Here is a 57,671-nt window from a genome sequence, read left to right on the forward strand (position 1 = left end):
AACACCGCCACCCTCGTAATCATACACATCTTGTGCAATCCCGTTGAAACAACGTGACACCAAAACTACTGGAATACCTTGATCCAATAATTTTTGAACCGCTGGTAAAGTAGCCGGCGGTAAATTGCCGGCACCCAGTGCTTCGATGACCACACCGTTAGTCGTTGGTTGTGCGATTGCTTCGAATAACTCTGGTCCCATTCCCGCGTAAGCCTTGATTAAGAAAACATTATCGACAACCGTTCGAATCGGACAAACAGTTGACCGTAATAGCGATTCAAAGAAGACAATGCCATGTTTCGCTACTAACCCAATAGGGCCAAAGGTTGGTGTTCGGAATGTCGCAACGTTGGTCGTGTGCGTCTTAGTCACATAACGTGCCGAATGAATTTCATCATTCATGACAACCAATACGCCTTTATCAGCTGCATCCGGCGTGCTAGCCGTTTGGATCGCCGTTTCCAAATTATGCAGCCCATCCGAGCCAATTTCATTGGCTGACCGCATCGCGCCGGTCACTACGACGGGCAAATCGTTTGGTAACGTCAAATCCAAAAAGTACGCTGTTTCTTCTAATGTATCGGTCCCATGGGTGACTACCACGCCATCGACCCCTTCACTCGCAGCTTTAGCAATCCGTTGCTTTAATTGCAACATCCGTGCGGGCGTAATATGCGGCGAAGGCAAATTAAAGACATCTTCTGTTTCTAATTGAACTTCCCCACTAAATGGATTTTCATAACTGTCCAAGGGATTTTGCGCGCCGGGCGCCATATTACCAGCTGCATCCGCTGACATGGCAATCGTGCCACCCGTATGCAAGACTAAAATCTTTTTCAATGCCGTTTCCTCCTATATTGACCTGCCTAAACTCAGTAAATGTAATTTTAGGCTAGCTGACGGTTGATTGCAATCAAAATTATCACGTCTTAGTGACCCACCTAACGAACCACCCATTAACCAAGATCCAATCATTATTAAAATTATTTCCGTTTATAAGCCTTGCTGCAGCAGCGTTTATCATAAAATTAATTATTGCACGGTTGACAGAAATGCTAGTTACCTTTATAGTTAGTTACATAAGCAACTAACTAAATAACAAACTAAGTTAATTAAAAGGAGTTACACATTATGCCAACTACACCAATTATGACGGTGACCGATTTACACAAAACTTACGGTAAGGCCGGAACAAAACAATATGAAGCGTTAAAGGGAATCAACTTCGACGTTAACGCGGGCGAATTTGTCGGCATCATGGGCGCTTCAGGTTCTGGGAAGACCACGTTACTCAATATGCTTGCTACCTTGGATCAACCCACTAGTGGTGAAGTCACCATTAATCAACAACCGATTACCCACTTAAAGGGCAATCAACTTGCTGATTTTCGGGCGAAAGAAATTGGCTTTATTTTTCAAGACTTTAACTTGCTTGAAACGATGACTGCTTATGAAAACATCGCGTTGCCCTTAACTTTACAAAATACTAGCCTGAAAAAAATCAAGCCAGCGGTAGAAGCCGTCGCGACTCATTTAGGGATTGCGGAATTCTTGAACAACTATCCAAACGAACTTTCCGGTGGTCAAAAACAACGGGTCGCTGCCGCCCGGGCCTTGATCAACGAACCCGCCATGTTATTCGGGGATGAACCAACTGGTGCTTTGGACTCAAAGTCAGCACGTGAATTGTTAGATTTATTCACTACGATTAATCATGAACAAGCCGTTTCCATCTTACTCGTCACCCATGATCCGTTTTCAGCTAGTTATTGCCAACGTATCCTATTCATCAAAGACGGTAAGATCGGTCAAGAATTACAGCGAGCTAACTTAACACGGCAAGACTTCTATCAACAAATTCTCGACACCCTTGGCACATTCGAACAATAGAAAGGAGCCCCTCACAAAATGTTAACTAAACTTGCTATGACCGGCTTCCAAAAACGCTGGCGTGATTACTTAGTCTTGTTTTCTGGCTTAATCATGTCCAGTGCCATCTTCTACATGTTCGAAGCCTTAGCCACAAACAAAACGTTCTTAAAACAAAATACCGGCATCAGTATGATCGGCATGATTTTCCAATTTGGTTCCGTTTTATTGACCATTATTACCTTGGTCTACATCGGTTACGCCAACTCATTCTTACTCAGTATGCGCAAACGTGACTATGGTTTATTCATGTTAGTCGGCGCACGTAAAGGTAAAATTGGCCAACTGATTTGGTTAGAAACCCTCTTAGTCGGCATCACAGCCACCATTGTCGGTATTCTCTTCGGCACACTACTGACGCTTGGTCTGAGTCAATTACTCATTAGTAGCCTCGGCTTAACCCTGCATCACTTAGCCGCTTGGTACTTGCCAGCAGCGTTAACGACGCTGTTACTCTATGTTGGCCTCTTCTTACTAGCCGGTTTCTTCAACTTAATTGCCTTAACGAAGACTCCTGCCCTGAAATTGTTACACAGTAATGATCAGCCCAACCGGCCCCAACTCAAGCCCGTCCGACAAGCCGTTGAAGTCGTTATTGGCCTCATCGCCATTGCCATCGGCTACTGGTCGATGGCCAACTTGGATAAGTTACAGATGGCCGGCATCGGCTTAGCCTTAGTCACGATCGTGTTAGGAACGTACCTTTTATTTAATGCCATCTTTGTTTGGTTGGTCATCTTGCTCAAACGATTACCATTTGCTAATCGGGGTTTAAATGGCTTCACATTATCACAATTAGGTTTCCGAATTCGAAATTATACGAAGATCTTATCCATCGTGGCCATGCTTTTCGCCTTAGCACTCGGTGCCATCACGGTCGGCATGGGTTTCCATCGCCAAGTGCCACTGATGGTCAAAGGTAGTAACGCCTACGACATGGGCTTAGTCAATACAACTAATGCTCAAAAAGCTCAACTTAAAGCTTTAAAGCCTACCACTGAAAGCATGTATCGTTTCAAGGTTGGCAAAAAAGCCGTTTACTATCGGGCTAGTGACTTCAATCAGCACCCATTTATCACGATGACTCAATCTGGCCGTAACCAACTTAAATTTACGGTTAAGCACAACAATGCCCAACAATTGCTAAAATCAACCGCCAGTTACCAACTTGGTTCATTACAAGGGAGTGCTCAACAACGTTTGAGTACCCAGATGTTAAGTGACGCGCAATACGCCAAATTAGGCCAGCCAGAACAACGTTTGACCGTCTTCGCCACCAAAGATGTGACTGCACACACCGCGGCCTTGAAAAAGCTCGCAACTAGTCAACGTCAACGCGATACCGGCTTGCAAGGCGAAATGTTAGGCGGCCGTTACACCGGTTACCAAGTAATCAATAGTATGTATTCCGGCTTAGAATTCATGGGCTTCTTCTTAGGGGTTGCCTTTTTAGCCATGTTAGCGAGCTGCTTAATGTTCAAAATCTTGTCCGGCGCCGCAGCGGACCAACACCGTTACGTCATGCTCAATAAGATTGGAACACGCAAAACCCAACTGAACAGTGCCTTACGCAAAGAAATTGCCGTCTTATTCATCCTGCCCGGCATTGTTGGCGTCGTCCACGTCCTCTTTGGACTCAAAATGTTCAGCTTCATTATGGTCGGTTCACCTTATGTTGGTATTTGGTTACCATTCTTAATTTTTGCGGGGCTCTATTTAATCTACTATCTCATCACGGTCCAAATTTATCGGCGGATCGTCTTACAATAACCTTTTGGAGGAGGAATGAATCATGGTATACTTTGGATTAGTCGCTTTATTAATCGTTATTACGCCAATTCACCGTTATGGCTTAGCTAATCGCCACCAATTCTGGCTTGGCAGTTTAATGCCTAGTCTCTGGCTTGCCGCCAACGTGATCACCGCAACCCTATTTGGCTTTGAACATCAGGACACGCTACTAGCGGTGCTCGGGGCACTGTTACTACTCTCCTGCTGGATTGCCGCGCGGATTGATCGGACTGAACATCAACTAACCTTGACTCGTCACCATAAGATTGCAACCAAATAACGATTAACCCACTGCAATGAGGTGAAAAATATGCAGTTCAACTTCAATAGTACTGAACCAATCTATTTACAAGTTGCTGAACAGATCGAAGAAGCAATCTTTGCTCGGACCTTTGTGGAGGGTGAACAAATTCCCTCAACAACTGAAATTTCCAAAGAATTCCATATTAATCCAGCCACCGTGCTCAAAGGGATGAACATCTTAGTAGATGCCAATCTCATTGAAAAACGTCGTGGCGTTGGGATGTTCGTCATTGCCGGTGCGCAAGGCCGGATTGTCGAAAAACGGCGAAATCAATTTTACGATGATTACGTCAAAAATCTTGTGAGTGAAGCCCGGAAACTGCACATTACTAAACAAGAACTTGCACAATTAATCGAACGGGGGTTTTCAACAAAATGAGCATTCAAATTCACGCCGTCAGTCAAAACTATCACGGCAAAAAAGTTCTTGATGACATCAACTTAACGATCGAACCGAACAAGATCTATGGTTTATTGGGTCGTAACGGTGCTGGTAAAAGTACTTTGCTGAACATTATCAGTAATCGTATCTTTGCCAGTCAAGGCATCGTTACTTTAGACGAGGAATCACTGAACGACAACGATCGTACCCTCGGTCGGATCTATTTAATGAGTGAAGTTAACTTATATTCTGAACGGTCTAAATTAACCAAGCTATTTGATACGACAGAACTGTTATATGGCAGTTTTGATCGGCAATACGCCAAGGCTCTGGCCGACAAATTCGACTTGGATTTAACCTCACGTTTTGGCAAACTCTCAACCGGTTATCGTTCAATCTTCAAATTAATTGTGGCCTTGTGTGTGCCAGCTGACTACATTTTCCTTGATGAACCCGTATTAGGCTTGGATGCCAATCACCGTGAATTGTTCTATCAAGAATTGATTGAGACCTATTCAGAAAAACCACGGACTTTCGTGATTTCAACTCACTTGATTGAAGAAATTGCTAACTTGATTGAGCATGTCTTTGTGCTAAATGACCACAGAATCGTGGTCAATGGCAGTGTGCCTGATATTTTAGAAAAAGCCTACACGGTTTCTGGTCCAGACACCGATGTCAGCCAATATACAGCCGGTTTAAACGTCATCGGTGACGATCATCTGGGCGGAATCACCGCTCACTATGTTTATGGGGCTTTGGCGGATGATCGCCCGATTCCAGATACTGTTAAAGTTGAACATTTAGACTTGCAGAAACTCTTTATCAATTTAACCAACGAAAAGAAGGTTGCTACTCATGTCAGCTAAATTGAAAGTCGCGACGCGCTATTTATTTCGTGAACAACTGAAATACTTAGGTCTCGTTTATTTCTATGTAATTGCAAGTTTAGCGGTCATCCCGTTCCTTTTTGCGCTATTCACTGGCACCTTAAATCACCTTTCATTTGGCCATCTATTTGTCTTTAATTTTAGTTTTATCTTTGGCTTATTCGCCTTCATCTGGATGACATTCAGCTACGATAACTTCAAACTGTTCATTCAAAATGGTATCTCTCGTAAAACTTTCTGGTTAGCACGCCTACTTAGCTTGCTTATGGTTAGTTTAATTGGCGAACTGTTGGCGACAATTTATTACTTCGCCGTTAGTAACCCGATTCAACACTGGCATTTCGCACAAGGCTTTAACCATCAATTTTACGCTCAGTTATATGGGACGCATTTTGGTTCTGGTACCATGCCAAACTTAATTGCTGGCTTTATTCTCACCTGGCTACTCTTTGTTGCGCTAGGCCTCAGCGGGATGGCACTTGGAAGCATCTTCAGCCTGTTAACGAAAACGGTGCGACGAGTTGTTCTGATTGCTATTCCAATTTTGGGCGGCTTTTTCTTAGTCTTTCTCATGAATGTTTCCAGCCCTGGATCGGCGACGGATGCTCATACTAAAGCCATTTTTGAATTTCTTTATTGGCTCATGGGTGGCTCTAACCATGATTCCGCTGGTAGTTTAAACCCCATCATGCCAGCGTTAACGCTTATCGTTATTGGGATACTGATGGCAGCTATTGCTTACTACTTCAACCGGAAATTAAAGCTCAAAAATGCTTAAGTTTAAGGAGGCAGACACTGATATGCCAAAGAAACATTGGCGTTTGACACGCTACTTGTTCAAAGAACAATTGCCATACCTCGGTTGGGCGATCTTAATTGTCATCGCGGCCGAAACGCTATTACCATTGCTACTCGCATTACTCACTGGTCGTCTGAGCACCTTTAGCTGGCGTTCCCATTTAAGTGGTTTAGGCATTGGTTTTATTGTCGGACTCTTTATTTTTATCATCCATTTGCAAACATATGACAATTTCAAATTAGTGATTCAAAATGGGATCTCCCGGCGGACCTACTGGCTAGCACGCTTTTACAACTTGTTAGTGATGAGTTTCATCGGCACGATTTTCACTTTGATCAATGATTTCGCCATTGCGGCTCCCGCGATGCGCATCGACGTTTTTGCTCAATTAGCGCGCGGTCCCTATGAAATGTATACCAAGTTCTTTGGCGACAATGTTTTCATGACCGTGACGATCTACCTGCTATTTTTGTGGCTTTTCTTCATCACAGTTGGAGCTTTCGCGATGGTCCTCAGTAATATCATGAATTTATTCACCAAAACCGTCCAACGAGTTATCGCCATCGTCGTCCCAATTCTCGCCGTTTTCGCGCTCGGATTCGTCGGTTCTATCGCAGTTGGTCGCCAAACTAGCGCGGCCGTGATTGCTTTTACTAACTTTCTCAAGCTTCTCTTAGGCTATCACCAAACACTGGGCCTGTTCAATCCGTACATGCCAATGCTGACGATGATGGTTAGCAGTAGCCTCTTCCTTGCGATAGCCTACTACTTCAATCGCAAATTACAGCTCAGAAATTAGCCAAATAAAAACGACTGTCCAACCGGGCGGCCGTTTTTATTTGGCTAATTATTTAGTCACTTGCGTATTATTCAAATCTGTTTTTACCACAATAACATCTGTTAAGGCATTCCGTTGAACGAAAGTCGTGACAGAGCCTTCAAGGACACGTTCCATGGCATTCAAGCCAGTAGCACCCATCATAATTAAGTCGTTGTGATGATCTTCAATGAAGTCTTGAGAGATGATTGGCTTCGGGCTGCCCATTCGGATATGGAATTCAATATCCTCAAAGCCGTTTTTCTTAATGGTTGCCACAACACCCTTCAAATAGGCTTCCGAGTCTTGAACCAATTGGTACGTAATGTCGCCATCCGCCAAACCGGCTAAGTTATAGCCGAATTGTCCAGGATCGATGACGGACAAAACATCCACGTGAGCTTGGTTACGTTTCGCGACGGCTACCGCTTTGTTTAAAGCTGCTTCCGCCTGTTTCGAACCGTCTAAGGGAACTAAAATATTCGTATATTCTTGTAACATCTGCGCCACACCCTTTCCATCTACTAAGTATATTTTAACATTTATCGCTCATGAATGCGTTCTCAATTAATTACCTTGCAAAAAGTGTCCTTGATTAGGGCTAAGGAAATCGTAGCTATCACATCGTATCTGCTTAACTTACCGCTCCAGTTGGTCTGGACTGATGCTGGAACGTGGTGGCCACGTTTGTGAGCCAAAGGTCGGTCTCACAAGCCGGGCTTTCTCTAAGCTGGAAAACCACCAGCAGCCGAAACGTGTTCGGTCCAACTGCTCCTGAGCATTGCCCGTTGACCCTCACACTCTTGAGAAATTTCACCACTGAGCATCATCCAGCCTGCCTTGCGCTAATTAGTGATCCTTAATATCAATTGACCTTTCGTTGATACGGGGCTAATTGATGTTCACTTGTTAAATCGCTATCTAACGTGGAGTGGACCAGTTCGTTTACCGTGTCGAGACACTTAGCTGGGCGAGCTGTCCCAGGTGCAAGTGTTAGTGTCTGGCCGACTTTTAAGACGTGGTTTTCGGCTTGAAAGCGCCCTGCAGGTCTGCCTCACAGTAAACGAATTAGTCCACGGAGACGGAGGACATTTAGAGATGAACTCGTTGGCTGTATAATAGAGACAAATTGAGACTTTGTGGTACCTTCATGCTAGCGTACTTAAAACCTGACGTAAGACTTTTACACAAAATTTACACAAACAGAATCATCCGTTTACACCCAGCCACTACAATGGAGTTATTCCACTGGGGAGGCGGTTTACATGTTAGCACTGACAAAAGGACGTCATGGCGTTTTGATCACTCAAACAGTCGTAATCAGTGACGAAGTCGACTACCAGATTGATTTGCTCACTAGTCGTTGGTCCAAGCACCCCTACACCGTTAAAATTACCGCATTAACTTTAACTGGGCATACAGTCATCACCGTCGCGCGTTTTGATCATTTAGCAACTGCCCAAACTGCATACGACGCTTATTTCACTGATTTAGCCCAAAAATAATCGTTAACCGCCGCACAATTAGTTTTTTTATGCTACGATAATAGCACTTAATTTAACTATTTGGAGCGCGAAATATTGAAAACAATTATGCAACTATGGCATCGCTATCAGAGTGTTTTGTCTTATTTAATTTTTGGTGGTTTAACCACCGTCGTCAATTTTGTCGTCTTTTGGCTATTTAACGATTTAATTGGTTGGCCAGTTTGGCTCAGCAACGCCATTGCTTGGTTCTTATCAGTCTTATTTGCCTATGTCACGAATAAGTTATGGGTTTTCGACTCTAAAACGCCGACGGTCAAAGCTGTCGTCGCAGAAGCCTCCTCTTTCTTTGGCTTTCGACTACTCAGCTTTTTCGTAGACGAAGCAATTATGGTGATTGGTGTTACTGTCTTACACGGGAATAACTTACTCGTCAAGTTCTTGGATCAAGTCATCATCGTTGTCATGAACTGGTTCTTCAGTAAACTATTCATTTTCAAAGACCGCGCTCATAAAAACTAATCAAGTGACCGAGTTCAGTGCTCGGTCGCTTTTTCTTTTGGCCTAGTAATTTTCATCCAACTCACCAAACGTGCTAAACTAAGGAACATATAGTGAGTTATGGAGGTGGTTACAATGGCATTCAGTTCAACTGAAACCGATTATTTAACCGATATTTTGACAACGCAGCTTTTCACCCTCTTGTCACGTGTCACACGCTGGCAAACACACAGTCTATCGCAGAAACAGTACGATCAACAAGTCGTCGAAACGCTGACGCCTAACGTTGAACAGTTACAAGCCATTGCGGCCAAGTTAGCGCCAACTGTCGGCAATCAAGATCAATTTAAGGCCTTGCAGATTGGGATTGATAAACTGGTCCAAGCTCAGCATTATCAACTGACTGAGGAACAATTGAGTCAGGCCAACGAACGACGATTAAGTCGTCATCGTTTCCGTTAAAACTGACTTTTATCATGCATTTCAACACTATCAGGACGATCAAAACAAGTCTGGGGCGTCCCTAGGCTTATTTTTTTGTCTCCAGTCATTCTTACCGCTGCCCAAAAACTGAAATTCATTGATTCACCTGACGAGTGGCAATTTGTCCACCACTATTTCGCAAAAAATGACACTCTTAACAAAAAATTCAAATTTCGATCACGAGATAGCTATTTTTAGTCGTTACAATGAAGCTATTAACTTAAAGATCTCGATGTGAAAGAAGGAGGGTCCCATGTTTTTACTTATTTACTGTACGCTCGCCATTGCCGTTTTTCTCTGGATGTTTAGTTTTAAAACTGCAGCTGCTGTCACGGTTATCCTGGCGCTAGCCTTAATGGCTTACTCCTTCATCCGTCGACAAATCGAACGTAAACGAGGTTTAAAAAGCCACGCGGCGACCAACAAAAGCCGTGGCTGAACCACCTAAAAAAGCTCAAAAAAATAGACGTTCTTAAATCTTAACGGATTTAAAGGCGTCTATTTTAGGCTACTTAACGTGTAGTGCTAGTTTTGTAACCTTTGTCAGATGATCAGTGGGAACGTATTGACCCGTTATTTCCACCATACCGAACTGGACGTCCATCCAAAATTGATGACTGAACTGCATTTAATGCCATCCTCTGGGTTATGCGTAGTGGTGCCGGCTTGGCGTGATTTCCAGAACGGTACGGCGCCTGACAGACGGTATATAGTCGTTTCCGCCTTTGGGTTGAATCTGGGCTCTTCGAACGTATCTTTGAAGCACTCATCGATGATCCAGATATGGAAAATCTTAGTTTAGAGTCAACGATTGTCCGATTTCATCAAAAAACAACTGGTGCAAAAAAACGTCAAATGTTTGGTCGAGAATCAAGCCATTGGACTAAGTCGTGGTGGCCGTACGACGAAGATCCATGCGGTCGTAGATGGTCTAGGCAATCCAGTTTGCTTTTTACTAACAGGCGGTCAAGTCCATGATAGTCGTGTAGCTCAAACTTTACTGGCATCATTGGACATATCTGAATCAAACGTCATTGGGGACAAAGCATATGGAACCGCCGAGTTACGGCAATATATCACGGCAGAATCAGGGACTTACACGATTCCGCCAAAAGAGACTGCCAAAAATAAATGGGCCTGTGATTATTACGTTTATTGTGAGCGCCATTTGATTGAAAATTTCTTTAACCTATTAAAGAACTATCGACGAATAGCAACTCGTTATGATAAATTAGCGCATGTCTTTTTATCAGCGGTGTATGTTGCCTCGATTTGTATTTTACTCAAGTAGTTTTCAAACAGACCCTAATGAAAAATTAAAAAGTCAAAAAACCATTATGCGAAAGCATTTTATTAATGATTTTTAGTCTTTATTATTTTCCATTAGCTGCTTATTAGTGCATGACCCACGCTGTGATTCAATAATTCCAATATCAGAATTGTCATTTTATTACTACTCTTAAACAGGTAAAAACTTGTCAAAGAAACGTATCCAGCTAATGCGGTGACAGAAAATTGCTTCTATATTTCCAAGTTCATAATCATCCCTACGAGACATATGGTGACTCAAAAATCGGACTACCAAACTATATGAATTGCTACGATCATCGCCGCATAGAAACAAAATTCGCCGGTCTAAAAGTTCACTTCACATTGATCATTAGATTGGACTTTTTTGTAATAAAAAAGTGGCATCCTCATTTTTTAAAGACGCCACTTTGATTTGAAATGATTAGTGATTACATATGTGCCACTTGTGCCATGCTTCGCTTACAATTCTATGGAATGTCATCAAAGTTTATATAATCTAATCCAAGGAAAAAGTGCCTTCAGAATAGATTAGCGAACTACCTGACTAGATATATTACGAAACTAGCACGACACGCTACTTAGTTAATTGTGCTAAGCAACTAATAATATTTTGAACGGCTTGATGCACATATTTAGGATCGGTAGCTAGATTCAAACGGACAAACCCCTTGTCATTTGAACTAAACCACTCACCAAAGTCTACAGCTAAACCACACTTATCTTGAATAAATTCACGCGTATATTCTGGCTTGACGTATGGCCGAATATCCAACCAAGTCAAATAAGTGCCTTGGAGATCTGCGACCACAATCTTGGGCGCATGGGCCGCTAATTCAGTCTTCAAATAGTGGTAATTGCCACGAATAATCTCAAGAATCTGGTCGAGCCACTCAGTACCATGCCGATAAGCCGCTTCGCCGGCGGTTTGCCCCAGCACGTTGGTTTCAGTTTGATTAATCGTCTTGATAAAATCATCGTATTGTTGCCGTAACTGGTCATTCGGAATAATGACATGCGAGTTTAACAGACAAGCCACATTGAATGTTTTTGAAGGTGAATTCACTACGATCACGTTATCTGCAAAACGCTCATTAGCGACCGTTAAAGCAGAAATAAATGGATGATTTTCTGGGTCAATCTCTAGGTCCTGATGGATTTCATCAGAAATGACTAAAACGTGATATTGTTCACACAACGCTAAAATTTTTGTTTCTTCTGCTTCAGTCCAGACATGTCCCACTGGATTATGTGGTGAACATTGAATGAATAGTCGAACTTCATTGGCTTTAATTTTAGCCTCCACGTCGTCAAAATCAATTGAATAATGGCCATGATCGTTAATTAACTCTGAGGTGACTAATTGACGATGATTATCTTGGACCGCGTTAAAGAATGGATAGTAAACCGGAGTCAAAATTAGTACACCATCACCTGGTCGCGTGTAAGTATTGACTAGAGCGTACAGTGAGTTAACCACGCCGGTGCCAAAACGAATCCAATCTTTTTTTAACGTCAGACCGTGTCGCTGCTCTTCCCAATTAATAAACGCTTCATAATAACTATCAGGCGTATAAGAATACCCATAAATCCCGTGCGCCACTCGGTTTGTCAGTGCCGTGGTTACCGCTTCGGGCACTTTAAATTCCATGTCCGCAACCCACATTGCAATTAAATCCTTGTTACCATACCGCTGATCCAAAGCATCCCACTTTAGCGAATTCGTATTTAATCGGTTAGTCGCATACTTTTCAATAAATGCTGCTTGATCCATTTTAAAAACTCCCTTTCACGCGCCCGTTGACCACAAAAAAACTCCGTCCTCATTACGAAGGACGAAGTTTTCACTCCGAGGTGCCACCTATCTTCACAGCTATTGCTGCCTCATTTTCACGTGAAATCCACGCTTAATCAAGATATCGGTGATCAATCCGAACCAGCCGCGTCAACAACTGACCCACTCCGAGTTCATCTTCACTAACCACATCCATCAATTTCCACCAAACATTGACTCGCTGTCGGAATAAAGTTAGCTACTCTTCTCATCAACGTGTAATCTTTTAAATTATTTCTAACTTACAACGTCCACTCATGATTGTCAAGCCAGCTAATTTAGCAAAAACTGTGGCGTTTCTGGAATTGGGTAGCTCGCGATCACTTGATCAGCAATTGGAAATGTTCCGGTGGCTAGATAACGTTTTGCTTGTAAAACTAATGGTGAACTATTGGCCCAATTCAGCTGAACCAATGGCACCCGCTCCGCACCAGCAGATAACGCCGCCGTATATGCGGGTCTTTTCGTGACCAGCCGACCGCCAACTGGTTCTAGCAAGTAAAATATACTAACTAACATCCGTGCCGATTCGGGAAATAACCATTGCACAGTTCCTAATTGGCTTTCAACAGCAGTCGTTAGGCCAGTTTCGTTGGCTGCAATTTCGGTCACACTGTCGCTTAAAGTTTGCCGCAACGTCACGGGCGCCGTGGGTAAATCGTAACGATTCTTAAAGGGACCCGTTAAGCATTTATTCACAACTAAAGTGGTTTCATCACCAATGATGCCACAAACGACTAACGGGGTATTTTGTTCGACTATCATCGGTTCCGCTTCTTTCATCTGACATCACATTTTTTAAAATTTTGATCTAGGCTTAAAGGTTCACCACCAAAATTTTGTCATGGGTTAAGTTTACCGCTTTATCCGACTGATATAAACAAAAAACTATTCTAAATATAAATGTTTAACAACTTTTAGTAATTTATAAATTTTGGGGTCAAAAAAAGCTGAGGTTTCCCTCAGCAGTGTTACCTTAATTATTGTTCTGAAATATCGGTCGTATTAATAAATGATTGTGCTGGCACTCGAATCAACCAACGTGTCATGGCTTGATGACCAACCCGCACCCCTAAACCATTCATAAAGGATGGCTGATACGTCGCCGTCATTTTAACCACGTACGCATTTTCGTGCTGATTATCTTGCTTTTGTAACATTTTTTGTGACCACGGAATCCCCGTATCCATAATTTTCGCCTGTTTTAAGCTACTAACGACTGTGGCCTTATTGCTGGAGACCGTATACTTAGCACCCTTAACCCAGTAATTATAGACATGCACAGGTTTATTGCTGGTACTGCGGTCAACTGCAACATAGTATGAGCCTTCAGTTCCAACGCGTAAAACTAATGGTTCATATTGATAAGTCACTTTAACGGCTTTCGAATCTGATAAATTAATTTGCCGATTGAAGGTCACGTAACCCATGCCGATGACTAAGCAGAACGCGACAACTAACTCAACGCCGCTAATGATCAAATTACTCCATTCAAACGTATGCTTGCGTTCCACGATCATTTTGATTCGACGGACACGAATATGATGAAATACCCACACGAATACCGCCAAAACAATAATCCAAGCAATGATCCCAATCCAGTTCCATGCAGAAGTCATTGATAGGCCAACCCTTTCCCTGTTTCATTGTTGTTATGTTCTAATTGTAAATAAACCACGTCTAAATAACAAGTAATGCCACCAAACTTATTAATTGAACTGATTGTGAAAATTATCACTGAGCTCTCCCAATGTAATCGAATTCATGGTAAAATAAAGTTATTAACTTGTAGAAAGAAGGAGTACCAATGATCGCAGCAATTATTTATTGGGTCGTTGTCGTAGGCTTAATCGTCTGGGGCGCTTGGATGGCCATTCTATCAGCATACTGGGCTAGCCACAAACAAAACGGCAATATTTTCTTTATCGCAATTATGAATACTTTAGGAGCCTTAGCGGGTCTACTTGTTTGGTGGGTTTTCAACAACCAACACTGGCAGTATTACTGGTTATCCAGTAACGTCAACACGACTAACTTATTGGGCATTGTCCTAATCTGCTACGTTGTCTTGATCGTTATTGAATTCTTCCAAGGCCGCAGCATCAAACCAGCCGCAACCAAATAATTTCGTTAAGTCGCTAGAAATCTAATCAGATTTCGGCGACTTTTCTATTGAGAACGGTGTATCACAGCGTTCATAGTCATGAGTATCTGTTTAACTTGCCGCTCCGGTTGGTCTGGACTGATGCTGGAACGTGGTGGCCACGTTTGTGAGCCAAAGGGCGGTCTCACAAGCCGGGCTTTTCCTAAGCTGGAAAACCACCAGCAAAGGAAAATTTCACCACTGAGCATCATCCAGCCCGCCCTGTGCTAAATCAGAAAATCTAATATTAATCGACTTTCGTTAACTTCTTATTTATCAGTGATTTTTGACAGCAGGTTTGTCTCACAGCGAACGTGCTCGTCCACGGAAACAGACAATTAACAGTTTATTTTAAACATGGCCGCAACCAAGGCACGGTAGTTCAAATCAGTACCACAACGACTGAAAGGTGGGCTTAACTTGAAAATTTATTTAATTCGGCACGGTGAACCTGACTATACCGATGTCACTGCCAACCATTATGTGGGATATGGTCGTGATTTAGGCGGTCTCACGCCTGCTGGCATCAAAATGGCGCAACGTTGCGCACAACAACCTGAATTACAACAAGTCCAACTAATTTTGACTTCGCCATTCACCCGTACCATGGCAACAACCCTTGAAATCGCCCGTCAAGTTGACGTGCCTGTCAAAGTTGAATTAGGGTTACATGAATGGCAACCGGATCGCACTGGAACGCTCATCGAAAATAAGGCGCAAGTTTTAGAATCCTACACGCAGTATCAGCGAACCCCACATCAACGGCCCGCAAACTTCCCCTACCCTTACGAAACGTCAGATGAGGTCCGAGCACGGGTCACAGCAGTCTTTGATAAATATGCTAAACAATACGATTGCATCGCTTGTGTGACTCATGGCGAGGTCATGCACCAATTAACTGGTCAGGCCAAATTCGATTACTGTGAAATCTGGCCCATGACTTATCCTACAACCTAACGCTGACTTTTTACCCACAAAACGAGACAATATTAGTGATATATTTTATCTGATAATGTAAGCGTTTTATAGTCGACGGGTTCGTGCCACTTTGCATGCGGCCTATCCAGACGCTGAATGGTCCGAACGTGGTGTTCAGGATATGGTCACTACGGATCAAGGCTTTGACCTCATTTGGCTATCACGCAATGCCGCGACTGCCAATACTAAAATCCAGGCAGCCAACCCCAAAACCAAAGTACAGCGCGTCGATCCATGGCTAAACGCAAATGATATTAAAGTTTAAGTGAGAATCTACAATACTGGCGTATTTAAAAATGAGTCTGGAAAAAAATCCAGACTCATTTTATTTCTCCTGAGCGTTATTTCACACTAACCACAAACCCATTTAACGTTAAATCATTTTCAGCGGTCAAACCGGTCGCTAACACAATTTTATTTGTGGTCACCGCGGTGGCTTGCCGTCCTAAATTAAATGTCGCTGTAACCGTTTGTTGAGCACTCTGCCGCGTCAAGCGCAGCACGTCGCCATCAATTTGCCAACTCAGTTGACTTTCTGCTAAAAAGTCCGCCTGACTTTGGCGCCAAGTCACTAACTTTTTCACAAAGTCACGCATGGTTAAATCTTGATTCTCAGGTTGCCAAGGCATGCAACGCCGATTGTCGGGATCTGGGCCACCAGCTAAGCCGACTTCCGTGCCATAGTACAAACATGGCGTTCCTGGCAACAGCATCAAAAGTGTCAAGGCCGCTTTGGCTTGTGCCACATTACCATTCAAGACCGTCAACAGCCGAGCGGTATCATGGGTGTCCAAAGCATTGAACATCACTTGCTGGTTCGGTTGGCGATATTGCATTAACTGTAAATTCGTTTTACCGACATAATCAGCCAATGACAACCCATGATTGAATAACGCTAAGATAGGCTGCGTCAATGGGTAATTCATGACCGCGTCAAATTGACCGTTAGCCACTAACGCCTGACTACTATGCCAAGCCTCGCCCAATAAATAGACGTCTGGTTTAACTTGCCGCAATGCGCCACAAAGTTTACGCCAGAAACCATGGTCAACTTCATCCGCCACGTCAAAACGCCAAGCATCAATATTATACTGTTCAATCCAATACTTCGTCACATCAATCAAATATTGCTGTACCGCGGGATTTTGTGTGTTCACTTTAGGCATGGCCGCTCCAGTGGCAAACGTTTCATAATTAAGCGCGCCAGTTTGTGGATCACGCCCCACTGGCCAGCCATGAATATGGAACCAGTCTGCAAATCGTGACTGTTGCCCATTTTTAACAACATCTTGCCATTGCGGTGACTGGTCGCCAAAATGATTAAAGACCGCGTCCAGCATGACTTTCATCCCACGCGCATGCGCTTGATCAACCAATTCCTGAAAATCCTGCTTCGTACCAAAATGCGGATCAATCTCGAAATGGTCGATCGTGTCATATTTGTGGTTGGATGGCGACGTGAAAATTGGACAGAGATACAGCCCGTTCACGCCCAAATCAGCGATATCATCTAAATGGTCAATGATGCCACGTAAATCCCCACCATAAAAGGAATCCCGTTTGACCGGTAGTTGACCCCAGGCTGCGCATTTTTTAGGATCATTCGTCGGATCGCCGTTGGCAAAGCGTTCTGGAAAAATTTGATACCAAACGGTGTGTTTGACCCAGGTCGGTGGTAGCTCCGCATCACTCACGTGTAAATAAGGCAGATGGAAGTAGCGGCCTGCAACGGTCCAATTGGCCGCGGTATCTGTAAAGAACCCCTCATCCCCATAACCGATCGTCTGACCATCACGATCCGTCAGTTTAAACGCATAGATCGCCCGATTGGTGGGTAAGTTGATCGGTATCGTCCAATATTGATTAGCTTGCGTGGCTAAGCCTTTTTGCATCGCTACGTGCTGCATCGGTGCACCTTCCTGCCATAAATACATATCTGCGTAGGCCAATTCGACTTGTACTATATCCGTTAGCGCCGTTCGAATGCGCATCAAGACTTGATGATCCGCTAAAATCGCTGTATCTTCACTTTCGGGTCGGTGTAAAATTCCTGCTAGTTGCATCCTGATTTTCCTCTTTTCTCGTAACCGGTTACATTCATTTGAACAATCAACGTTCAATTCATGAAATATCCACGTAATTTTCTAGTAAACGTCCCCGTTCCCGTCTAATTTAGTGTATCATTTAGACAAATTCAATTGAAAGGACGTTCATCCATGGAAACACTTTATCGCAGTACCCGTGAAACTGCAAGTCGCACCATGACCAGTTCACAGGCGGTCTTACAAGGCTTAACTCCTGACGGCGGCCTATTTGTCCCCGTTAAGTTACCGACCGCACAGTTTGACTTCGACCAACTCGCAACCATGTCCTATCAAGAAGTTGCTTACGAGGTGCTCAAGCTATTTTTCACTGACTATACCGAAGCCGAGTTAAAAGCTTGTATCCACGCGGCTTATGGGGACCAATTCGATGATCCGGCTATCGCACCAGTGACGAAACATGGTAAGCAATACTATTTGGAACTATTTCACGGCCCCACGATTGCCTTTAAAGACTTGGCGTTACAGATTTTACCACACCTCATGACCACTGCTGCTAAAAAGAACCAGCTCAGCAGTGACATCGTCATCTTGACGGCCACTTCCGGGGATACCGGTAAAGCAGCCATGGCGGGCTTCGCTGACGTCCCACAGACACGTATCATCGTCTTTTATCCCAAAGATGGCGTCAGCGCCATTCAAAAACAACAGATGATCACGCAAGTCGGCGACAATACTAATGTCATCGCAATTAATGGTAACTTTGATGAAGCCCAAACGAAGGTCAAAGAATTATTGACTGATCCAGCTCTTCATCAAAAGTTAGCCACCAAGCAACTTAAATTTTCGAGTGCCAACTCAATTAATATTGGCCGCCTCTTTCCACAAGTTGCCTACTACGTGTATGCCTACGCACAATTGATCAAGCAAGGCCAAATTAAGAACGGCGACGAAGTGAACTTCAGCGTGCCAACTGGGAATTTCGGTGATATTTTAGCTGGCTACTACGCCAAACAGTTAGGCACCCCGATTCACAAATTGATTTGTGCCTCTAATCGGAATAATGTCTTGACAGACTTCTTTAATACCGGCGTTTATAACAAGAACCGCAACTTTTTCTTAACGAGTTCACCGTCAATGGATATTCTCGTTTCAAGTAATCTCGAACGGCTGATCTTTTATTTGACGGGCGAAGATCCAGTACAAACGGCCGGACTGATGCATGATTTGAAGACCACCGGCAAGTATTCGCTCACTCCCGCGATGCGTCACGCCATCAAGGACTTCTGGGCGGGCTTCGTTACCGAGGGACAGGATCAACATGAGATTCACCATTTGTACACACGCCATCACTACACGCTCGATCCGCATACGGCGGTCGCTTCCGCAGTTGCCAAGCAATATCAAGCTGCCACCAAAGACCAGCGACCAATGGTGGTCGTTTCGACGGCCAGTCCCTACAAGTTTCCACAAGCCGTGCTATCGGCGATTACTGGCGAACCCGTGACCATAGATGGCCTAGCAGCCGTGGATCAATTACACACGTTGATCAAAACACCGATTCCCGCCACGGTCGACCAATTACGACAAGCACCCGTCCGTCATCATCAGGTCACTGAAACGGCTCAGATGGGGGCAACGATTGAACAAATTTTGAACTTAAATTAACGTTAGAAAGGGATCACTGTCATGATTACGACGATTGCGCTGGATTTAGATAATACCTTACTCACTTCCGAAAAGACGATTTCACCCCGAAACGAAGCCGTTTTAAAGCAGCTTCATACCGCTGGGATTCGTGTCGTGCTCTGTACCGGTCGGCCTATTAAAGCCATTCAACCGTTGCTTAAACAATTGGGTTTAACGACGCCAACAGATTATTCAATCACTTTTAATGGTGGCTTGGTTCAACAAAATGCGACTAGCGAAGTTCTCGCACGAACAAGTATAAGCAAAGCGGACATCGCCCCACTTTACGCTTATGCCAAAACACTGCGAATTCCACTGGACGTGATTGACTTAACCCAAGTCTTTTCGCTCGTTGATCTCGGAAAATCAACTTATGAAACTTTTCTTAACGGGTTGATGCCATTTCATGACGTCACTTTCGACGAGTTGCCAGCTGACGATCAGTTTGGCAAAGTTGTCAGTTCAACCACAAAAGCAGTGAACAATCGCGCTAACCTGCCAGAGTCTGTCAAAGCAAAGTTTCATGCAGTGCCCTCACGTCGGAATTTGTTAGAATTTTTACCCCAGCATACCGATAAGGCCAGTGGCTTAAAACAACTCTTAGCCCACTTCGGGGAAGATTATTCTAACTTGATGGCCTTCGGTGACGAAGAAAATGACCTCGGCATGCTTGAAGCCGCGGAAGTTGGCGTCGCAATGGACAATGCCATTCCTGCAGTCAAAGCCGTCGCCACAGATCATACTTTAAATAATGATGCGGATGGCGTCGCGGTCTTTTTGGAACAATACTTTAGCTTAGCTTAAATCCGCTGTTCCAACAGTCATGCTCACAACAAAAAAAGAGTGGGACAAAAGGCGGTTTGCTACCGAGCATAGCCTAGAAAGTCGAATGATTGGCATTTTCAATCGTTCGACTTTCGTAGCTAAGCGGAGGTCGCAGCCTTTTATTCCACGTTTCGGCTATAAATATTAGGAATACAAAAAAGAGTCTGGGGTTTCCCAGACTCTTTTTTGTATTGTGAGCATAGCCATGACTTTACAGTTTAAAGGTAGTGCCATCGAAACCAGTTTTGTCGGCGGGGGTAATAGCTCGCAACACTTGACAAGGATTACCGGCAGCAATCACCTCGGCTGGAATGTCATGTGTTACCACACTTCCGGCACCAATAATCGTTCCCGCACCAATCGTGACGCCAGGTAAGACCGTCACATTTGCGGCCAACCAACAACGATCCCCAATGGTAATCGGCTTAGCAATGCAACCCCCGACTTCACGTTCGTGAGTATCAAAAAGGTGATTACTCGTATACAACCCTACTTTGGGGCCAAATAACACGCGATTCCCAATCGTAATGGGTGCGCCATCAAGCATCACACAATCGTAATTGGCATAAAAATAGTCACCAACGTGAATATTACGACCAAATTCAACTCGGAAGTTCGGTTGAACAACCGGCGCTACCCCAGCACTGCCAACGAGTTGTCGAAATAGCGACGCTTGTTGTGCTTCGGTTGCCGTGTTCAATGCCGTTGTCTGAATCGTTGATTGGCGCCGTGTAGCTACCAATTCTGAATCGAGATCATTGTAGGGTTGTCCAGTTGCCATGTACGCAAACTTCTCACTTAAATTCATTTCGTTAGTCCTTCCGAATAAAATTCAAATACCACGTCACCGCGCAAATTCCTTGGGCCGAACGAATCTTACCGGCTTTTAACAAGGCGACCACCTTGGTTAGCGGCACTAATTGCGTATTCACATACTCATCATGATCAAAATGACGTTCACCACGCTCGCTTGGATCAATGTGCGTCAAAATCAAACTCACTGCTTCATTGGTGAATCCTTCTGAAGAACTAATCGTGGTCATAATTTGGCTATCATGCGCCAGATAGCCGGTCTCTTCTTGTAACTCCCGTTTAGCCGCTGTCAATGGATCTTCACCAGCATTGAGCAGTCCAGCTGGCAGACCAATCGTCTCCGAATTGCGGCCGACCCGATATTCCGAACCCAAGACGACTTGATCATCCGCGGTGATCGCCAAAATCGTCACGGCATTCCCGTGATCAATCAAATCACGTTCGACCTCCAAGCCATCAGGGGTTTTAATCGTTTCTTTGAGCAAATTAAAAATCGGCCCGCTGTAAAGGTGTTGCTTGCTAAGCACAACGCCTTTACGCCCAGCCTTATCTAACGCCTCTGTCATATTTGGTTCCTTCTCTCTCAAATCCTATTTTTCACCAGGTAAAAGCTTACGAATGCCACCTTCTGGGTGTAGAATATCCCCACGGTAACGCGGAATCAAATGAATATGACAATGCATAATCGTCTGACCAGCCGCCGGACCAACGTTAATACCAATATTATAACCATCTGGTTGATATTGCCCGTCTAAATAGACCTTGGCCTCATCAAGCAGCGTTGCCATGGCGGCACGATCCGCTGCGGGAACCTCAAAGTAAGTGGCATAATGTTGCTTCGGAATAATCAGTAAATGCCCCAGACTCACTGGATGATTATCAAAAAAAGCCGCGGCGCGTGCATTCTCTAAAACATACGGCCGTGGCTGACAAAAGATACAATCAGACACCGCTATCACCTACTTTTCTAACCAACCGCCATCAATTGGCGTGACCGTTCCATGAATATAGTCCGCATGTCGACTCGCTAAAAATAAGGTCAGATCAGCCACTTCACTCGCCTGAGCCCAACGTTTTGCGGGTGTCTCACTGGCCACCCAAGTTGCCATCTTGGCATCACCTTCAAAATCGGCGGCATTCATCGGCGTTTCAATCGCCCCCGGCGCAATACAGTTGGCCCGAATGCCTTGACCGGCATAATCTAGATCCAATTGCTTCGTATAGCCGATAATGGCGTGTTTCGCGGCCGTATAAGCCGCCCCACCGCCACCAGCAACTAAACCCGCAATGGAGGCCATGTTTACGAAGACACCATGCTGTTCCTGTAACATTCCTGGTAACACGGTATTCGTCACAATAAATTGGCTCGTCAAATCGGTCGCTAAAATCAGTTGCCATTGGGCCAACGACGTCTCTAAAGTTGGCCGATACGCATCCAATTGACCCGCCGTATTACAAACGATCGTGGGTCGACCAAGATCAGCAATCCCCGCTTTAATCGCAACCGTAAGTGCAGCTTCGTCACTCACATCCGCCACTTGGTAGTTTAACGCGGTGGTTGTAACTAAATTATCAGGCTGTGGTTGTTGATCAATCGCGATCACGCGGGCACCTTGTCCTAGGAACGCTTGGGTCTGGGCAAAGCCGATACCAGACGCGGCTCCGGTAATTAGCACCGTTTGACCCTTAAACTCACTAAATTGCATTAGTCTACAAGCTGCCAATCTTCAGCCAAAATATCGCAGTCGGTTGGTGACCACAGGCTAAACGCTTCATCTGCGGTCTTGATCAAGAAGTATGGATTCAAGACGTCCCCTTGATAAGTCGTCGTTGGTTGCAAAACCACGTACAATTCGGTTCCTTCCCAACCGGTTCGTACTGCCTTTTGGCCCTTCTTCAATGCGGGTAAAACTGCTTCAAATGTCATGTTGTTGCCTCCATTATAGATAGTTAATACCCAAATCGTAGCATAATCTCGCGGATAAAAACAGCAGTCAAATTTGTACCAACAAATTCACCAAATTGCTGGTATGGACCAATTAATCATGCTACAATGAAAGCGAATACAATTACGAACAACTGGAGGAATTATTTTATGAGTAAACTTGGCGTATCCGTTTATCCCGAACGGTCAACCTTTGAAAAGGATGCTGCTTATTTAGATTTAGCAGCGAAATACGGTTATCAACGGGTGTTCACTTCTTTACTAGAAATTAAAGGCAACAAAGATGAAGTGGTCGCCAACTTCAAAAAAGTGATCAGTTATGCAAACAAATTAGGCTTGCAAGTGATGGTCGACGTCAACCCGGACCTCTTCAAACAATTAGGGGTTTCTTACGATGACTTATCATTCTTCCACAACTTGGGTGCTTGGGGAGTACGGCTCGACCTCGGCTTTACTGGGCAAGAAGAAGCTCGTATGACTCATAACGAGTATGGCATCAAGATCGAAGTCAACATGTCTAAAGGGACGCATTACGTTGACACCATCATGGATTACTATCCTGAAAAAGATAACTTATTGGGTTCACACAACTTTTACCCACAACAATATACCGGCTTAGGTTACAACTATTTTGTGGAAACTTCTAAGCAATATCGTCAATATGGCATCAACACGGCTGCCTTCGTTTCCTCAAACGATGCGACTTATGGGCCATGGCCAATGCAAGATGGGCTCTGTACATTGGAAGATCATCGTGGTTTGCCAATTGCGACCCAAGTTCAACATTTGAAATTAACTGGGTTAATCGACGATGTCTTAATTGGAAACGCTTATGCCAGTGAAGCTGAACTAAAAGCCGCCAGTGACGTCTTCTTCAGTCCACTACCATTGTTACACGTTGAAACCCCTGCGGACTTATCCGACGCTGAAAAAGCGGCACTCTTCAACCAATCACAAACTTATCGTGGCGACTGTTCCGACTATGTCATCCGTTCTTCACAGACACGGGTCATTTACAAAGATGAAGACTTCCCAGCCAAACACACTGATGATGTGCAAGTTGGTGACGTCTTAATTGATAACGACAAGTATGGTCAATACAAAGGCGAAACGCAAATTGCCTTACGCAATTTCAAGAATACGGGTCGCATCAATGTGGTTGGCCATATTCCCGCTGAAGAAATACCAATTATGGGTTTATTAGTACCTTGGATGGATTTCAAATTTTTACCTGCTAACTAAGGAGGCTTAACTGATGACAGAAAATTTACGGTTAACGACTGATGAGGACCGCGAAGCCTTTTATCAGTTATATCAATACGCCTTTAATCGACAAGATACCCCACAACGACGCACCTTTTTCATGGACCGTTATCAACACGGTTGGATTTATGGCCTACATGACCATGATAAGCTCGTTAGCGGCTTGTACAGCTTGCCACTACAAGTAAACTTTCATGGCATCAAATACGCCATGAATGGTATTGGCGACGTCATGAGTGCGCCCGAATATTCGGGTCGCGGTGGTGCGGGTAAATTACTAACCACCGCCCTCAATGAAATGGCCGCTAATCACATTGAACTCTCGTATTTGGCGCCATTTTCCTATGGCTATTATCGTAAATTCGGTTATGAACAAGTTTTTAACCATACCCGACAAACTATTGCCGCTAAAGACTTGCCGCGTATTCAACTAACTGATTTCAGTGGTACGATGACTCGTTATGACAACGAAGGTCTGAAACTAGTAAATGACTTCTATGCCGCCCAACCAATCAATCAGCGTGGTGGCGTCATTCGTCCTGACTGGTGGCTACACTACCTCAGCCTGAAACATAGCTGGTCAATCGCCATTTATCGAAATGCCGCTGGGAAAATTGAAGGTTATCTCATTTATGAGCGCCAAGCGACAACTTTTGCCATTCAAGAGTGGGCAACGAGTACGCCAGTGGCCTTTGAACGGCTCGCTAACTTTGTTACTAAGCACGGCACCACGTTTGAAACTTTTAGTTATGAAGGTCCCAGCGATGAACATGGGTTAGATTTATTAGCTGACCCCTATCCGCTAAACGTGCAAACGGTCCCTTATATGATGGCACGGATTGTTTTATTACACGACTTCATCAAAAAATATCCGTTCACCGGAACTGACTTAGCACCAGTTCGATTGGCGATTACTGATGAAACCTTGGCACAAAATCAGGGCATTTGGGAATTACAACTGGTTGCCGGTAAAGTCACTTTAAACCGAGTCAGCACTGATTTAACCAAGCGTTCAGATCTCCAACTTTCTATTCAGCAACTCACCAAGGCGTTGTTTGGTACTCGTTCACTCGCAAGTGAACATCAACACGGTCAAATTATGGGTGAGTTAGCCGCTGCACAACGTTTAGATGCAGTCTTAGCCCATGAAAAGCCAGCATTGATCGATTACTTCTAAATATTTTAAGGGTTCCACACAAAGTCATCCGACTTTGTGTGGAACCCCTTTTAGATTACCCTTATGTAGAACCGGAACTTTTTATTTAGTTAATCAGCCAAATCCCTAAAAAATCATTATCAGATCAAACGGCAAGAACAGAAAATCATGGTCAGCAGACTAAACCAGTAATTAATTCCCGGATTTAATCAAAAACTAAAGGTTGAAAGTTAAAAATTGCCGGTCTGCACCACTACGTCAACAATCCGGTAATGAAAACTAGTCGACTACTGCCGCTTCCGGTTGTTGCCGATAACATGCGGACGAGGGACCGGTTCAAGCCATAGAAACGTCTTGAACCTCGCCCGGAAACTTTGCCAAAGCCGCAAATCTCCCGGACCGTCCGTGGTGTAAGGCCGGCAAAAGAACGCCGGTCAAACGCTACCTGCACGTCCGATGCTATCAGCAACAACCTCCAGCTAAGTCAGTAGTTATTTACGCTTAGCGGAGTCTACTTTAGGCTTATGGGTTACCGGTACTACAACATTTGTGATGCTTTTGAGTCTTTCAACCTTTAGTTAAAAATAAAATGTTGTAGTTTAGGAAAATCCGTCAAATAATCATATAAGAGTAAAAAAATAGGAATCTTAGTAAGATTTCTGTTCAAGACTGTTACAGCCTTTATATGAGTATACCTTTTAAGAATATTTTCCTGATCATTTGACAGTGTTTTTAAGCACAACTCATTTTTGGCATTTAGCCAATCGGAAAATTCTAAGTAGCTGAGCACCAAAGCCAGTACCGCAAATAGACTAAAAATAAAATGCCATCTAAAAATTGAAATTGGTAATGTAAAAACTTGAGCAAGAATTAACAGAATGTCAAATGATCCAAGAACCGCTAAGCAATAAAGTTTCACAATACAAGCTCGACTCGACTTTGGCGTCATAATCGGCTCAATTCCCTTTTTCTGGTACGCTTCTATTTTTAATGCCATGAACCCTTCTGGAATTACCGCAGCAACAAACATGAGTATCTCAACAACAATTAGCGTTATTAACCTGTCAACCATCAAATAATCAGAAACGTGTAGCACAAAATAATCAGGGTATAAATACATAGTAAGCAGTAACCTCCCAAATTTCTCTGATATGGTCGAAAAAGCCTTAGAATATAATTCAAATTCCCTACTACACTACGGAGCGAGCGGCAGACATTAATTTGATTAAGCAGAAAATGTTGTGGTACATGAAAATCAGTTAAATAACAGACAATCAGAAAACTGAAAGTGACATTGTTAAAATTCTGGCTGATAAAGAATTGACCGACTACCAATATTTAGATGCCAAAGTATGTCAGGCACAATTATATTATTAAGATGGCTACTTTCTAGTTTTCTCAAAAGAAGTTTCTATTGCTGACAGTTTACCACAGTATCCATTGTACACCCATCGAAACAGTTGGTACAGACTTCTGACACCCTTTTTGCTTGCGGTAATCTCACCGTACTTTTACGTTCCAATTTATTATGGGCTAAACACCATCTTATTTGCGGCTTACTTTCCTATTATTCAAGACAATCAGGTATTTATTCCAAACGGTACTGAATTCTATTTCATCGCATATTAAAAAACTCCGCCCTAAGTAAATAAGCCTTAATGATCTGCTTATCTGCCCAAGTAGGAGTTTAACTTACATCTATGAATTTTTTCGTCTCATAATTTCAAATCAATTACTTAATATCAGCGCCATTCGTCCGAATAACTTTCTGATACCAATAGAACGAGTCTTTCTTCGAGCGAGCCAATGTCCCATTCCCGTCATCATCTTTATCCACGTAGATAAAACCATAACGTTTGGACATCTGACCAGTCCCAGCAGAAACTAAATCAATACAACCCCAAGGCGTATAACCAATCAAGTCCACGCCGTCTTCATTGACTGCTTTGATCATTTGATCAATGTGGGCCCGCAAATAATCAATCCGATAGGGATCATGAATCGACCCATCAGCTTCAACTTTGTCGCGTGCACCTAACCCATTTTCGACGATCATCATCGGCTTGTTATAACGGTCTTGCAACCAGTTCAAGGAGTAACGTAAGCCTTCGGGATCAATTGGCCAATCCCATTCGCTCGTCTTTAAATAAGGGTTCTCAACGGCTTCTGTGCCGACAAAGTGATAGCTTGGATTATCTTTTTGCGCTTCGACCGTATTAGAATTGTAGTAACTAAATCCAATATAATCAACGGTGCCTTCCGACAAGACTTCTCGGTCTTCAGCCGTAATATCTGGTCGAAAACCAGTTTGCTTGAAATAAGCTTCCATATTACGTGGGTAATACCCCCATGATTGGACATCCGCAAACCAATAACGCCGTTGCATGGCCTTTTCAGCCTGCATAATATCCGCTGGTTTAGCAGTCAATGGATAAATTGGCGTCATATTGATCATATTCCCAATCTTAAAATCAGGATTGATCTTGTGACCAATTTTCACAGCCAAGGCACTGGCAACCATTTCATAATGTGCGGCTTGATACATTAAGGCCTCGGCATCGGGGTCGTCTGGTTTCAAAACTAACCCTGAGTCGGTCGCCATTAAGAACTGGTTCGTGTAAGTCGTTTGGTTATTGATTTCGTTAAAAGTCATCCAATACTTAACCTTGTTGCGGTAACGCTTAAACACGGTTTCGGCATAATGAACAAAGTAATCAATGACTTTCCGATTCCGCCAGCCACCGTATTTTTCAACTAAATGGTATGGCATTTCAAAGTGTGCCAAGGTGATCACTGGTTCAATCCCGTACTTCAGGCAAGTATCAAACATGTCATCATAGAATTTCAAACCAGCTTCATTGGGTTCAGCTTCATCACCATTAGGAAAGATCCGCGTCCAAGCAATTGACGTCCGGAAACACTTGAAACCCATTTCCGCAAATAATTTAATGTCTTCTTTGTAATGGCCGTAAAAATCGATCCCGGCATGGTTCGGATAATTCTTACCCGCAATCACGCCATCGGTAATCTCACGTGGCACACCATTAGCACCGGCCGTCATGACATCCGCCATGCTGACCCCTTTGCCACCGGCTTGCCAACCGCCTTCTAGTTGATGGGCGGCAACCGCGCCACCCCATAGAAAGTCTGAACGTAGCCCACTTTTAGTCGTTGTCATCAAATATCGTCCTTTCTATAACTTTTCGCCGTCACTCGCAATAACATCCTTGTACCAGTTGAAGGAATCCTTCTTCGACCGATCAAAGCTGCCTTCACCGTTGTCATTCGCATCCACGTAGATAAAACCATAGCGTTTGGCCATTTCACCAGTGCTGGCTGAGACCAAGTCAATGCAGCCCCATGGGGTATAACCGATCAAGTTAACGCCATCTAACGCCACGGCCTCTTCCATCGCCTTAATATGATCACGGAAGTAGCTGATTCGGTAGTCATCATGAACACTCCCGTCAGCTTGCTTCTTATCATAGGCGCCGAAACCATTTTCCACGATGAATTGTGGTAAGTGCCAACGATCTTCCATCCAGTTCATGGCATAACGCAACCCAGTTGGGTCAATTTGCCAGCCCCAGTCGGATTTTTCAACGTAAGGATTCTCAACAAAATCATCGGGTTCCTTGAAATCATATTCGGGATCATCGCCTTGGTCTTTAGTGACAAAGGACATATAGTAACTAAAACCGACGTAATCAACGGTACCGGCTTTCAAAGTTGCCAAATCAGCAGCCGTGATGTCCATATCGAAACCTTTACGTTCAAAATACTTCGGTAACCAAGCTGGATATTCGCCGCGGCAATGCACATCACCGAACCAATAGCGTTTCTGCATTGCTCGTTCAGCCATCATAATATCTTGTGGTTTCGCAGTTAATGGATAGATTGGACACATCGCAATCATGCAACCAATTTGAAAATCAGGATTGATTTCATGACCGGCTTTGACAGCCAAAGCACTCGCAACTAATTCATAATGCGCGGCTTGATACATCGCTTGTTCCCAGTTATCATCCTTGCCAAGTTCCAAGCCAGAGTTTTGCAACAAAGGATGTGGATCTGACCAAGCTGTCTGGTTATTGATTTCGTTAAAGGTCATCCAGTACTTAACTTTATTCTTGTAACGTTTGAATACCGTGGTAGCAAACCGTAAGAAGAAATCAATCATCTTTCGATTAGAGAACCCACCATAGGCTTTGACCAAATGATAAGGAATTTCAAAATGAGACAATGTGATAACTGGTTGGATGCCATGCGCTAATAAATCGTCAAACATGTCATCATAGAACTTCAACCCAGATTCATTGGGTTCAGCTTCATCACCATTTGGGAAGATCCGTGTCCAAGCAATGGATGTCCGAAAACACTTGAAACCCATTTCTTCAAATAATTTGATATCTTCTGGATAACGATGATAGAAATCGTTGCCCCAATGATTTGGATAAGTTTCACCATCTTTAACGCCATCCGTAACCTTCCGCGGTACACCGTTGCGGCCAGCGGTCATCACATCCGCGATGCTGACCCCTTTACCACCGGCTTCCCAGCCGCCTTCTAATTGATGTGCTGCGACTGCGCCGCCCCAAAGAAAATCTTTGGGCATCTTGTATCCTGTTGCCATGTTATATCCTCCTCGTAAATTTCACTCATTATGTTTGAACAATTTACTTATTAAGTTGTGTTTTCTTTGCCGCCTTGTCGCTGTAAATAACTTATTACCTTCACCAAGTAACTAAAGTGCCGTCTGCAAAGTATTTCAACTGCCTAGTATGGTGTCCGCCTAACTTGCCGTTTCGGTTGGTCTGGATTGATGCTGGAACGTGGTGGCCACGTTTGTGAGCCAAAGGTCGGTCTCACAAGCCGGGCTTTTCCTAAGCTGGAAGTCCACCAGCAAAGGAAAATTTCACCACTGAGCATCATCCAGCCCGCCCTGCACTAATCAGTAATCTCAATTTCAATTGAAGTTTGAAGAGATATTAAGATTACCAATACTTTGATCACAAGCACTATTTAACGTCGGAGTGGACCATCTCGACACGACTTTTAAGACGTGAGCTACGACTTGAAAGTACCTGCAGACCGGTCTTTGGCTGCAAGTCTGCCTCACAGCAAACGTGCCGGTCCACGGAAACGGGCAATTAATAAATTATTTTAATGAATATGATAGCTACAAAGCACCAGTCCTAATGAAATTACATTGTAACTGCTAATAAAAATGGTCGCTCAGTAGACTTATGACTCATCGCCACAGATTGATTTTTTCGACCATTTCAATACTGTCTAGCCGATAGGTTGCACTCATTTAGGGCTCAGTGGTGAAATTTCACTTAGCTGACGGTGTAGTTTCCGGCAGGTTAGTGAAAGGTCGGCTTGTGAGACCGTACTTTGGCTCACAAACGCGCCACCACGTTCCAGCCCTAAATGAGTGCAACCGGTAGGCGACAAGCAACGCACAACTAGCCTAATACGAAAGAAGGACCCAACCAACACCATCAAGGTATTCGTCTGGGTCCCCCAAAGACTTGACTATTTATCTTCAGCAGCTAAACGACGATATAAATCGACAATTTCACCAGCTAAATCCCGGAAAGTAATGGCATTCATCATATGATCTTGTGAATGAACCAATAGTAAGGAAACGTGGGTATGGTTACCGTTGGCTTCATCCGTCAACATTGCGGTTTGGGAATTATGTGCTTCAGTTAAGAAGTTGTCGGCTTCTTTTAACTTGGCATCGGCGGTTTCAAAGTCGTTTTCTTTTGCAGCTTTGATGGCTTCAAAAGCCGAGCTCTTAGCGTTCCCACCATTAACAATTAATCCCATGATTGTTTCTAAGCTTGCATCTTTTTCAGTCGTTGCTTGTTTTTCTTCTGCCATTATTTTACTCATCCTTTTAGTTAGCTTATTTCGTGTGCCCACACAATTTAAAATGCTGCCGACCGTTATAAAATTCATCGCTGTCAGGCAGCACCTGGTTATTCTGTTATTTAATTATTTCTTGGCCATTGATGATTCAGCTTCTCTAAGAACCTTTTCGCCGTTCATCATGCCGTAATCTTGCATGTTGATAACTTCAACTGGAATATCAACCCGCTTTTGGAAATCGCTTAACATGTAGCGAACTTGTGGTCCAAGCATTAAAATGTCAGGATTCTTTTCAGCCAATTTAGCATCAGCATCACTGGCAGCGGTTGCAAAAATTTCTGCATCAATGCCATCGGCTTCGGCAGCCTTTTGCATCTTAGATACTAAAAGTGAAGTTGACATACCAGCAGCACATACCAACATAATTGTTTTTTCAGCCATAATAAACACGCTCCTAAATAGTTTTTAAATTTATTGTGATTCTGCGGTTGCTTTACTAAACCGCTTTCATTACAATTAGAATTATAAGTCATGGGTACAAATTTAACAAGTCCTAATGTTTAAATAAACTGAATTTATTAAATTTGTACCCATAAATTTTGGTATTAAATTAATTCTTGAAAGAAGTGATTTCTATGTACCGTGATATTGCGACTAAACTTGTCAATGCCATCCAAGATGGTGAATTTGAAGTTAAGTTGCCCACTGAAGCGCAGTTAATGGAACGCTATCATGTTAGCCGTAACACGATTCGCAAAGCCATTGATCTCGTTTACCAACAAGGGCTCCTACGCCGCGTTCAAGGTAGCGGCTATTTTATTGCCAGTATCCAACTTCGGCATAAAACTGTCGTTAATTTATCCGCTCGTACCATGCCTAGCAGCGCCTTGCATCCCCGCAATTTGGTCTCAAAAGTAGTAACCTTTGACACGATCCATAGTGATGCCGCCTTAGCTAAACAAATGCAAATCGAACCAGATACTGAACTCTATCGGGTCATCCGTCTACGTTACTGGCATAATAAACTTTATTGTTTGGAAAAGGCCTACTATCTTCGGTCAGTGGTTCCCTACCTCTCGCCAGAAGCCGTGAATAACTCAATCTGGGACTTTTTAAATGAAGCATACGGGATTGGTATCGCAAATAGCGATGATTATCTTTCGTTGACTAACCTAACTGAAGAAGAAGCGATTTTACTCCAGCTCGATCATGGTGACACCTACATGGCACTGGATTCCTGCAACTATTATAAAAACAATAGTTTACTCGATTTTTCTCATACAGTCTTCGTTTATCCGGAATTGGCGCTCTATTTTCACACCACTAATCTAGCAAATAATTAAATTATCCTCAAAATAAGGCAATTCGCTATAATTTCGTCACACTTTACGGCTATAATGGTAAAGTATATCAAATTACGATGGAGGAATTAGCGTGTCTGCACCCCTATTTTCAGTGGTTGTACCGGCGTACAATCAACACAAATTTATTAATCCTTGCTTGACTAGTCTGCAACGCCAAACGATGAGCGACTTTGAAGTTATCGTTGTTAATGACTGCTCAACTGATGACACCGGCGATCAAATTGCGGCGTTAATCAAGGGTGACGATCGTTTCAAGGTCATCACTCACGCCCAAAATCGTGGCGTTTCAGCAGCCCGTAACTCCGGCATGGCAGTAGCCAAGGGTAAGTATCTCTGCTTCGTCGATGGGGACGATTGGGTTGAACCAAACTTTTTAGCGGCCTTTTTAACCGCCTATCAAGCGACGCCCAAAACACAACTGGTCATCTGTAACCATTTTGGTTACTTAGCTGTGCCCAGCCCCGCGAAAACTTATGATCAGAAAGACTTAGTTGCCAATATTAATTTTGGTACGGTCGGTGGTTTCTCTTGGAATAAATGCTTTATTCGAGCAATTATTGCCAACCACCATTTAACTTTCAATGAGGATATCAACTTTCTTGAAGACCAACTATTTGCTTTTCGGTACGCCAATTACGTCCACTCAGCTGAATTGTTGACTGAGAAGACTTATCATTATCGTTGGCGTTTCCGCAGTAATTTATCCCATGTTGGGATTCCATTTTTTGCGGCTCGCCGCAAGATGATGAAGATCTTGAAACAAGAAAGCAAACGGACTTTGAGTGAAGATCTCAATAACCAATAAAAAATCGCAACCCTAATTCGTTTGGGCGTTGCGATTTTTTGTTGCCAAGACATGATTTTCTCATACATCATGGCGCTCATATTTAAATAATCGATTACTGGTCCACTTCGACGTTAAATAGCGATTGTAATTTAGGCAATAGTAAAGTCAGAACCTGACAAAAAGCCAATTAATATTAGGCTCACCATTTAACGCAGGGCGGGCTGGGTGATGCTCAGTGGTGAAATTTTCAAGAGTGTGAGCGCAACGGGTTGCTCCTGAGCATTGCCTAGCCATCACAATTACTCGGCGGTCTTCCGAGTGGTTGCGATGGCGTCCCAAGCGGAGGGCGCAGTTGGTCTGAACACGTTTCGACAAATTAAAGCTTAGAGAAAGCCCGGCTTGTGAGACCGCTCTTTGGCTCACAAACATGGCCACCACGTTCCAGCATCAGTCCAGACCAACCGGAGCGGCAATTTTAACAGCTATTACGAAAAGACTGGCACGCATCGCGTCACCAGTCTTTTCGTTTAAACCCATTTAGAACTCAATATGATTGTCAGCCCTAGATTGCACTAATCTTACGGTTATTGACTGCTAGGCACATCTTCAAGCCGCCAAGTAATGGTGCCGTGATAATCGCCTGGCACAGCATCCGCTCGCGTTTGTAGCAAGATGCCACTCGCCGCCGTCCAACCAGCAGTCACATTGTGAATGGGCTGATTGCTCTGAGCCTGACCTTCAGCAATTGTTGTCCCAGTTGCAGTCAACGGTATTGCTTGCCCGTTATTGTTCTGATAAACTAATTCGCCTGCTAAAGGACGCTGTTGCTCATCAACTAAGGGAGTCACCTCAGCCGTAACCCGCCATGGACTACTGTCCGCCCGCGTATCCGCAACTTGCAATTGCCAATCGTCTTGACGGCCAGTCACTTGGCTGGCACCATTCAGGGTCACTTCGCTGAATTGAGCTTTCGGACTAACTTTCTGGAAAGCTAAGCCCCCCTGAACCTGAACAGCCAATTTTACGGGCTCAATTTGTAGAGAATAATCATCAACCGCGTGAAACTCCAGTTCATGGGACCCAATGCCCAGTTTGTTCGCCGGAATCGTTAGCTCAAAACCGTCTTCAGCTTGGGTTCTACTCAACACCTGTTTCACAAGTTCACGACCCGCACTTTTAATAATCACCGTCACTTTGTCACTATTTAACCCGCCTTCACGTCGAAACTTACCTTTGACAACAACGTTCTCATCTTTTTGAAGCTGGTAGTTTTGTTGCTCCAAATCAACTTGTAGCGGTTGTACAGCAAGAATCTTATATTGGGGTAAATCTAGCGAACGTTTAACCCCTCCAAAATTAAACCAGGTCTGCCCACCACTCACAGTGCTCGTGGTGTTTACTTCATCAACAACCACAGTAACCGTGATTCGAACCCATGAATTGGTTTCATTTAATTCCGCGGGCAAAACAAAATTATAATGGTTACCATACAATTTCAAATCCGTTTCATAGCCATTTGCTAGTTGAATTTTTGCGGATTGTAAGCGGGTAAACATTGACGGTGAAAAATAAAATCTCCCCTTTGGGAGTGACGTGTCGCCGGCCAAATAGTGTCCATCAAACTCATAAGTCACTGTCGCACCACTCGGAACAGCCCGACCATGGCCTAATTGGTTACCATGCCGGTCTCTAGCCGTCACTGACGCACTGAAATTTAAATTACGCACTGTGACCGCCGATTGTTCAGCATCCGTCGCTGTTTTTGCAGTTGATGCAGACGTCTCCGCTACAGTCGTTGGCTCAGTTACTGGTTCATTAGTCGTCGAACTTGCTGAAGCGCTCAATTGACTTGTTGCCGTCATATTGTCCGCTGCCTGACTCACAACACCATTAAAACTATGACTGACTAACACTCCCACCAATAATCCAATCGCCCACACCCGTAACATGTTTCTAGCTCCCATCTAAATCAACCAGTCGCTAATTAGGCTGGCACGTTTCTTAACGTCCAAGTAATCGTGGCTTTATAAGACCCAACTTTGTTCCCACCAGGAATCCCCAACTTAACAGCTGATTTGTCATGAGTTAGTGAGTAGCGACCAAGACCGTTCCCAGCAGTGGCATTCATGATTATTGTATCTGTATTATTCAAATGAATATCATTGAAAGTTTCTGGTTTACCAGAAAGATTACCAGCTTCAACGGCAGCAATTGTCCCAGTTGTGATCGAGAAGTCGGCCCCATTTAGCTTGCTAGCCGCTGGGTCACCTTTCCGAGTACCGGCTTTCTGGATAAAATCTGTGATTCGTGCCGCAACGTTATAACCACTTTCAAAACCAGGATTACTGATAGTTAAATTTTTTTCAACGCTTGTTGCAGTGTAATCCTTAGAAAAGGCCGAAATTTCTAAGTTATCAAAATGATAAACTGGTGTCTGTTCAATCTTAATGGCACCTTCTTTTTCTGATTGTTTTAACGTGACGGTTGCCTCGGTTGTATCGGTGCTAGTTTGAACTTCAGGCTTTGAAGGAGCGGGTGCCGCGTTTGCCTGGGTTGTACTTAATACTAAACCTAAGCTTAAAATGGCACCTACTGCTAATAAATGCTTGCTTGCTTTTTTCATGATTTAAAACCCCTGTTTTTTTGATATTTTTTAGATTCGCGCAAATCCGCAAAAAACATCGTATCAAATTGAATCGCACAAGTCAAATCTTTTTCTTATAATTTTTATTCGCTTTTGGTTATAATTATTTCATTATTTTAATTATTTATATTGAATCGTGGGTTAAGTCTAAGTAATTGGCCGAAACTGCACTTGTTCAGGCAATCATGCCGTTAAAAAATATGAGCTATGGCTGATTAAAAGCTTGTCGGAAACGCTTAACCGCCGTACAATTGAGCTATGACAAATTATCTGAAGGGGGCCTTCTAATGGCAACGATTCATCTCTATCTTGTCCGCCACGGTCAAACGGAACTTAACGCCGCAAACCGGCTGCAGGGCATTTATGATTCTAAATTGACCACTAAGGGGGTCCGCTCAGCGCAACGACTCGCTCGGATGTTAGCCGACGTACATTTCGATGCCGCTTATATTAGTGATCTCGGTCGTGCCCAACAAACTGCCCGGATCATCACCGCGATGCATCCCGAACTAAAAAAGCCGACGATTGACGTCGGCTTACGCGAATTTAATTTTGGTGGTCTAGAAGGCACTAAAAACACTTGGATCGTTAACCAGGTTCGTAAACAACTAGGCCCCGGAACTTTTGCCAAACTTATTTTAAGCAAAGAACGCTTCGCGACTCTACTCTGGGTCTTTAACTCATTAGATCAAACGCGTGCCGCGGAAACGTTAGTCGGAGTGACCGACCGTATTAATCGAACCCTCCGACGAATCAGCTTATTTGAATCACAAAAATCAACAGAAGATCGTAATGTTTTAATTGTGTCACATGGCTTAGTGCTCAGCGCCTTTCTCTATCAGTTGAGCCCCCATGATTTGCCGGCCCGACTGCTCAAGAATACTAGTGTGACACAGGTCGACTATACCGATCGCCAATTCAAACTAATCAACATCAACGTGACGCCTAAGAAACGATCTTAGTCGTATTTAACGGCTGTAACTCTGATGAGCTCGTCCGAAATTGTAACCGTGCTTGTAATCCAAAGAACGCTTTAACCTTCCGCTGTAATTCCTGCCCGGTCGCATGGACGGTCGCATCATCGGCAACCGCGTCACCAATGACCACTAAAACGCGACTACTTTTGGCATCTAAATTAGCTGGTAAAAGTTGCTGGTCTTGATCTAATAAGGTCACTGGTTGATCTGGTAACACTTGAATTTGAACCGGTTCAGCCGGGATGACCGCCATATCCCAAGCTTGTAATTGGACATGATGTCGATCCCCAATTAAGACTAACAGATCCGCCAAAGCATTTTGCGGTTGTGCCGGTGTCAATTGTCTTAAAGTTAATTGTTTTTCAATGGCTGGATTCAATTCTCGATTATCAATTCCCGTTAAAGATAAAACGGCTAACGGGGTAGCCAGCTCACTTGGTAAAATTTCGATTTTCAAAAAAGTCACTTCCTATAAAACTCTTTCCTCTCTAAGTGTGCCAAATCTGACGGAAAAGTCAATTAACCAAGTCGCGCTAACCACAAATTTTTAATAATCAAAACGGGCCACTAAGGCTCAACGAGATTGTTACTATAATTAACAAAAAAGCTTCACCATTGCGTGAAGTTTTTTTATTTGCAGCTATAGCGGATGTTTTTCAAAATACTGATCTAAAAATTTGGCTAAGCCATCATTATAATTCGTATCCGTCACATAATTTGCAATTGATTTAACTTGTGGTAACGCATTACCCATTGCAACGGAATATTTTGCCTCGGCCATCATGCCAACATCATTCAACCCGTCACCAAACACAAAAGTATGCGTGGCATCGACATTTTGCTCGTGTTGAATTTGTTTGACCGCCGTGCCCTTATCCGTATTTAAAGGAATCATTTCAATATTGTTCGGATTAGACGAAGATAAGCGTAGTAATTTACTATTTGTTAACTTTTCACGTGCAGAATCTAACCGTGACATATCTTCACGGCTCAAAATGACTCCGTTCGTGATCTGATCTTCGATTTCAGCTAATTGCGTGAAACTTTTGACTTCTGCATAGCCAATCGATGTTTCATCCACATCAAAATTAGCCGCATTACGAGCGACAAACCGTGGAATTTGCTCAGTATAGTACGCCATTTCTGGTGTAAATAACATCATTGGTAAGTTGTCGCGGCGCGCAATCAAGTAGGCTAACTCAACAGCAGCGCCACCTAACTTGGTAATTTCACGACCCTGGGCCCCATCAAAGACGGCCCCGTTCGAAGTGACTAGATGCACTTCTGGATTGATCTTATTACGCACGATCTTTGCGAGCTCATACATCCGCCCCGTCGCGATGTAGAACATAACATCTTGTTTTTGCAACCGTTCAATGGTGGCCTTCGTGTGATCCGTCACATATTGATGGTCCGTTAATAAGGTTCCATCAATGTCCATAAAGACTAGATATTTTGGCATGCGTTACCCCTCCTACATTTTTACAACTATAATTGTACGCTATTCGAGGCAATAATGGAAATCGCTTTCAAAAATGCGGCTTACAAGTCATAATTAGCTTGTATGGGTGTTGTTTGGCTTAATTTTTCACTCTGGTTGGCCACGTTTGGTCCTCATCGTCTTATGGCACTTCACAAGTAAGTCGTACCTTGTCGAGAGTATAAATGACCAACTAACTACTCGATAGACTGTTCCTATTGATAAGATTTATTTTTCACTCAATCCCCAAACATTCTTTTAAGCTCCGATGCTTTAAAGTCACCCCAATCGTCAATTTTCTTCTATAATTATCACATTAAAGGAACAATTCATCTGCAGGTTGCGACTATTTTTGACTCTGCTGTGCCAAAGAGCCATGGTTGCATCCTGATTATATCGACGATTCAACTGAACCCATCACGACGCTTTTAATCGTCATAATCAGTTATCGAAACTCGCCCGCTATCAACCGGAACGATAATTTTAACGAACTTTTCTGCTAACCAACTAAAATGTCGTAGCTGCATCCAAAAAATGGAGGAACTTTCAGTGGAAAATCATGAAATCGATCACTTATTAACTCAAATTCAACAAATTGTTGTAGGAAAACCCGAAATCATTAAATTAACGGTGACCGCACTCTTAGCTGGCGGCCATGTCCTGTTTGAAGATGTCCCGGGAGTCGGAAAAACAACCCTCGCACGTGCTTTAGCTCGTAGCGTGGCCGGCGACTTTAAACGAGTCCAATTTACGCCAGATTTATTACCAAATGATATTCTGGGCGTTTCAATTTTAAATCAACAAACGTCGCAATTTGATTTTCATCCTGGACCAATCTTCACCACCATGCTTCTGGCAGATGAAATCAATCGAGCCACGCCGCGAACGCAGTCGGCGTTATTGCAAGCCATGGCCGAACGCCAAGTAACGCTTGATGGTCACACCTATGATTTGCCAGCCAACTTTTTTGTCCTCGCCACTGAAAATCCGAGTGAATACGCTGGAACCTATCCATTGCCTGAAGCACAATTGGATCGCTTTTTATTCAGCTTACAAGTAGGCTATCCAGCAACCAACGATGAACTGGCGCTCTATTCTGGCACTGACCGGCAAACGCAGCTCCATCAATTGCAGGCAGTTTTGTCTGAGGCTGAGCTAACTGAATTAAAACAGGCGGTCACTCAGGTTACTGTCAATCCGGCCATCACGCAGTATGCCTTGGCACTCGTTCAAGCGACCCGACAGCAGGCAGCCATCCGTTTAGGCATCAGTCCTCGTGGTGGCTTAGCTTTATTACAAGCCAGTCGTGCTTATGCTTTTTTGAATCGACGCCAATACGTCTTGCCTGAAGACATCCAAGCTATTCTTGTCCCAACTTTTAGTCATCGGTTAGTCCTTGCCAACGGGGCCCAATCGCTCACTGCTAAACAACAGGTGGTCAAAGACTTATTGCAGACTATTCCGGTGCCGACTGCGGGGTCGGCTAAATGATGTGGCTAAAGTCCAGCGGTCACAATATCGCAACCCTACTAGTAGCCGGATTGCTAGTGGGTTACGCCCTTAGCTTTAATAATGCGACTGGCTGGGCGCTGGCTACGATTACACTGGGATTAGTCCTATTGAGTCTATTGAGCTTATTGCCGCGGCTGTCGCGAATACCAGTGCAAGTTCAATTAAGTCCGACACCCCAGGGTGATTTGTTAACTTTCCAGCTTGCAAAAAACTGGCGCACCGAAAATGTCACACTGCAACGACAACAGCCCAACGGTCAGTTACATTTCAATCCTGACCGCCAGCGTTTTGAGACCCCCATCGGCCTACCACGTGGTATCTATACAACCGTTGACGTGATTTTAACCAAAACTGATCCGCTGCACTTGTTCATTAAACGACGTCGACGAACCTTACCGACCTTATTAATCGTGCCGCCACAGCCCAACGATCCACTGGCACAAGCCCTATTTCTCCAGTTGCGGCCTTGGTTAAAACCAGATCAAGCTATGTCATCAACCAGTCCCGGCATGGTCACGCGTGATTTTCGGCCTTATCAACCTGGCGATCCTAGTAATCAAATTGATTGGAAACTTTCAGCGAAGCAGCAACAACCCATGTTACGAGTCTTGGATTCAGATGACCCTTCAGCTTGGTGTTGGCTCTTTTTCACGACAACGACGTCCCAGTTGGAAAATCATTTGGCGGCCTTTTATAGTTTCTGTCAACTCACCAGCGACCTACCAGCCCAAGTCTATTTGATTGGCACAACTCAACAATTAGTAACTGGTCAAGCCTCAGATGCCTTTGCCAGCTACCAACCATATGCCGGCCAAACGGTCCCAATCACGATGATTCAACGGCAACAGGTCATTTTATTTGGCGATGATGGTCCATTATCACAAGCGTTATTGGCTGAACTTCGTCAGCACAATTCATTTGTTAAGGCCATCCAGTGGCCCAAGGGAGGTGCCAATCATGCCAACACGCTTTGAATCGCTACTCACAGCGTTGTTGCATACTGGCTTATTGACCATCCCATTATTGACTTATACGACTGTCAATGATTTTCAACAGCCGTGGCTTATACTGGTATTTTTAGCCACAATCAACACGTTAATCCTGCTGGGAACTTGGTGGCCACGCTTGGATCTCATTTGGATCAGCCTCATCCTAGTCAGCTTTATTGGTAGTTGTTATGTCAGTACGCCATTAAATCAGACCTTGTCTCTAACCTGGGCCAATCGTTTTATTGCCAAATTAAGCCAACAAACGAGTGCCTTTCAGGCGTCCCGGAGTACCCAAATGATGCCAGTCTTACTGAGCATGGTCCTCATCATGGCGCTCGTCATTGCGCTCACCCTTTTAACGGTGCGCTGGCAACAGCCTTTTCTGAGCATACTAATTAGTGTGGGCTATTTGTTGGCGGTTGCAATCTTCGCCACTCGCAATGAAGTCCTCCCGTTGACTGGAGTCAGCGCACTGACGGGATTGCTGCTCGTCGTCCACTATCAATCACGTTGGACTTGGACAAACCTGATTTACGTCAGCCTGTTACTCGTCATTGTCGGCGCCGGTGCCACCGTCAACACCTGGGGCCAGCAGCCACTTAAACGCCTGGCACAGCAAACCTTGACTTGGCGGAACACCCTTAGCAGCCGGGGTTTTTATAACTTTCTTGAAAAATCAGCCGCAGCAAAAAAGACCGGTTTCTCAGAAGATACGGCCACGCTGGGTGGTTCCATTCAAGATGACAATCAGGTCGCCTTTCGCGTAATTGCCAGTCAGAGTCACTATTGGCGGGTCGATACACGTGATACCTACTCAGGCCAAGGCTGGGAAGTTGAAAAAGACACACAGATCAAACGTAAACCGACGTGGACAAGTTCTGGCTACACCCAATCACCAACGGCTGCCACACAAACCGTTCAACTGACTTTTCCCAAAACAATGACCTATGTCCCAATTAGTTATGGTCAGACCACTTGGCGGGTCAGCCAGGCCCAACAAAAACGGCACGGCATTGGTTATGCTAGTCAGCGTGGCCGTCTCTACGTTAATTTAGGCAAAACGCCCTTAACTAAAATCACCTATCAGTTGCAAACACAACAATACACCGCCGCCCAACTCAAGGCAGCGACGGGTGACCCTAACGCCGAACTTGACGACTCATACACCACACTACCAGATGAGCTACCGAAACGGGTTAAAACACTGAGTCAAAAATTAACGCAAACAGCCCCAACACAGTACGCCAAGGTGCAAGCTTTGATGACCTATTTAAAACAAGACAATCGTTTTGAATACACTAAGATCGATACCCCGACGACGCCAAAAGGTCGCGACTATGTCGATTACTTTTTATTCACGAGCCGACGTGGCTATTGCGACAACTTTTCCACGTCACTCGTCGTCATGCTCCGCGAGCTCAATATTCCTGCACGTTGGGCGCAAGGCTTCAATGGTGGAACTCGCGGTCAAGCGACGAAAAGTGGCCGCTACCATTATTCAATTCTGAATTCTAACGCGCATTCCTGGGCCGAAGTTTATTTTGCCGGTATCGGTTGGGTGCCTTTCGATCCAACACCCGGTTATCAGAATCCAGGCGTCAAAAAAAACGCTGCTAAAGCAACAACCAACCAGGACAACCGGGCTTTCTCAACAAGCAGTTCCAGCACAAGTTCCAGTTTCAGTAGCCAAAGCAGTGTTGCCAGCAGTCATCAATCTGCCAGCGAATCGACCCACACCACGACGCAAAAGGCCCCTCAAACCCTGCCAAGATGGCTCTGGAGTGTTTTACTGATCAGCTTACTGATTTGTGGACTCGTCAGTGGTTGGCTCGCGCGTTACCGCTTATGGCTTGTCCTCATTACTTGGCGTATTCGCCGACATTGGAGGACCACAACGACCCAGTATCAACAATTACAACATTGGTTTGAACGACAATACCCTCGTCAACCCAGCACCACTTTGACCAATTACGCGACCCAAGTGGAAGCCCATTGGCCACAACTTGCAGGACAATTCAGCGTGGTCACGCAACAAGTTTTGCAACAAAGTTTTGGACAAACACCGGTCACCACGCTCAGCGCTAATCTATTGGCGCTCATCCAGACCTTACAAAAGAATCCAAAGCCAATCGCGCCTTAAACCGTGTTTCTAGTCGTTAACGACAAAAGATTCTTAAGAAGTTAAAGTCGCTGGTTGACAAAATAACGTTGGCCATGTAAATTAGAACACAATTAATATTTGATGAGAAAAGCAACGAGCAGTTTAGTAAAATCAGTGGAACCGTCAAGCGAGTCTGAATTGGTGTAAGCAGACCGGTCAAGCTGATTCGAACATCGACTGTGAGCGTGAAGGTCAACCCTAATCGTCATAACCTTCAATGGTCGCACCCATTATCGTGCCACGTATCGCAACTTTTGGGTACGCTTGAGATCAATAATGTGAGTTATTGACAAATACCGGTGGTATCACGCTTTTAGCGCCCGGCAGACGAATTTAGTCTGTCGAGCGCTTTTTTCATCAGGATTAATCAATTCAATCTAAAGGATGGTCATACATATGCATTTTACAGTACTCGGCGCAGGCGCCATGGGTTTACGTTACGGTGTGTTATTACAAGAAGCTGGCAATCAGGTTGATTTTGTCGATACGTGGGAGTCTAATGTGGCTCAGATGCATCAACAAGGTGGCGTTTATGTCTCACGGGATCATCAAAATCGGCACTTGGTCCCCATCAAAGTTTATACCCCAGAAGACTACCATGGTGATCCGGATGTTTGGGTCGTTTTCACCAAACAAATGCAATTAGCTGCGTTCCTAAAACGCAGCGCCCATTGTTTTAACGACCGACAAGTCGTGTTAACTTGTATGAATGGTATGGGGCACGTCGAAAAGTTGTTACAGTATTTCAAGCCAGACAAAATTTTGGCTGGAACCGCCCTAGTCGCGACCATTTTAAATGGCCCTGGGGACGTCGACTTTATTGGGGCCCGTGGCGCGGGGACGATGAATTTGGCTAACTACACTGAAAAACCAGACGAAATGACGTATCGCATCGTGGCTGAATTGGAAAAATGTCAATTTCATCCTAATCTGACGACTAATTTTCGCGGTACCTTGCTAGCCAAAGTAGTCTTTAACTCGGTCGTCAATACACTTTGTACCCTTTTCGAGATCACGATGGGCGAATACGCAGCCTATCCCGGTGCCGATGAGCTCAGCAAACAACTGATTAATGAAGCTTATGATGTTTGTGAACGTGACGGCGTGACCATGTTGAATACGCGTGCTGAGGAGTTGGCTTCCATTAATTATGTCAGTAAGGTGGCTAATCCACGCCACTACCCGTCAATGTATCAAGATATGTCACACAATCGGCCAACCGAAGTGGACTATATCAATGGCTATCTGGTCGATCTTGGTCATAAAACCCATTACCAGGCTAAGACACATGCCTTTTTGACACACCTGGTCCATTTAGCTGAAACCACTCGCCAAGCATCCGTCAACGCTACAACAGCCACACACGCTGCGACGGCTTAGCCCTTAACCTGCCCTTTTCCAAGTAAAATCAGGTACAATAGATTTAGAACTTTTACTTGGGGAGAAGGCGACATCATTGCAAACCACGCACGAAGTCAAAGGGATCGTTTTAGCGAGTGTCAGTGCCACTTTTTGGGGCGTATCTGGCGCCATCGCTCAAACGCTCTTTGATACTACCGACATCAACTCGATTTGGCTCACCGGTATTCGAATGCTAGGAGCTGGCATTGGGCTATTACTGATCAGCTTAATTACCAGAGTTGACCTTTGGACTATTTGGCGACATCCAGGGGACTTATTACAAGTTGCCGGTTACACGCTTTTAGGCTTGATGCCGGTACAATTCACTTATTTTCTCGCGGTTGAAGCGAGTAATGCGGCGACTGCCACCATTTTACAATTCATGGGACCCGTATTCATCGCCATCTGGCTCGTCATCGCGCATCAGCAATGGCCCACTCGCTCAGAGGGCATCGCCATTTTTCTAGCCATTGCCGGCTCATTTTTATTAGTCACACACGGTAATCCGGCCACACTAGTCATTTCGGTCAGTGCTTTGCTTTGGGGATTACTGTCAGGGGTCACTTCGGCCACGAATACATTGATGCCAGCTAAGTTGCTCACCAAATACAGCTCGATGACTGTGAATACCTGGTCCATGCTCCTTGGGGGCCTCTTATTCAATATCGTCCAACCTTTCTGGTCAATTCGGATTCCGTGGACGATCGCTAATATTAGCAAATTAAGTTTTGTGGTCTTCTTTGGGACCTTATTGGCTTTCTTATTTTTCCTGGAAAGTCTAAAATATATTCGGCCAACGGTTGCAAGCTTATTAGATGCTTTTGAGCCCTTATCTGCCACAATTATTGCGGTGGCCCTCTTGGGAGTTAGCTTTGGTTGGCTCGACATTTTGGGCAGTGTCTTAATTATTAGTACAGTCTTCATCTTAGCGATTGGACAACGTCACAACGAACGTGCCGCTGACGATTTTCATCGAAATTAGGCAGAGTGTGAAGGCCAACGGGTTGCTCCTGAGCATTGCCTAGCCATCCCAATGACTCGGTGCTTTTCCGAGTGGTTGTGATGGCGTAGCAAGCGCAGGGAGCAGTTGGCCTGAACACGTTTCGACTATAATCATAAGGCGTGACTTCAAACATTACGCTAAACCATCATTACCATCAATCCTGCTACACACAAAAAAGCGCTGAAGCCTTCTCGGTAACTACCGATGGCCTTCAGCGCTTTTTAGCATTTCTAACTAAAGATTAAAATATCAAAGTCAGTACAGCCAACAATAGGTATGTCTAACATGGGTTTGGTCGAATTCAGTGCTCCGTCAGTCAAAATCGATGTATGCCGACACTGCACATCGATTTTGGCTGACTCCGATAAGCGTAAATAACTGATTTGTCCCAAAATAGCCACTGATTAGCTGGAGGTTGTTGCTGATAGCATCAGACGTGCAGGTGGCGTTTGACCGGCGTTTTTTGCCGGCCTTACACCACGGACGGTTCGGGAGATTTGCGAATTTAGCAAAGCTTCCGGGCGAGGTTCAAGACGTTCCTGAGGCTTGAAACGGTCCCTCGTCCGCATGTTATCAGCAACCACCGGAAGCGGGAAATAGTCCATTATTTTTCATTGTTAAGCGTTAAACTTAGTACCCACGGGACAAATCAACCTGGTTGCGGGCCAAATTACCTGTTTTCACAAATTCAGCGAAGTTGGCCGCAAAAATTGGAAAGACGGTTCGCCGAAAGTGGGCAATTTGCCCTGAAATATGCGGCGTGATTAATACATCTGAGCGCTGCCATAATGGATTATCTGGTGCTAATGGTTCCGGTTCTGTAACATCTAGGGCTGCCCAACTCAACTGTTTTTTGTCGAGTGCCGCAATTAAGTCACTCGTTTTTACAGCGGGCCCGCGCCCAATATTAATCAGCATTGGCCGCTGTTGAACTTGATCGAATAACGCCTGATTGAATAGATGATCGGTTGACGGTGTTAGTGGTAAGGCATTCACGATAAAGTTGGCTGTCTTTAAGACGGCAGCTGTGTCGCTCATAGCCACGGTTTGTTCAAAGTGTGGTGCCGGATGACCCGTAGTATTCACGCCGAACACGTGCATCCCGAAGGCTTCGGCTTTTGCCGCCAAGGACTGGCCAATCTGACCCGTGCCATAGATCAGCAATTGTTGGTCGGCCAACGTACTCGTGACTTGTGGTAACGACCACTGCCGATCACCCGTTTGATTCTCCCACGCAGCATGGTATCCACGCACAACGGTTAACATGGCCGCCATCACGGACTCACTAATGGCATCCGCGTGAATCCCACTAGTATTGGCAACTAACACGCCAGCCTTCTTTAGCGCCGCCAAAGGTAAATAGTCGACACCTGCCGAAACCACCTGTAAAAATTTCAACTTTGATGTTGGTCGCGCCAAAAATTTCTTTAATAAAGGCTGATTACCATACATGACAACTACTTCATCATATTCTGCTGGCGTCAGCTCAGCTGGCGTTTTAAACGTCCAGGTTGGGTATTGTTGGTGCAATTGTTGGCGCTGATCTGGTTTAGTTGCTTGACTCATTAAGACGATTGACATGAACCGTCACTCCATTCATTTTTGATTTAGTCTACTTTAGTTTTAACACAGATACAGTCATCTTGACTGCCAACTAGTTTCATTTTGCAGGGTTTATGATGGCTGAGTAACTCATTTCTTTCGTTAGCCTGCTTAACTTCAAAAAAGAAACCAGCAACTTGTCCGTCAGTTTCGACTCACAAATCACTGGTTCGCTTTTATCAAATCATCAAATTTTTTTAATACGTCGTGCCTTGAGAGGTGCCCGTTCCAGTGCCCGTCGTGGTGTCATTGCCAGTCGTCGTATTATCACCGGTTGTGGTCGTATTGCCACCATAAGTTGAACTACTACTATCACTAGTTGTCGTTCCACCACCATAAGTTGAACTGGAGCTATTCGCAGAACTCGTATCCGTGTCAGTCCCATAATCCGTGCTACTCGTCGCACTAGAATAGGCCGAATAACTGGATGAACTCGTCGATGAGCTACTAGATTCTTCGGAATCACTATAACTCGTCGCACTGGAGCTAACCGCGTTGGCGGCACTAGTTGCGGCAGATTGTTCTTTCTTCGCGAGGGTCTTACGATCAGCCGTCAAACGCTTATAATCCTTAGCGGCCAATTCCGATTTGGTCCGATATGGCTTCAAATGTTTAATGACAACGTCCAAATCACTCGTAGAAACCGTATTTTTCAGTCGATTTTTATTGGTATATAACTTCCGATAGGTCGCATCATATTGACGGACTGGTTTAACAATTTTAGCGGCCGCCGTTAATTGTTTCGTATACCGCTTAGCAAAGTAAGGCTTCTTGGTCTTTAAACCAGAATTTGTAATTGCCGTCTGAGCAAACGTCACGTTATCCATGGTAACGGCTTCCTTGATCAGCTTGTCAGAAGTATAAAGTCCTTGAACGCGTTGACGAATCTTCAACATCTTAGCAGCGGAATCATGTTGTGCTTGTAAACTCGTCTTCGTCTCGGACTGCTTCATTTCATCAATATAAGTCTGCAATTGATTTAATTTTGCATTAGAAGCCGATGCCCGTAAATCACGTTGGGCCGCTGACGTATAAATGGTCTTCACAACTGCTTCAGCGTTCGTTTTGGCCGCTGTTTCCGTGGTCTTAGCGTGCGTGTACATGAAGAAAGCCCCTAATGCGGCAATAACCAGCAAGCCAACGCCTGTAGCGACTAACTTACCATTACGCCGTTTAGGTTTTTGATGTGGCCGTGATCCTTTGGCTTTTTTCTTCAAATGTGGATTGGTCGTCGGCGTTTCATCAACTGGACTTTCAGTTTTAGCTTCACCATGCCGTGCTAAACGGGACAATGGTTCATCCGCGGCTTCAATCGAGGTCTGCCGTGGCGCTTCACTGCCACCATTAGGCTGTTGATCGCCATACAACTCTTCACGAGATAATGGTAAGGGTGGCGTCTCGTCCTTACTGTTGGATCGCTCAACGGCCGCAACTGAAATAACCGGCTGCTTTTCGCCACTTGTCACGGGCTTAGCGGCCTGCGACTGCCGGTTCGTGGCAACACTCGCCTGAGAATTAGCCACCGAAATGGTGCTATCCGCCGCCGCTGGATCAACCGCTGATCGTGGGGCTGGCGCTTTGGCGACTTGACCACGACGATGCTTAGCAGATTCTGCGACGACATCCGGTTCGATGACCGTTGTCGAAGCCGCTGCTTTAGCTGCGGATTTTGGCGCTTTAGGGGTCACTTCACGAGTGGCACGTGCTTGCGAACGTGTCGTTGACGCCTTTTGTGACTGTGGTGTCGCCGACTTAGCTTCAGAAGTTACTGAACCCGCTTGTGACTTTGACGCTGTTGCCGAAGCCTGCGTCGTTGCAGAGGTCGCTTTAGCTTTGGCCGGTGCCGCTTGTGACTGTCTGATTGCCGATTGGGCTTGCGACTGAGGCGCTGAGACGGCTGAACTTGCAGCAGAAGCCTCACTAGTCGCGGTTGAGGTCTTTAAATCATACGCCAATGGAATTTCTTCATCTTTTTGTTCATCATCATCCGGAATAGGTTCTGTAATTGCATGCCACAACCGTTTTCCAAAATGCATTTTTTTATCTTTATTTGCCAATTCGATTACCTCTAGCTAACTTCAATTTTCGTTTTCTCATTAAGGTCTAAGACCTAATTAGTTGGATTTCTGATTAATCGCAGTCAAGCGACCGTGAATAGTTAAATTATAGCATGTAATCGACACTTGAGAAACCGCTCTCGGCGCGCTTTTGCGATAAAATGTTGTCGTGCTTAATTTTAGATTAAAATTCTGTTATAATCGGAGTATCAATTTTTTGAAAGCGAGGGGTTCACATGGCAACTGCCAAAGTAATTTTTGCAACAATCACAGGTAATAACGAAGACGTCGCTGATATTGTCACCGAAAAGTTTGAGGCCTTAGGAGTCGATGTGACACAAGAAGAAATTTCACAGGCAGACGCAACCGAATTTGAAACGGTTGATATTTGTGTCGTCGTCCCCTATACATATGATGAGGGCGCATTGCCTGAAGAAGGTCTTGATTTCTATGACGATCTCCAGGAATTGGACCTAGCTGGCAAGATCTATGGTTGCGCCGGTTCCGGTGACACGTTCTATGAAGATGATTATTGTCGCGCCGTGACTGACTTTAGCAACGCCTTCAAAAAAACTGGTGCCACTAAAGGTGCCGATGACGTTTTCGTTAATCTAGCGCCAGAAGGTGATGACATCACACATCTTGATGCTTTTGTTGAAAAATTAGTTGCTGCTCAGGCACAATAGTGTTCAACCTAAAAGCCAGCAAGTTGGGAAGTGAATTTCCCATTTGCTGGCTTTTTGACGCGCACTTTTCAATCATTCACAAAACTCGTCTTATTTATGACGCCGAGCCAATAACCGTTGCCGAAAATAATTGTAGGCCAATTCGACTAAGAAAAATAGGATCGTGATCCCCACAATATCGACCACGTAAGCCAGTAAGCGATACCCAACTTTGGCAATCCAAAGGTCATAGGGACCTTGAATCAGTAGAAAATAAATGATCAGGGTTTGCACAATATAACTCGTGTGACGCCAAATTGATTGCCATTTCATAACCTACGCTCCTTCAACAGTGGCTAAAGTTTGCAACGTTTGTTTTAATTGGCTGACCGGCAATTGTCCCATGCCACCCACTCGTCCAACTCGACCGAAGACAATCGTTGACCCAAATAATTGACCGCACGCAGCCCCGTAACGTCCTAGAGCACCAGTAGCAGTCACGATCAATGGCAAGCTTAACTTGGTTCCGGCAGTAGCCGTGGCAGTCATTAAAGTCAGTAGTGCCGTGGCCGTTTCCGGTTGCATCCGTACTCGCGCAATGTCCGCCCCGGCAGCTGCCATCGCCTGATAATCAGTGACAACTTGTGACACATTCGGCGTCGTCTGATAAGTTTGATTTAAAATCAATTTGATCTTTTGTGATCGCATTTGTATCGTCAGCGTCATGAATTCCCGGTGCGCCAATCGGTTTAAATCCAGTTCGATCGCATCACACAAGCGGTTGTTGACCAACGTTAAATAGGTCCCATAGTATGTCGCGGCCTCAATGGCTTGATCCACCTGAATGGTCGCAATCATGGGAATCGTCCCAAGTACTTGCCGAAGCTGTGTCGCAGTATTGATCAATTCTGCTCGATTCTCTAAATCGTCGGCGCCAGTCAATCGCCATTCAACAATCTGCGCTGCTGAAGACAAGACCTGACCCGCTTGTCCTAATAAGGTCGACCGTTTTGTCCCGGTCAAGACGACCCCAATTTTAGGCATCCCCGCTGCCAAGTTTACCGTACCAATTGCTACACTCTTCAAAACTATCCCTGCTTTATCATTTTATATAAAACCACTTTAGAACTGCTTCCACTACTATAATAGCAAATTTTCGCCATTCTAACATCTAAAGCTCATTTATTAAATGGATTTGTTACCGTTTTCTCACATTCGCAAAATGTATTTGTCAACGCTTCCATTTCCGATTTATAATTAGGCGTATTCATACTAAAAAAAGGAGCTAACTTATGAAAACTGAAAAACAGCTACGCTGGTCCAACATCGCACTAATTGCGTTTGTGGCCGTCTGGGGCTTGGGTAACGTGGTTAACAACTTTGCGTTACAAGGCTTGTCAGTGGTCACGTCTTGGATCTTGATCATGATCATCTACTTTATCCCGTACACGTTAATCGTGGGACAACTCGGATCAACCTTTAAGGAAGCCGAAGGTGGGGTTTCGTCCTGGATACGTGCCACCAGTACTAAACGCCTGGCCTATTACGCCGCGTGGACTTACTGGATCGTCCATGTTCCCTATCTCGCTCAAAAGCCACAAGGGATCTTAATTGCCCTCAGTTGGCTGTTTAAAGGTAACGGTAACTTCGTCAATGATACCCCAGCATTAGTCGTTCAGGCAATTTGTTTAGTGCTATTCTTATTCTTCCTCTGGATTGCTTCTTTGGGTTTGACGACCTTGAAACGCATCGGGAGTGTCGCTGGGACCGGGATGTTCATCATGTCAATCCTGTTCATCATCTTGGCAGTTTCAGCGCCATTGATGACCAAAGCAACCGTTCAAACCCCCGATATGCTTTCAATCAAATCTTATTTACCTAAGTTTGATTTTGCTTACTTCACTACGGTTTCAATGTTAGTGTTCGCGGTTGGTGGCTCTGAAAAGATTTCACCGTACGTTAACAAAACAAAGAATCCTGGCCGCGAATTTCCACTTGGCATGTTAATTCTAGCCGCAATGGTCGCGGTCTGTGCCTTGCTAGGATCGTTCGCCATGGGGATTCTGTTCAATTCTAACAGCATTCCAAAGGATCTAATGGCTAACGGTGCCTACTATGCTTTCGAACGTCTAGGGGCCTTCTATCACGTTGGTAATCTCTTCTTGATTCTATACGCGATTGCGAACACCTTAGCGCAAGTTTCAGCACTGGCCTTCTCAATTGACGCGCCACTTAAAATTTTGTTAGGTGATGCCGATCCCGAATTTGTGCCTAAAGGGTTGAGTAAGATGAATAAAAAAGATGTGCCAGTAAACGGTTATATCATGACCGGTATCTTGGTCAGCATTTTAATCATCATTCCAGCACTTGGTATTGGGAACATGAATGAATTGTACAACTGGTTATTGAATTTGAATTCCGTTGTAATGCCAATGCGTTATCTCTGGGTCTTCTTAGCCTACATCTTGTTAAATCAACATTTAAAGAACTTCAAGAGTGACTACATGTTCTTAAAGAACCCAGCAGTTGGTAAATTCGTTGGTGCTTGGTGTTTCTTATTTACAGCTTTCGCTTGTATCTTAGGGATGGTGCCAAAGACTGATATGGCAGCCAATCCTAGTGGCTGGTGGTTCCAACTTGCCTTAAATATCATTACACCGATCGTCTTTGTAGCCTTAGGGATGATCTTACCATTAATCGCCCGGCGTCATCGTACGACCGCTTAAACGCGATATTAAACGACTAGCATCTATTATTGGGTGTTGGTCGTTTTTCTAATTTTTCTTAAAACGCTACCAATTATGGCAATTTAGTTTTATGATTACAATGTATGTAGATACAAATTGACTAATGTTATAATTAATTTGATACAATTAGTTATGTACCAATCGAATATTAGTTCTTAGGAGGATCAGAATGAACGACACGCCCAAAATGTTAAATGATTTTCTCAAGTATTATTCAACTGTTTTACGTTACATGGATGACTACATCTCAGAACCGATTAGCCAATTCCATTTAACTTTCGATGCCTTCCTGATCATGCACGAGATCGGTACTAGCAGTAAGCCCCTACTGTTAATGGACATCGCAGCCAGTCATCATGTTTCACGCAGTGCTATTTCACGTCAAATTAGCATCTTGCTCAAATATGATTATGTTTACCAGGTTGCTAATCCCGCCGATCGACGTCAGAAAAGTTTGTTGTTAACTGAAAAAGGTCAAGATATTGATCGTCAGTTAATCGCAGCTATCCAAGATGTCTTCGATAGTTGGGTCAATAAGTTAGGTAGTCAACGTGTTGAAGGAATGCTCGATTTCTTCAATGACTTCACCAAACAAGTTATTCAAGTTTCAGCCCAAAATAGCTAGAGAAAAAAGAAGCTTCCCTGTTAACTGATTATCGTTAACAAGGAAGCTTCTTTTTTGTAATCACCCATTAAAAGCCGTTTAGCAGATTTGAACTGCCGACCTCTTCCTTACCATGGAAGTGCTCTACCTGCTGAGCTAAAACGGCAATTGCTCCTTAAATAGTATAACAAATCCCTAATCAATTTCAATCGTCTTGAGTTAGACTAACCAATTAATGGTACACACTCACATTTAGGACTGTGACTTATAAGCAAGCTGTACTGACTCAGTAACATTCAAACCAGTACCATCATATTTTTCAGTAGCCGCTTAATTTGCCGCTCCAGTTGGCCTGGCTTGATGCTGGAACGTGGTGGCCACATTTGTGAGCCAAAAAGGCGGTCTCACAAGCAGTATCTAACGTAGGAGTTGACCAGCCCATTTGCCGTGTCGAGACACTTAGCTGGGCGGTTTTAGTTAGTGTCTGGGCTAACTTTTAAGACGTGTACTTCGGCTCAAAAGCGCCCTGCAGACTGGTCTTTGGCTGCAGGACTGCCCCATAGCAAACGTGTCGGTCAACGGAAACGGACTTTTAAATAATATGGGAAGCTACGATGCACTATCGTAGCTCTTCCATGCAAGCCTTACTACCGTTTCTAATTTAAGCTTTATTTGTTCTCTCTCATTGCTATGTCCGACCTCTTTTGACTATAGGACAAGGACTAGCTCGCATAACAATCGGTGCACGTCAGTGAAGATAGATCACCGTAATCAATACTTCGCGCCAAAATCACAATTGGCACGATAATTGTAAGTACGAAAAAAGGAATCGATATAATCGATTCCTTCGTTTGCATGGCAACGTCCTACCCTCGCAGGGAGCGATCCCCCAACTACTCTCGGCGCTAAGAAGCTTAACTTCTGTGTTCGACATGGGAACAGGTGTATCCTTCTTGCCATCGTCGCCACACTATTGAGAACTTGTGCCCTCAAAACTAGCTAATATCAAATAATTTCTCCTATGAACCTGAACACCAATTGCTTGGTTAAGTCCTCGACCGATTAGTATTAGTCCGCTTCACACGTCACCGTGCTGCCACTTCTAACCTATCTACCTGATCATCTTTCAGGGGTCTTACTTCCATATAGGAATGGGAAATCTCATCTCGAGGTCTGTTTCACACTTAGATGCTTTCAGCGTTTATCAGATCCATACGTAGCTACCCAGCGATGCGCCTGGCGGCACAACTGGTACACCAGAGGTATGTCCATCCCGGTCCTCTCGTACTAAGGACAGCTCCTCTCAAATTTCCTACGCCCGCGACGGATAGGGACCGAACTGTCTCACGACGTTCTGAACCCAGCTCGCGTACCGCTTTAATGGGCGAACAGCCCAACCCTTGGGACCGACTACAGCCCCAGGATGCGATGAGCCGACATCGAGGTGCCAAACCTCCCCGTCGATGTGGACTCTTGGGGGAGATAAGCCTGTTATCCCCAGGGTAGCTTTTATCCGTTGAGCGATGGCCCTTCCATACGGTACCACCGGATCACTAAGCCCGACTTTCGTCCCTGCTCGACCTGTCTGTCTCGCAGTCAAGCTCCCTTGTGCCTTTACACTCTGCGAATGATTTCCAACCATTCTGAGGGAACCTTTGGGCGCCTCCGTTACTTTTTAGGAGGCGACCGCCCCAGTCAAACTGCCCACCTGACACTGTCTCCCGCCACGATTAGTGGCGCGGGTTAGAGTGGTCATACAGCGAGGGTAGTATCCCACCAACGCCTCCACCGAAACTAGCGTTCCGGTTTCTATGGCTCCTACCTATCCTGTACAAGCTGTACAAACACTCAATATCAAGCTACAGTAAAGCTCCATGGGGTCTTTCCGTCCTGTCGCGGGTAGTCCGCATCTTCACGGACAATATAATTTCACCGAGTCTCTCGTTGAGACAGTGCCCAGATCGTTACGCCTTTCGTGCGGGTCGGAACTTACCCGACAAGGAATTTCGCTACCTTAGGACCGTTATAGTTACGGCCGCCGTTTACTGGGGCTTCAATTCTGAGCTTCGCCGAAGCTAACCCATCCTTTTAACCTTCCAGCACCGGGCAGGCGTCAGCCCCTATACGTCATCTTACGATTTTGCAGAGACCTGTGTTTTTGATAAACAGTCGCCTGGGCCTATTCACTGCGGCTGATCTTGCGATCAGCACCCCTTCTCCCGAAGTTACGGGGTCATTTTGCCGAGTTCCTTAACGAGAGTTCACTCGCTCACCTTAGGATTCTCTCCTCGACTACCTGTGTTGGTTTGCGGTACGGGTAGTTAAATACTCACTAGAAGCTTTTCTCGGCAGTGTGACATCAGACGCTTCGCTACTAAATTTCGCTCCCCATCGCAACTTGTCCTTAAAGTGAAAAGCATTTGACTCTTCACAAGACTTATTGTTTGGACATTCTAATCCAACAGAATGCACATCTTAGCCTACTGCGTCCCTCCATCGTTCAAACGCATTTAACTAGTACAGGAATATCAACCTGTTATCCATCGTCTACGCCTCTCGGCCTCGACTTAGGTCCCGACTAACCCTGGGAGGACGAGCCTTCCCCAGGAAACCTTAGTCATTCGGTGGATGGGATTCTCACCCATCTTTCGCTACTCATACCGGCATTCTCACTTCTAAGCGCTCCACAAGTCCTTACAGTCTTGCTTCACCGCCCTTAGAACGCTCTCCTATCACGTGACCTAATGGTCACATCCACAGTTTCGGTAGTATACTTAGCCCCGGTACATTTTCGGCGCAGGATCACTCGACTAGTGAGCTATTACGCACTCTTTAAATGGTGGCTGCTTCTGAGCCAACATCCTAGTTGTCTATGCAACTCCACATCCTTTTCCACTTAGTATACATTTAGGGACCTTAACTGGTGATCTGGGCTGTTCCCCTTTCGACGGTGGATCTTATCACTCATCGTCTGACTCCCGGATATGAATCAATGGCATTCGGAGTTTATCTGAATTCAGTAACCCAAGACGGGCCCCTAGTCCAAATAGTGCTCTACCTCCATGATCCTTAATCCGAGGCTAGCCCTAAAGCTATTTCGGAGAGAACCAGCTATCTCCAAGTTCGTTTGGAATTTCACCGCTATCCACACCTCATCCCAGCAATTTTCAACTTACACGGGTTCGGTCCTCCAGTGCGTTTTACCGCACCTTCAACCTGGACATGGATAGGTCACCTGGTTTCGGGTCTACAACCTCGTACTAAAAACGCCCATTTCAGACTCGCTTTCGCTACGGCTCCGACTTTTCAGTCTTAACCTTGCACGGGATCGTAACTCGCCGGTTCATTCTACAAAAGGCACGCCATCACGCATTAACGCGCTCTGACTTATTGTAGGCACATGGTTTCAGGAACTATTTCACTCCCCTTCCGGGGTGCTTTTCACCTTTCCCTCACGGTACTGGTTCACTATCGGTCACTAGGTAGTATTTAGCCTTGGGAGATGGTCCTCCCAGATTCCGACGGAATTTCACGTGTTCCGCCGTACTCAGGATACTGAACTGAGAAAGCTTGATTTAATCTACTGGGCTATCACCATCTATGGCGGATTTTCCCAAATCCTTCGACTATCAAACTTTTTGGTAACTCAAATGTTCAGTCCTACAACCCCAAAGAGCAAGCTCTCTGGTTTGGGCTGTTCCCCGTTCGCTCGCCGCTACTTAGGGAATCGAAATTTCTTTATTTTCCTGCTGCTAATGAGATGTTTCAGTTCACAGCGTTTACCTCCGACTAGATTATGAATTCATCTAGCGGTAACAGTTGATTAAAACTGCTGGGTTGCCCCATTCGGAAATCTCCGGATCATAGCTTACGTACAGCTCCCCGAAGCATATCGGTGTTAGTCCCGTCCTTCATCGGCTCCTAGTGCCAAGGCATTCACCATGCGCCCTTGTTAACTTAACCTTATTTTCCAAAGGAAAATACGATTAATTGAGTTTAGCGATTAAACTTCTTTTAAAAAACTCAAAAAACGCGGTGTTCTCGGTTTCATTATGAAAAAATATATTTGATATTATCTAGTTTTCAAAGAACAAGTTTGAGAGTTAGACCTCTCAAAACTAAACAAAGTTTCAACAATCATGTGTAAGGTTTCCGTAATATTCCTTAGAAAGGAGGTGATCCAGCCGCAGGTTCTCCTACGGCTACCTTGTTACGACTTCACCCTAATCATCTGTCCCACCTTAGGCGGTTGGCTCCCGAAGGTTACCCCACCGACTTTGGGTGTTACAAACTCTCATGGTGTGACGGGCGGTGTGTACAAGGCCCGGGAACGTATTCACCGCGGCATGCTGATCCGCGATTACTAGCGATTCCGACTTCATGTAGGCGAGTTGCAGCCTACAATCCGAACTGAGAATGGCTTTAA

At 44.6% G+C, this 57,671-nt stretch carries 53 protein-coding genes, 1 tRNA gene, 3 rRNA genes and 1 pseudogene (2 of these 58 running past the window's edge); 30 read left to right on the forward strand and 28 right to left on the reverse strand.

What is annotated here, in order from left to right:
- Nucleotides 1-840 carry the 5' portion of an asparaginase gene (locus RA086_RS10610; RefSeq protein WP_308703764.1) on the reverse strand. Its footprint begins 135 nt before the window's first position, so the window shows 840 of its 975 coding nt (coding positions 1-840); the start codon lies at nt 838-840; its stop codon lies off the left edge, out of view.
- 291 nt (nt 841-1,131) lie between these two features.
- Between RA086_RS10610 and RA086_RS10615 the strand changes: the two genes are divergently transcribed.
- From RA086_RS10615 to RA086_RS10645, 7 genes are read left to right on the forward strand one after another with little or no spacing between them, the layout of a single operon-like run.
- Complete coding sequence (locus RA086_RS10615; RefSeq protein ID WP_308703765.1) at nt 1,132-1,890, forward strand: ABC transporter ATP-binding protein; 759 nt, start codon at nt 1,132-1,134, stop codon at nt 1,888-1,890.
- An 18-nt stretch (nt 1,891-1,908) separates the two neighbouring features.
- Nucleotides 1,909-3,699 (forward strand): FtsX-like permease family protein, encoded by a 1,791-nt coding sequence (locus RA086_RS10620; RefSeq protein WP_308703766.1) that lies wholly within the window; start codon nt 1,909-1,911, stop codon nt 3,697-3,699.
- 22 nt (nt 3,700-3,721) lie between these two features.
- Nucleotides 3,722-4,000, forward strand: a complete 279-nt coding sequence (locus tag RA086_RS10625; protein ID WP_308703767.1) for a hypothetical protein — start codon at nt 3,722-3,724, stop codon at nt 3,998-4,000.
- Nucleotides 4,001-4,030: 30 nt separating this feature from the next.
- Nucleotides 4,031-4,402 carry a GntR family transcriptional regulator gene (locus RA086_RS10630; RefSeq protein ID WP_308703768.1) on the forward strand — a complete coding sequence of 124 codons (372 nt, stop codon included), beginning with the start codon at nt 4,031-4,033 and terminating at the stop codon, nt 4,400-4,402.
- Complete coding sequence (locus RA086_RS10635; RefSeq protein WP_308703769.1) at nt 4,399-5,274, forward strand: ABC transporter ATP-binding protein; 876 nt, start codon at nt 4,399-4,401, stop codon at nt 5,272-5,274. The genes RA086_RS10630 and RA086_RS10635 overlap by 4 nt, the downstream gene beginning before the upstream one ends.
- The gene (locus tag RA086_RS10640) at nt 5,264-6,073 is read left to right on the forward strand and encodes a DUF1129 domain-containing protein (RefSeq protein ID WP_308703770.1); all 810 of its coding nucleotides are present in this window, start codon (nt 5,264-5,266) and stop codon (nt 6,071-6,073) included. The genes RA086_RS10635 and RA086_RS10640 overlap by 11 nt, the downstream gene beginning before the upstream one ends.
- A 22-nt stretch (nt 6,074-6,095) precedes the next feature.
- Entirely contained in the window at nt 6,096-6,893 is a 798-nt protein-coding gene (locus tag RA086_RS10645; RefSeq protein ID WP_308703771.1) for an ABC transporter permease, read from the forward strand.
- A gap of 48 nt (nt 6,894-6,941) precedes the next feature.
- Here the strand turns inward: RA086_RS10645 and RA086_RS10650 are convergent, their stop codons facing one another.
- On the reverse strand, nt 6,942-7,412 hold the full coding sequence (locus tag RA086_RS10650; RefSeq protein WP_308703772.1) for a universal stress protein: 471 nt from the start codon (nt 7,410-7,412) through the stop codon (nt 6,942-6,944).
- Nucleotides 7,413-8,176: 764 nt separating this feature from the next.
- Here RA086_RS10650 and RA086_RS10655 point away from each other — a divergent pair.
- The 5 genes and pseudogenes from RA086_RS10655 to RA086_RS10675 all read left to right on the forward strand — a co-directional run bounded on the left by RA086_RS10655 (nt 8,177) and on the right by RA086_RS10675 (nt 10,670).
- A complete protein-coding gene (locus RA086_RS10655) occupies nt 8,177-8,416 on the forward strand; it encodes a hypothetical protein (RefSeq protein ID WP_308703773.1) in 240 nt (79 codons plus the stop codon).
- A gap of 72 nt (nt 8,417-8,488) precedes the next feature.
- Nucleotides 8,489-8,917 carry a GtrA family protein gene (locus RA086_RS10660; RefSeq protein ID WP_308704464.1) on the forward strand — a complete coding sequence of 143 codons (429 nt, stop codon included), beginning with the start codon at nt 8,489-8,491 and terminating at the stop codon, nt 8,915-8,917.
- Between the two features lie 114 nt (nt 8,918-9,031).
- Nucleotides 9,032-9,358 carry a hypothetical protein gene (locus tag RA086_RS10665; RefSeq protein ID WP_308703774.1) on the forward strand — a complete coding sequence of 109 codons (327 nt, stop codon included), beginning with the start codon at nt 9,032-9,034 and terminating at the stop codon, nt 9,356-9,358.
- 274 nt (nt 9,359-9,632) lie between these two features.
- On the forward strand, nt 9,633-9,818 hold the full coding sequence (locus RA086_RS10670) for a hypothetical protein (RefSeq protein ID WP_308703775.1): 186 nt from the start codon (nt 9,633-9,635) through the stop codon (nt 9,816-9,818).
- Nucleotides 9,819-9,919: 101 nt separating this feature from the next.
- Nucleotides 9,920-10,670, forward strand: a pseudogene (locus RA086_RS10675) (IS5 family transposase).
- A gap of 594 nt (nt 10,671-11,264) precedes the next feature.
- Here RA086_RS10675 and RA086_RS10680 read toward each other — a convergent pair.
- From RA086_RS10680 to RA086_RS10690, 3 genes are all read right to left on the reverse strand, one after another.
- Complete coding sequence (locus RA086_RS10680; RefSeq protein ID WP_308703776.1) at nt 11,265-12,461, reverse strand: MalY/PatB family protein; 1,197 nt, start codon at nt 12,459-12,461, stop codon at nt 11,265-11,267.
- A 333-nt stretch (nt 12,462-12,794) separates the two neighbouring features.
- Nucleotides 12,795-13,286, reverse strand: a complete 492-nt coding sequence (locus RA086_RS10685; protein ID WP_308703777.1) for an NUDIX hydrolase — start codon at nt 13,284-13,286, stop codon at nt 12,795-12,797.
- A gap of 215 nt (nt 13,287-13,501) precedes the next feature.
- A complete protein-coding gene (locus tag RA086_RS10690; RefSeq protein ID WP_308703778.1) occupies nt 13,502-14,140 on the reverse strand; it encodes an LVIS_2131 family protein in 639 nt (212 codons plus the stop codon).
- 188 nt (nt 14,141-14,328) lie between these two features.
- Here RA086_RS10690 and RA086_RS10695 point away from each other — a divergent pair, with 188 nt between their 5' ends.
- The 3 genes from RA086_RS10695 (at nt 14,329) to RA086_RS10705 (ending at nt 15,907) form a co-directional block, all read left to right on the forward strand.
- Nucleotides 14,329-14,646 carry a hypothetical protein gene (locus tag RA086_RS10695; protein ID WP_308703779.1) on the forward strand — a complete coding sequence of 106 codons (318 nt, stop codon included), beginning with the start codon at nt 14,329-14,331 and terminating at the stop codon, nt 14,644-14,646.
- A gap of 438 nt (nt 14,647-15,084) precedes the next feature.
- Complete coding sequence (locus RA086_RS10700; RefSeq protein ID WP_308703780.1) at nt 15,085-15,621, forward strand: histidine phosphatase family protein; 537 nt, start codon at nt 15,085-15,087, stop codon at nt 15,619-15,621.
- 91 nt (nt 15,622-15,712) lie between these two features.
- The gene (locus RA086_RS10705) at nt 15,713-15,907 is read left to right on the forward strand and encodes a hypothetical protein (protein WP_308703781.1); all 195 of its coding nucleotides are present in this window, start codon (nt 15,713-15,715) and stop codon (nt 15,905-15,907) included.
- 76 nt (nt 15,908-15,983) lie between these two features.
- On the opposite strand, the gene RA086_RS10710 is transcribed toward RA086_RS10705, so the two are convergent.
- Complete coding sequence (locus RA086_RS10710) at nt 15,984-17,705, reverse strand: glycoside hydrolase family 13 protein (protein ID WP_308703782.1); 1,722 nt, start codon at nt 17,703-17,705, stop codon at nt 15,984-15,986.
- Nucleotides 17,706-17,858: 153 nt separating this feature from the next.
- On the opposite strand from RA086_RS10710, the gene thrC reads away from it, so the two are divergent.
- Nucleotides 17,859-19,352: a threonine synthase gene (gene thrC / locus RA086_RS10715; protein ID WP_308703783.1), complete on the forward strand. Its 1,494-nt coding sequence runs from the start codon at nt 17,859-17,861 to the stop codon at nt 19,350-19,352.
- A 21-nt stretch (nt 19,353-19,373) separates the two neighbouring features.
- A complete protein-coding gene (locus RA086_RS10720; RefSeq protein ID WP_308703784.1) occupies nt 19,374-20,177 on the forward strand; it encodes a Cof-type HAD-IIB family hydrolase in 804 nt (267 codons plus the stop codon).
- 232 nt (nt 20,178-20,409) lie between these two features.
- Here the strand turns inward: RA086_RS10720 and RA086_RS10725 are convergent, their stop codons facing one another.
- From RA086_RS10725 to RA086_RS10745, 5 genes are read right to left on the reverse strand one after another with little or no spacing between them, the layout of a single operon-like run.
- The gene (locus RA086_RS10725) at nt 20,410-21,006 is read right to left on the reverse strand and encodes a sugar O-acetyltransferase (RefSeq protein ID WP_308703785.1); all 597 of its coding nucleotides are present in this window, start codon (nt 21,004-21,006) and stop codon (nt 20,410-20,412) included.
- A gap of 4 nt (nt 21,007-21,010) precedes the next feature.
- On the reverse strand, nt 21,011-21,577 hold the full coding sequence (locus tag RA086_RS10730) for an NUDIX hydrolase (RefSeq protein WP_308703786.1): 567 nt from the start codon (nt 21,575-21,577) through the stop codon (nt 21,011-21,013).
- A 24-nt stretch (nt 21,578-21,601) separates the two neighbouring features.
- A complete protein-coding gene (locus tag RA086_RS10735) occupies nt 21,602-21,961 on the reverse strand; it encodes an HIT family protein (RefSeq protein ID WP_407659064.1) in 360 nt (119 codons plus the stop codon).
- A gap of 9 nt (nt 21,962-21,970) precedes the next feature.
- On the reverse strand, nt 21,971-22,717 hold the full coding sequence (locus tag RA086_RS10740) for a 3-oxoacyl-ACP reductase (RefSeq protein ID WP_308703787.1): 747 nt from the start codon (nt 22,715-22,717) through the stop codon (nt 21,971-21,973).
- Nucleotides 22,717-22,938 carry a DUF2829 domain-containing protein gene (locus RA086_RS10745; RefSeq protein ID WP_137617286.1) on the reverse strand — a complete coding sequence of 74 codons (222 nt, stop codon included), beginning with the start codon at nt 22,936-22,938 and terminating at the stop codon, nt 22,717-22,719. The genes RA086_RS10740 and RA086_RS10745 overlap by 1 nt, the downstream gene beginning before the upstream one ends.
- Before the next feature lie 168 nt (nt 22,939-23,106).
- Between RA086_RS10745 and RA086_RS10750 the strand changes: the two genes are divergently transcribed.
- Entirely contained in the window at nt 23,107-24,198 is a 1,092-nt protein-coding gene (locus RA086_RS10750; protein ID WP_308703788.1) for a DUF871 domain-containing protein, read from the forward strand.
- Between the two features lie 13 nt (nt 24,199-24,211).
- Nucleotides 24,212-25,396, forward strand: coding sequence for a GNAT family N-acetyltransferase (locus RA086_RS10755; RefSeq protein WP_308703789.1), 1,185 nt, complete (start codon nt 24,212-24,214; stop codon nt 25,394-25,396).
- Nucleotides 25,397-25,949: 553 nt separating this feature from the next.
- Here RA086_RS10755 and RA086_RS10760 read toward each other — a convergent pair.
- The 5 genes from RA086_RS10760 to RA086_RS10780 form a co-directional block, all read right to left on the reverse strand.
- Entirely contained in the window at nt 25,950-26,495 is a 546-nt protein-coding gene (locus RA086_RS10760) for a hypothetical protein (protein WP_308703790.1), read from the reverse strand.
- Nucleotides 26,496-27,107: 612 nt separating this feature from the next.
- Nucleotides 27,108-28,553: a 6-phospho-beta-glucosidase gene (locus tag RA086_RS10765; protein WP_308703791.1), complete on the reverse strand. Its 1,446-nt coding sequence runs from the start codon at nt 28,551-28,553 to the stop codon at nt 27,108-27,110.
- Nucleotides 28,554-28,568: 15 nt separating this feature from the next.
- Nucleotides 28,569-30,008, reverse strand: a complete 1,440-nt coding sequence (locus tag RA086_RS10770; RefSeq protein WP_308703792.1) for a 6-phospho-beta-glucosidase — start codon at nt 30,006-30,008, stop codon at nt 28,569-28,571.
- A gap of 905 nt (nt 30,009-30,913) precedes the next feature.
- Entirely contained in the window at nt 30,914-31,264 is a 351-nt protein-coding gene (locus RA086_RS10775) for a PTS lactose/cellobiose transporter subunit IIA (RefSeq protein ID WP_308703793.1), read from the reverse strand.
- A 114-nt stretch (nt 31,265-31,378) separates the two neighbouring features.
- A complete protein-coding gene (locus RA086_RS10780) occupies nt 31,379-31,693 on the reverse strand; it encodes a PTS sugar transporter subunit IIB (protein ID WP_308703794.1) in 315 nt (104 codons plus the stop codon).
- Nucleotides 31,694-31,887: 194 nt separating this feature from the next.
- On the opposite strand from RA086_RS10780, the gene RA086_RS10785 reads away from it, so the two are divergent.
- Entirely contained in the window at nt 31,888-32,595 is a 708-nt protein-coding gene (locus tag RA086_RS10785; protein ID WP_308703795.1) for a GntR family transcriptional regulator, read from the forward strand.
- A 91-nt stretch (nt 32,596-32,686) separates the two neighbouring features.
- A complete protein-coding gene (locus RA086_RS10790; protein WP_308703796.1) occupies nt 32,687-33,421 on the forward strand; it encodes a glycosyltransferase family 2 protein in 735 nt (244 codons plus the stop codon).
- A gap of 566 nt (nt 33,422-33,987) precedes the next feature.
- Here the strand turns inward: RA086_RS10790 and RA086_RS10795 are convergent.
- Nucleotides 33,988-35,352 (reverse strand): hypothetical protein, encoded by a 1,365-nt coding sequence (locus RA086_RS10795; RefSeq protein ID WP_308703797.1) that lies wholly within the window; start codon nt 35,350-35,352, stop codon nt 33,988-33,990.
- A 35-nt stretch (nt 35,353-35,387) separates the two neighbouring features.
- Complete coding sequence (locus RA086_RS10800; RefSeq protein ID WP_308703798.1) at nt 35,388-36,026, reverse strand: WxL domain-containing protein; 639 nt, start codon at nt 36,024-36,026, stop codon at nt 35,388-35,390.
- A 308-nt stretch (nt 36,027-36,334) separates the two neighbouring features.
- On the opposite strand from RA086_RS10800, the gene RA086_RS10805 reads away from it, so the two are divergent.
- On the forward strand, nt 36,335-37,009 hold the full coding sequence (locus tag RA086_RS10805) for a histidine phosphatase family protein (protein ID WP_308703799.1): 675 nt from the start codon (nt 36,335-36,337) through the stop codon (nt 37,007-37,009).
- Here the strand turns inward: RA086_RS10805 and RA086_RS10810 are convergent.
- Nucleotides 36,993-37,481, reverse strand: a complete 489-nt coding sequence (locus RA086_RS10810; protein WP_308703800.1) for a hypothetical protein — start codon at nt 37,479-37,481, stop codon at nt 36,993-36,995. The genes RA086_RS10805 and RA086_RS10810 overlap by 17 nt on opposite strands.
- Nucleotides 37,482-37,664: 183 nt before the next feature.
- Nucleotides 37,665-38,486 (reverse strand): HAD family hydrolase, encoded by an 822-nt coding sequence (locus tag RA086_RS10815; protein ID WP_308703801.1) that lies wholly within the window; start codon nt 38,484-38,486, stop codon nt 37,665-37,667.
- Between the two features lie 552 nt (nt 38,487-39,038).
- Between RA086_RS10815 and RA086_RS10820 the strand changes: the two genes are divergently transcribed.
- The 5 genes from RA086_RS10820 (at nt 39,039) to RA086_RS10840 (ending at nt 45,549) form a co-directional block, all read left to right on the forward strand.
- The gene (locus RA086_RS10820) at nt 39,039-39,995 is read left to right on the forward strand and encodes an AAA family ATPase (RefSeq protein ID WP_308703802.1); all 957 of its coding nucleotides are present in this window, start codon (nt 39,039-39,041) and stop codon (nt 39,993-39,995) included.
- On the forward strand, nt 39,992-40,990 hold the full coding sequence (locus RA086_RS10825; RefSeq protein ID WP_308703803.1) for a DUF58 domain-containing protein: 999 nt from the start codon (nt 39,992-39,994) through the stop codon (nt 40,988-40,990). Before RA086_RS10820 ends, RA086_RS10825 begins: the two co-directional genes overlap by 4 nt.
- Nucleotides 40,974-43,145, forward strand: coding sequence for a transglutaminase family protein (locus tag RA086_RS10830; protein ID WP_308703804.1), 2,172 nt, complete (start codon nt 40,974-40,976; stop codon nt 43,143-43,145). The genes RA086_RS10825 and RA086_RS10830 overlap by 17 nt, the downstream gene beginning before the upstream one ends.
- A 417-nt stretch (nt 43,146-43,562) precedes the next feature.
- Nucleotides 43,563-44,546, forward strand: coding sequence for a ketopantoate reductase family protein (locus RA086_RS10835; RefSeq protein WP_308703805.1), 984 nt, complete (start codon nt 43,563-43,565; stop codon nt 44,544-44,546).
- Between the two features lie 76 nt (nt 44,547-44,622).
- A complete protein-coding gene (locus RA086_RS10840) occupies nt 44,623-45,549 on the forward strand; it encodes a DMT family transporter (RefSeq protein WP_308703806.1) in 927 nt (308 codons plus the stop codon).
- Between the two features lie 651 nt (nt 45,550-46,200).
- On the opposite strand, the gene RA086_RS10845 is transcribed toward RA086_RS10840, so the two are convergent.
- Nucleotides 46,201-47,151, reverse strand: coding sequence for a phosphoglycerate dehydrogenase (locus tag RA086_RS10845; protein ID WP_308703807.1), 951 nt, complete (start codon nt 47,149-47,151; stop codon nt 46,201-46,203).
- Between the two features lie 218 nt (nt 47,152-47,369).
- Complete coding sequence (locus RA086_RS10850; protein ID WP_308703808.1) at nt 47,370-49,229, reverse strand: hypothetical protein; 1,860 nt, start codon at nt 49,227-49,229, stop codon at nt 47,370-47,372.
- A 236-nt stretch (nt 49,230-49,465) separates the two neighbouring features.
- Between RA086_RS10850 and RA086_RS10855 the strand changes: the two genes are divergently transcribed.
- Complete coding sequence (locus RA086_RS10855; RefSeq protein ID WP_308703809.1) at nt 49,466-49,915, forward strand: flavodoxin; 450 nt, start codon at nt 49,466-49,468, stop codon at nt 49,913-49,915.
- Nucleotides 49,916-50,005: 90 nt separating this feature from the next.
- Here RA086_RS10855 and RA086_RS10860 read toward each other — a convergent pair whose 3' ends face one another.
- Nucleotides 50,006-50,227, reverse strand: coding sequence for a hypothetical protein (locus RA086_RS10860; protein ID WP_308703810.1), 222 nt, complete (start codon nt 50,225-50,227; stop codon nt 50,006-50,008).
- Nucleotides 50,228-50,230: 3 nt separating this feature from the next.
- Complete coding sequence (locus tag RA086_RS10865) at nt 50,231-50,980, reverse strand: type I 3-dehydroquinate dehydratase (RefSeq protein ID WP_308703811.1); 750 nt, start codon at nt 50,978-50,980, stop codon at nt 50,231-50,233.
- Between the two features lie 206 nt (nt 50,981-51,186).
- Here RA086_RS10865 and RA086_RS10870 point away from each other — a divergent pair, with 206 nt between their 5' ends.
- Both RA086_RS10870 and RA086_RS10875 read left to right on the forward strand, forming a co-directional pair.
- Nucleotides 51,187-52,620 (forward strand): amino acid permease, encoded by a 1,434-nt coding sequence (locus RA086_RS10870; protein WP_308703812.1) that lies wholly within the window; start codon nt 51,187-51,189, stop codon nt 52,618-52,620.
- A gap of 190 nt (nt 52,621-52,810) precedes the next feature.
- Nucleotides 52,811-53,266: a MarR family winged helix-turn-helix transcriptional regulator gene (locus RA086_RS10875; RefSeq protein ID WP_308703813.1), complete on the forward strand. Its 456-nt coding sequence runs from the start codon at nt 52,811-52,813 to the stop codon at nt 53,264-53,266.
- A gap of 72 nt (nt 53,267-53,338) precedes the next feature.
- Here the strand turns inward: RA086_RS10875 and RA086_RS10880 are convergent.
- The 4 genes from RA086_RS10880 to RA086_RS10895 form a co-directional block, all read right to left on the reverse strand.
- A tRNA-Thr gene (locus RA086_RS10880) sits at nt 53,339-53,411 on the reverse strand.
- 687 nt (nt 53,412-54,098) lie between these two features.
- A 5S ribosomal RNA gene (gene rrf, locus RA086_RS10885) occupies nt 54,099-54,215 on the reverse strand.
- Nucleotides 54,216-54,287: 72 nt separating this feature from the next.
- Nucleotides 54,288-57,208, reverse strand: a 23S ribosomal RNA gene (locus tag RA086_RS10890).
- A gap of 205 nt (nt 57,209-57,413) precedes the next feature.
- Nucleotides 57,414-57,671, reverse strand: a 16S ribosomal RNA gene (locus tag RA086_RS10895); it runs 1,308 nt beyond the window's last position.
- Together the 16S, 23S and 5S rRNA genes form the textbook arrangement of a ribosomal RNA operon.

This window comes from Lactiplantibacillus brownii, from assembly GCF_031085375.1.
Lineage (GTDB): Bacteria > Bacillota > Bacilli > Lactobacillales > Lactobacillaceae > Lactiplantibacillus > Lactiplantibacillus brownii.

Bases quoted from the DNA above. Each gene is read 5' to 3' on its own strand.
- RA086_RS10750 (WP_308703788.1), top strand. From the start codon at position 23,107: ATGAGTAAACTTGGCGTATCCGTTTATCCCGAACGGTCAACCTTTGAA.
- RA086_RS10690 (WP_308703778.1), bottom strand. From the start codon at position 14,140: ATGACTTCTGCATGGAACTGGATTGGGATCATTGCTTGGATTATTGTT.
- RA086_RS10760 (WP_308703790.1), bottom strand. From the start codon at position 26,495: ATGTATTTATACCCTGATTATTTTGTGCTACACGTTTCTGATTATTTG.
- RA086_RS10875 (WP_308703813.1), top strand. From the start codon at position 52,811: ATGAACGACACGCCCAAAATGTTAAATGATTTTCTCAAGTATTATTCA.
- RA086_RS10800 (WP_308703798.1), bottom strand. From the start codon at position 36,026: ATGAAAAAAGCAAGCAAGCATTTATTAGCAGTAGGTGCCATTTTAAGC.
- RA086_RS10645 (WP_308703771.1), top strand. From the start codon at position 6,096: ATGCCAAAGAAACATTGGCGTTTGACACGCTACTTGTTCAAAGAACAA.
- RA086_RS10615 (WP_308703765.1), top strand. From the start codon at position 1,132: ATGCCAACTACACCAATTATGACGGTGACCGATTTACACAAAACTTAC.
- RA086_RS10685 (WP_308703777.1), bottom strand. From the start codon at position 13,286: ATGATAGTCGAACAAAATACCCCGTTAGTCGTTTGTGGCATCATTGGT.
- RA086_RS10725 (WP_308703785.1), bottom strand. From the start codon at position 21,006: ATGAATTTAAGTGAGAAGTTTGCGTACATGGCAACTGGACAACCCTAC.
- RA086_RS10665 (WP_308703774.1), top strand. From the start codon at position 9,032: ATGGCATTCAGTTCAACTGAAACCGATTATTTAACCGATATTTTGACA.
- RA086_RS10695 (WP_308703779.1), top strand. From the start codon at position 14,329: ATGATCGCAGCAATTATTTATTGGGTCGTTGTCGTAGGCTTAATCGTC.
- RA086_RS10830 (WP_308703804.1), top strand. From the start codon at position 40,974: ATGCCAACACGCTTTGAATCGCTACTCACAGCGTTGTTGCATACTGGC.
- RA086_RS10780 (WP_308703794.1), bottom strand. From the start codon at position 31,693: ATGGCTGAAAAAACAATTATGTTGGTATGTGCTGCTGGTATGTCAACT.
- RA086_RS10630 (WP_308703768.1), top strand. From the start codon at position 4,031: ATGCAGTTCAACTTCAATAGTACTGAACCAATCTATTTACAAGTTGCT.
- RA086_RS10825 (WP_308703803.1), top strand. From the start codon at position 39,992: ATGATGTGGCTAAAGTCCAGCGGTCACAATATCGCAACCCTACTAGTA.
- RA086_RS10770 (WP_308703792.1), bottom strand. From the start codon at position 30,008: ATGGCAACAGGATACAAGATGCCCAAAGATTTTCTTTGGGGCGGCGCA.
- RA086_RS10655 (WP_308703773.1), top strand. From the start codon at position 8,177: ATGTTAGCACTGACAAAAGGACGTCATGGCGTTTTGATCACTCAAACA.
- RA086_RS10795 (WP_308703797.1), bottom strand. From the start codon at position 35,352: ATGTTACGGGTGTGGGCGATTGGATTATTGGTGGGAGTGTTAGTCAGT.
- RA086_RS10740 (WP_308703787.1), bottom strand. From the start codon at position 22,717: ATGCAATTTAGTGAGTTTAAGGGTCAAACGGTGCTAATTACCGGAGCC.
- RA086_RS10680 (WP_308703776.1), bottom strand. From the start codon at position 12,461: ATGGATCAAGCAGCATTTATTGAAAAGTATGCGACTAACCGATTAAAT.
- RA086_RS10785 (WP_308703795.1), top strand. From the start codon at position 31,888: ATGTACCGTGATATTGCGACTAAACTTGTCAATGCCATCCAAGATGGT.
- RA086_RS10670 (WP_308703775.1), top strand. From the start codon at position 9,633: ATGTTTTTACTTATTTACTGTACGCTCGCCATTGCCGTTTTTCTCTGG.
- RA086_RS10730 (WP_308703786.1), bottom strand. From the start codon at position 21,577: ATGACAGAGGCGTTAGATAAGGCTGGGCGTAAAGGCGTTGTGCTTAGC.
- RA086_RS10845 (WP_308703807.1), bottom strand. From the start codon at position 47,151: ATGTCAATCGTCTTAATGAGTCAAGCAACTAAACCAGATCAGCGCCAA.
- RA086_RS10815 (WP_308703801.1), bottom strand. From the start codon at position 38,486: ATGCCAAAATATCTAGTCTTTATGGACATTGATGGAACCTTATTAACG.
- RA086_RS10720 (WP_308703784.1), top strand. From the start codon at position 19,374: ATGATTACGACGATTGCGCTGGATTTAGATAATACCTTACTCACTTCC.
- RA086_RS10625 (WP_308703767.1), top strand. From the start codon at position 3,722: ATGGTATACTTTGGATTAGTCGCTTTATTAATCGTTATTACGCCAATT.
- RA086_RS10745 (WP_137617286.1), bottom strand. From the start codon at position 22,938: ATGACATTTGAAGCAGTTTTACCCGCATTGAAGAAGGGCCAAAAGGCA.
- RA086_RS10650 (WP_308703772.1), bottom strand. From the start codon at position 7,412: ATGTTACAAGAATATACGAATATTTTAGTTCCCTTAGACGGTTCGAAA.
- RA086_RS10870 (WP_308703812.1), top strand. From the start codon at position 51,187: ATGAAAACTGAAAAACAGCTACGCTGGTCCAACATCGCACTAATTGCG.
- RA086_RS10860 (WP_308703810.1), bottom strand. From the start codon at position 50,227: ATGAAATGGCAATCAATTTGGCGTCACACGAGTTATATTGTGCAAACC.
- thrC (WP_308703783.1), top strand. From the start codon at position 17,859: ATGGAAACACTTTATCGCAGTACCCGTGAAACTGCAAGTCGCACCATG.
- RA086_RS10640 (WP_308703770.1), top strand. From the start codon at position 5,264: ATGTCAGCTAAATTGAAAGTCGCGACGCGCTATTTATTTCGTGAACAA.
- RA086_RS10835 (WP_308703805.1), top strand. From the start codon at position 43,563: ATGCATTTTACAGTACTCGGCGCAGGCGCCATGGGTTTACGTTACGGT.
- RA086_RS10755 (WP_308703789.1), top strand. From the start codon at position 24,212: ATGACAGAAAATTTACGGTTAACGACTGATGAGGACCGCGAAGCCTTT.
- RA086_RS10775 (WP_308703793.1), bottom strand. From the start codon at position 31,264: ATGGCAGAAGAAAAACAAGCAACGACTGAAAAAGATGCAAGCTTAGAA.
- RA086_RS10820 (WP_308703802.1), top strand. From the start codon at position 39,039: ATGGAGGAACTTTCAGTGGAAAATCATGAAATCGATCACTTATTAACT.
- RA086_RS10710 (WP_308703782.1), bottom strand. From the start codon at position 17,705: ATGCAACTAGCAGGAATTTTACACCGACCCGAAAGTGAAGATACAGCG.
- RA086_RS10635 (WP_308703769.1), top strand. From the start codon at position 4,399: ATGAGCATTCAAATTCACGCCGTCAGTCAAAACTATCACGGCAAAAAA.
- RA086_RS10765 (WP_308703791.1), bottom strand. From the start codon at position 28,553: ATGACAACGACTAAAAGTGGGCTACGTTCAGACTTTCTATGGGGTGGC.
- RA086_RS10855 (WP_308703809.1), top strand. From the start codon at position 49,466: ATGGCAACTGCCAAAGTAATTTTTGCAACAATCACAGGTAATAACGAA.
- RA086_RS10805 (WP_308703799.1), top strand. From the start codon at position 36,335: ATGGCAACGATTCATCTCTATCTTGTCCGCCACGGTCAAACGGAACTT.
- RA086_RS10620 (WP_308703766.1), top strand. From the start codon at position 1,909: ATGTTAACTAAACTTGCTATGACCGGCTTCCAAAAACGCTGGCGTGAT.